The 57,671-nt window shown below is 41.8% G+C and carries 55 protein-coding genes (2 of these 55 cut by a window edge); 45 read left to right on the top strand and 10 right to left on the bottom strand.

The window, feature by feature from the left end; translation table 11 throughout:
* A protein-coding gene (locus BLT29_RS00575; RefSeq protein ID WP_176763718.1) for a DUF4238 domain-containing protein crosses the window boundary here: on the top strand, nucleotides 1–715 show its 3' portion. The gene continues 56 nt to the left of window position 1, outside the view; 715 of the gene's 771 nt are visible here — the last part of the coding sequence; the start codon falls outside the window, past its left edge; its stop codon occupies nucleotides 713–715.
* Between the two features lie 593 nt (nucleotides 716–1,308).
* On the opposite strand, the gene BLT29_RS00580 is transcribed toward BLT29_RS00575, so the two are convergent.
* A complete protein-coding gene (locus BLT29_RS00580) occupies nucleotides 1,309–2,538 on the bottom strand; it encodes a peptidoglycan DD-metalloendopeptidase family protein (protein ID WP_245700955.1) in 1,230 nt (409 codons plus the stop codon).
* A gap of 421 nt (nucleotides 2,539–2,959) precedes the next feature.
* Between BLT29_RS00580 and BLT29_RS00585 the strand changes: the two genes are divergently transcribed.
* From BLT29_RS00585 to BLT29_RS00605, 5 genes are all read left to right on the top strand, one after another.
* Nucleotides 2,960–4,072, top strand: coding sequence for an ABC transporter ATP-binding protein (locus BLT29_RS00585; RefSeq protein WP_090774367.1), 1,113 nt, complete (start codon nucleotides 2,960–2,962; stop codon nucleotides 4,070–4,072).
* Nucleotides 4,073–4,149: 77 nt separating this feature from the next.
* Nucleotides 4,150–4,995 (top strand): carbohydrate ABC transporter permease, encoded by an 846-nt coding sequence (locus tag BLT29_RS00590; RefSeq protein ID WP_245700984.1) that lies wholly within the window; start codon nucleotides 4,150–4,152, stop codon nucleotides 4,993–4,995.
* Nucleotides 4,992–5,810, top strand: a complete 819-nt coding sequence (locus tag BLT29_RS00595; RefSeq protein ID WP_090774369.1) for a carbohydrate ABC transporter permease — start codon at nucleotides 4,992–4,994, stop codon at nucleotides 5,808–5,810. The genes BLT29_RS00590 and BLT29_RS00595 overlap by 4 nt, the downstream gene beginning before the upstream one ends.
* Before the next feature lie 16 nt (nucleotides 5,811–5,826).
* Entirely contained in the window at nucleotides 5,827–7,155 is a 1,329-nt protein-coding gene (locus BLT29_RS00600; RefSeq protein WP_090774370.1) for an ABC transporter substrate-binding protein, read from the top strand.
* A gap of 222 nt (nucleotides 7,156–7,377) precedes the next feature.
* Complete coding sequence (locus BLT29_RS00605; protein WP_090774371.1) at nucleotides 7,378–7,689, top strand: hypothetical protein; 312 nt, start codon at nucleotides 7,378–7,380, stop codon at nucleotides 7,687–7,689.
* A 216-nt stretch (nucleotides 7,690–7,905) separates the two neighbouring features.
* On the opposite strand, the gene BLT29_RS00610 is transcribed toward BLT29_RS00605, so the two are convergent.
* The 3 genes from BLT29_RS00610 to BLT29_RS00620 all read right to left on the bottom strand — a co-directional run bounded on the left by BLT29_RS00610 (nucleotide 7,906) and on the right by BLT29_RS00620 (nucleotide 12,750).
* Nucleotides 7,906–10,386 carry a 5'-nucleotidase C-terminal domain-containing protein gene (locus tag BLT29_RS00610; protein WP_245700957.1) on the bottom strand — a complete coding sequence of 827 codons (2,481 nt, stop codon included), beginning with the start codon at nucleotides 10,384–10,386 and terminating at the stop codon, nucleotides 7,906–7,908.
* 252 nt (nucleotides 10,387–10,638) lie between these two features.
* Nucleotides 10,639–12,237, bottom strand: coding sequence for a carbon starvation CstA family protein (locus BLT29_RS00615; protein ID WP_090774372.1), 1,599 nt, complete (start codon nucleotides 12,235–12,237; stop codon nucleotides 10,639–10,641).
* 6 nt (nucleotides 12,238–12,243) lie between these two features.
* Complete coding sequence (locus tag BLT29_RS00620) at nucleotides 12,244–12,750, bottom strand: DUF8052 family protein (protein ID WP_090774373.1); 507 nt, start codon at nucleotides 12,748–12,750, stop codon at nucleotides 12,244–12,246.
* A 119-nt stretch (nucleotides 12,751–12,869) separates the two neighbouring features.
* Between BLT29_RS00620 and BLT29_RS00625 the strand changes: the two genes are divergently transcribed.
* From BLT29_RS00625 to BLT29_RS00660, 8 genes are all read left to right on the top strand, one after another.
* Entirely contained in the window at nucleotides 12,870–13,559 is a 690-nt protein-coding gene (locus BLT29_RS00625; RefSeq protein WP_090774374.1) for an AzlC family ABC transporter permease, read from the top strand.
* A 1-nt stretch (nucleotide 13,560) separates the two neighbouring features.
* The gene (locus BLT29_RS00630) at nucleotides 13,561–13,851 is read left to right on the top strand and encodes an AzlD domain-containing protein (RefSeq protein WP_090774375.1); all 291 of its coding nucleotides are present in this window, start codon (nucleotides 13,561–13,563) and stop codon (nucleotides 13,849–13,851) included.
* 120 nt (nucleotides 13,852–13,971) lie between these two features.
* On the top strand, nucleotides 13,972–14,892 hold the full coding sequence (locus tag BLT29_RS00635) for an ABC transporter ATP-binding protein (protein WP_090774376.1): 921 nt from the start codon (nucleotides 13,972–13,974) through the stop codon (nucleotides 14,890–14,892).
* Complete coding sequence (locus BLT29_RS00640) at nucleotides 14,889–15,647, top strand: ABC transporter permease (protein WP_090774377.1); 759 nt, start codon at nucleotides 14,889–14,891, stop codon at nucleotides 15,645–15,647. The genes BLT29_RS00635 and BLT29_RS00640 overlap by 4 nt, the downstream gene beginning before the upstream one ends.
* A 115-nt stretch (nucleotides 15,648–15,762) precedes the next feature.
* Complete coding sequence (locus BLT29_RS00645; protein ID WP_090774575.1) at nucleotides 15,763–16,137, top strand: GntR family transcriptional regulator; 375 nt, start codon at nucleotides 15,763–15,765, stop codon at nucleotides 16,135–16,137.
* Entirely contained in the window at nucleotides 16,134–16,832 is a 699-nt protein-coding gene (locus BLT29_RS00650; protein ID WP_090774378.1) for an ATP-binding cassette domain-containing protein, read from the top strand. Before BLT29_RS00645 ends, BLT29_RS00650 begins: the two co-directional genes overlap by 4 nt.
* Nucleotides 16,772–17,551 (top strand): hypothetical protein, encoded by a 780-nt coding sequence (locus BLT29_RS00655; RefSeq protein WP_141769821.1) that lies wholly within the window; start codon nucleotides 16,772–16,774, stop codon nucleotides 17,549–17,551. The genes BLT29_RS00650 and BLT29_RS00655 overlap by 61 nt, the downstream gene beginning before the upstream one ends.
* A 67-nt stretch (nucleotides 17,552–17,618) precedes the next feature.
* Nucleotides 17,619–18,683, top strand: a complete 1,065-nt coding sequence (locus BLT29_RS00660) for a M42 family metallopeptidase (protein WP_090774380.1) — start codon at nucleotides 17,619–17,621, stop codon at nucleotides 18,681–18,683.
* Nucleotides 18,684–18,700: 17 nt separating this feature from the next.
* Here BLT29_RS00660 and BLT29_RS00665 read toward each other — a convergent pair whose 3' ends face one another.
* On the bottom strand, nucleotides 18,701–19,159 hold the full coding sequence (locus BLT29_RS00665) for a Dps family protein (protein ID WP_090774381.1): 459 nt from the start codon (nucleotides 19,157–19,159) through the stop codon (nucleotides 18,701–18,703).
* Between the two features lie 107 nt (nucleotides 19,160–19,266).
* Between BLT29_RS00665 and queG the strand changes: the two genes are divergently transcribed.
* The 9 genes from queG to yhbH all read left to right on the top strand — a co-directional run bounded on the left by queG (nucleotide 19,267) and on the right by yhbH (nucleotide 28,964).
* Entirely contained in the window at nucleotides 19,267–20,406 is a 1,140-nt protein-coding gene (gene queG, locus BLT29_RS00670; protein ID WP_090774382.1) for a tRNA epoxyqueuosine(34) reductase QueG, read from the top strand.
* A 47-nt stretch (nucleotides 20,407–20,453) separates the two neighbouring features.
* Nucleotides 20,454–20,975, top strand: a complete 522-nt coding sequence (locus BLT29_RS00675) for a methylated-DNA--[protein]-cysteine S-methyltransferase (RefSeq protein ID WP_090774383.1) — start codon at nucleotides 20,454–20,456, stop codon at nucleotides 20,973–20,975.
* Between the two features lie 86 nt (nucleotides 20,976–21,061).
* Nucleotides 21,062–21,937 (top strand): amidase domain-containing protein, encoded by an 876-nt coding sequence (locus BLT29_RS00680; RefSeq protein WP_176763719.1) that lies wholly within the window; start codon nucleotides 21,062–21,064, stop codon nucleotides 21,935–21,937.
* A gap of 77 nt (nucleotides 21,938–22,014) precedes the next feature.
* Nucleotides 22,015–22,488, top strand: a complete 474-nt coding sequence (trmL, locus tag BLT29_RS00685) for a tRNA (uridine(34)/cytosine(34)/5-carboxymethylaminomethyluridine(34)-2'-O)-methyltransferase TrmL (protein ID WP_090774385.1) — start codon at nucleotides 22,015–22,017, stop codon at nucleotides 22,486–22,488.
* Between the two features lie 285 nt (nucleotides 22,489–22,773).
* Nucleotides 22,774–24,258, top strand: coding sequence for a potassium/proton antiporter (locus tag BLT29_RS00690; RefSeq protein ID WP_090774386.1), 1,485 nt, complete (start codon nucleotides 22,774–22,776; stop codon nucleotides 24,256–24,258).
* A gap of 191 nt (nucleotides 24,259–24,449) precedes the next feature.
* Nucleotides 24,450–26,345, top strand: a complete 1,896-nt coding sequence (locus tag BLT29_RS00695) for a PrkA family serine protein kinase (RefSeq protein WP_090774387.1) — start codon at nucleotides 24,450–24,452, stop codon at nucleotides 26,343–26,345.
* A gap of 122 nt (nucleotides 26,346–26,467) precedes the next feature.
* Nucleotides 26,468–27,007 carry a signal peptidase I gene (lepB, locus tag BLT29_RS00700; RefSeq protein WP_090774388.1) on the top strand — a complete coding sequence of 180 codons (540 nt, stop codon included), beginning with the start codon at nucleotides 26,468–26,470 and terminating at the stop codon, nucleotides 27,005–27,007.
* Between the two features lie 22 nt (nucleotides 27,008–27,029).
* Complete coding sequence (gene lepB / locus BLT29_RS00705; RefSeq protein ID WP_245700959.1) at nucleotides 27,030–27,569, top strand: signal peptidase I; 540 nt, start codon at nucleotides 27,030–27,032, stop codon at nucleotides 27,567–27,569.
* A gap of 213 nt (nucleotides 27,570–27,782) precedes the next feature.
* Nucleotides 27,783–28,964: a sporulation protein YhbH gene (gene yhbH / locus BLT29_RS00710; protein ID WP_090774389.1), complete on the top strand. Its 1,182-nt coding sequence runs from the start codon at nucleotides 27,783–27,785 to the stop codon at nucleotides 28,962–28,964.
* A 27-nt stretch (nucleotides 28,965–28,991) separates the two neighbouring features.
* Here yhbH and BLT29_RS00715 read toward each other — a convergent pair whose 3' ends face one another.
* Entirely contained in the window at nucleotides 28,992–29,687 is a 696-nt protein-coding gene (locus tag BLT29_RS00715; protein WP_090774390.1) for a hypothetical protein, read from the bottom strand.
* 127 nt (nucleotides 29,688–29,814) lie between these two features.
* Between BLT29_RS00715 and BLT29_RS00720 the strand changes: the two genes are divergently transcribed.
* Nucleotides 29,815–30,009 carry a hypothetical protein gene (locus BLT29_RS00720; RefSeq protein WP_090774391.1) on the top strand — a complete coding sequence of 65 codons (195 nt, stop codon included), beginning with the start codon at nucleotides 29,815–29,817 and terminating at the stop codon, nucleotides 30,007–30,009.
* 250 nt (nucleotides 30,010–30,259) lie between these two features.
* Here BLT29_RS00720 and BLT29_RS00725 read toward each other — a convergent pair whose 3' ends face one another.
* Nucleotides 30,260–32,038: an ABC transporter substrate-binding protein gene (locus BLT29_RS00725; protein WP_176763721.1), complete on the bottom strand. Its 1,779-nt coding sequence runs from the start codon at nucleotides 32,036–32,038 to the stop codon at nucleotides 30,260–30,262.
* A 129-nt stretch (nucleotides 32,039–32,167) separates the two neighbouring features.
* Between BLT29_RS00725 and BLT29_RS00730 the strand changes: the two genes are divergently transcribed.
* Nucleotides 32,168–33,400: an MFS transporter gene (locus BLT29_RS00730; RefSeq protein ID WP_090774393.1), complete on the top strand. Its 1,233-nt coding sequence runs from the start codon at nucleotides 32,168–32,170 to the stop codon at nucleotides 33,398–33,400.
* Nucleotides 33,401–33,450: 50 nt separating this feature from the next.
* On the opposite strand, the gene BLT29_RS00735 is transcribed toward BLT29_RS00730, so the two are convergent.
* Both BLT29_RS00735 and asnB read right to left on the bottom strand, forming a co-directional pair.
* The gene (locus tag BLT29_RS00735; protein WP_090774394.1) at nucleotides 33,451–33,894 is read right to left on the bottom strand and encodes a YhcN/YlaJ family sporulation lipoprotein; all 444 of its coding nucleotides are present in this window, start codon (nucleotides 33,892–33,894) and stop codon (nucleotides 33,451–33,453) included.
* Between the two features lie 125 nt (nucleotides 33,895–34,019).
* Nucleotides 34,020–35,918 carry an asparagine synthase (glutamine-hydrolyzing) gene (asnB, locus tag BLT29_RS00740; protein WP_090774395.1) on the bottom strand — a complete coding sequence of 633 codons (1,899 nt, stop codon included), beginning with the start codon at nucleotides 35,916–35,918 and terminating at the stop codon, nucleotides 34,020–34,022.
* Between the two features lie 188 nt (nucleotides 35,919–36,106).
* On the opposite strand from asnB, the gene BLT29_RS00745 reads away from it, so the two are divergent.
* The 7 genes from BLT29_RS00745 (at nucleotide 36,107) to BLT29_RS00770 (ending at nucleotide 41,621) form a co-directional block, all read left to right on the top strand.
* Nucleotides 36,107–37,567 carry an acyl-CoA carboxylase subunit beta gene (locus tag BLT29_RS00745; RefSeq protein ID WP_090774396.1) on the top strand — a complete coding sequence of 487 codons (1,461 nt, stop codon included), beginning with the start codon at nucleotides 36,107–36,109 and terminating at the stop codon, nucleotides 37,565–37,567.
* Between the two features lie 82 nt (nucleotides 37,568–37,649).
* Complete coding sequence (locus BLT29_RS00750) at nucleotides 37,650–38,261, top strand: hypothetical protein (protein WP_141769822.1); 612 nt, start codon at nucleotides 37,650–37,652, stop codon at nucleotides 38,259–38,261.
* Nucleotides 38,254–38,622 carry a rhodanese-like domain-containing protein gene (locus tag BLT29_RS00755; RefSeq protein WP_090774398.1) on the top strand — a complete coding sequence of 123 codons (369 nt, stop codon included), beginning with the start codon at nucleotides 38,254–38,256 and terminating at the stop codon, nucleotides 38,620–38,622. The genes BLT29_RS00750 and BLT29_RS00755 overlap by 8 nt, the downstream gene beginning before the upstream one ends.
* 44 nt (nucleotides 38,623–38,666) lie before the next feature.
* Entirely contained in the window at nucleotides 38,667–38,834 is a 168-nt protein-coding gene (locus BLT29_RS13220) for a hypothetical protein (protein WP_176763722.1), read from the top strand.
* Nucleotides 38,835–38,880: 46 nt separating this feature from the next.
* Nucleotides 38,881–39,702, top strand: a complete 822-nt coding sequence (locus BLT29_RS00760) for a YitT family protein (RefSeq protein ID WP_090774399.1) — start codon at nucleotides 38,881–38,883, stop codon at nucleotides 39,700–39,702.
* A gap of 15 nt (nucleotides 39,703–39,717) precedes the next feature.
* A complete protein-coding gene (locus BLT29_RS00765; protein WP_090774400.1) occupies nucleotides 39,718–40,221 on the top strand; it encodes a BsuPI-related putative proteinase inhibitor in 504 nt (167 codons plus the stop codon).
* A 299-nt stretch (nucleotides 40,222–40,520) separates the two neighbouring features.
* Complete coding sequence (locus BLT29_RS00770; protein WP_090774401.1) at nucleotides 40,521–41,621, top strand: DUF2325 domain-containing protein; 1,101 nt, start codon at nucleotides 40,521–40,523, stop codon at nucleotides 41,619–41,621.
* A gap of 165 nt (nucleotides 41,622–41,786) precedes the next feature.
* Here the strand turns inward: BLT29_RS00770 and BLT29_RS00775 are convergent, their stop codons facing one another.
* Nucleotides 41,787–42,071, bottom strand: coding sequence for a hypothetical protein (locus tag BLT29_RS00775; protein WP_090774402.1), 285 nt, complete (start codon nucleotides 42,069–42,071; stop codon nucleotides 41,787–41,789).
* 371 nt (nucleotides 42,072–42,442) lie between these two features.
* Here BLT29_RS00775 and BLT29_RS00780 point away from each other — a divergent pair, with 371 nt between their 5' ends.
* The 13 genes from BLT29_RS00780 to BLT29_RS00840 all read left to right on the top strand — a co-directional run.
* Nucleotides 42,443–49,438: a DNRLRE domain-containing protein gene (locus BLT29_RS00780; protein ID WP_245700961.1), complete on the top strand. Its 6,996-nt coding sequence runs from the start codon at nucleotides 42,443–42,445 to the stop codon at nucleotides 49,436–49,438.
* A gap of 147 nt (nucleotides 49,439–49,585) precedes the next feature.
* The gene (locus BLT29_RS00785) at nucleotides 49,586–50,278 is read left to right on the top strand and encodes a DUF7003 family protein (RefSeq protein ID WP_090774403.1); all 693 of its coding nucleotides are present in this window, start codon (nucleotides 49,586–49,588) and stop codon (nucleotides 50,276–50,278) included.
* A gap of 24 nt (nucleotides 50,279–50,302) precedes the next feature.
* A complete protein-coding gene (locus tag BLT29_RS00790) occupies nucleotides 50,303–50,992 on the top strand; it encodes a DUF7003 family protein (protein WP_090774404.1) in 690 nt (229 codons plus the stop codon).
* Nucleotides 50,934–51,818 (top strand): YxiH-YxzG fusion protein, encoded by an 885-nt coding sequence (locus BLT29_RS00795; RefSeq protein WP_141769823.1) that lies wholly within the window; start codon nucleotides 50,934–50,936, stop codon nucleotides 51,816–51,818. The genes BLT29_RS00790 and BLT29_RS00795 overlap by 59 nt, the downstream gene beginning before the upstream one ends.
* Before the next feature lie 23 nt (nucleotides 51,819–51,841).
* The gene (locus tag BLT29_RS00800) at nucleotides 51,842–52,408 is read left to right on the top strand and encodes a DUF4240 domain-containing protein (RefSeq protein WP_090774406.1); all 567 of its coding nucleotides are present in this window, start codon (nucleotides 51,842–51,844) and stop codon (nucleotides 52,406–52,408) included.
* Nucleotides 52,409–52,436: 28 nt separating this feature from the next.
* Nucleotides 52,437–52,919, top strand: coding sequence for a WapI family immunity protein (locus BLT29_RS00805; RefSeq protein WP_090774407.1), 483 nt, complete (start codon nucleotides 52,437–52,439; stop codon nucleotides 52,917–52,919).
* 71 nt (nucleotides 52,920–52,990) lie between these two features.
* A complete protein-coding gene (locus tag BLT29_RS00810; RefSeq protein WP_090774408.1) occupies nucleotides 52,991–53,635 on the top strand; it encodes a hypothetical protein in 645 nt (214 codons plus the stop codon).
* 18 nt (nucleotides 53,636–53,653) lie between these two features.
* A complete protein-coding gene (locus tag BLT29_RS00815) occupies nucleotides 53,654–54,262 on the top strand; it encodes a hypothetical protein (RefSeq protein WP_090774409.1) in 609 nt (202 codons plus the stop codon).
* A gap of 100 nt (nucleotides 54,263–54,362) precedes the next feature.
* The gene (locus tag BLT29_RS00820; RefSeq protein ID WP_090774410.1) at nucleotides 54,363–54,932 is read left to right on the top strand and encodes an SMI1/KNR4 family protein; all 570 of its coding nucleotides are present in this window, start codon (nucleotides 54,363–54,365) and stop codon (nucleotides 54,930–54,932) included.
* A gap of 18 nt (nucleotides 54,933–54,950) precedes the next feature.
* A complete protein-coding gene (locus tag BLT29_RS00825) occupies nucleotides 54,951–55,412 on the top strand; it encodes an SMI1/KNR4 family protein (protein ID WP_090774411.1) in 462 nt (153 codons plus the stop codon).
* Between the two features lie 14 nt (nucleotides 55,413–55,426).
* Nucleotides 55,427–56,272, top strand: coding sequence for a leucine-rich repeat domain-containing protein (locus tag BLT29_RS00830; RefSeq protein WP_090774412.1), 846 nt, complete (start codon nucleotides 55,427–55,429; stop codon nucleotides 56,270–56,272).
* A gap of 27 nt (nucleotides 56,273–56,299) precedes the next feature.
* Entirely contained in the window at nucleotides 56,300–56,977 is a 678-nt protein-coding gene (locus tag BLT29_RS00835; protein ID WP_090774413.1) for a hypothetical protein, read from the top strand.
* Between the two features lie 45 nt (nucleotides 56,978–57,022).
* Nucleotides 57,023–57,671 carry the 5' portion of a hypothetical protein gene (locus tag BLT29_RS00840; protein WP_090774414.1) on the top strand. It continues 161 nt past the right edge of the window, so only the first 649 of its 810 coding nucleotides appear in the window; it begins with the start codon at nucleotides 57,023–57,025; its stop codon lies beyond the right edge, outside the window.

Here is a 57,671-nt window from a genome sequence, read left to right on the forward strand (position 1 = left end):
TCACAAATATGAATGGGAGAAATATTATGCAGAACAAGTTGAACCATTGATTAGAAGAATTTTTCCCAAGCTTATACAAAAGTGCACCAATGTATTCGTGAGAGATCAAGATGTGGTAATAGATGAAGAAATACGTTCTGCATTATCGGTAATTATTATTACGCAGCTTTCAAGAACACCAAAAGCTCGTTCATATAATTATGAAATCAGTTCTAAGATGTTTCCAGAAGTTATGAGGGATATATTGAATGATTTAGAGCCGTATATTAACGCAGATCAAAGGAATTATCTTCACAATTTCACATTAGACAAGGTTTTCAAGGAAATAGAAATGCAGACATTTACTGATCCATATCGAATTAGCAGGCTTGCTCAAATGATTTATGACCGATATTGGATTGTTTATCGAAACAATAATTATAAGAAAAATCCCTTTGCGACAAGCGATCATCCAGTAGTGCAATATAACATGGTTGCTACTTCTACATCGTTGAGAGACAATGGCATTGCAAATCCTCAAACGATTATACATTTCCCTTTAAACTCACAGCTGATGTTAGCTATTTATGATAGGAAACACTTCATGTTTAGACATTTGAAAGATATGGACAGTAAACTCACTTTTCTTAGTGATAAGGATGAAGGTTTCATTACGAAAGTGAATCAAACGCAATATGAACAATGCATTCAACATGTATATTTCAGACCGATGTAAAAAAGGAAAGTATATAACCCCCTTTGATTAGAAATGAAGGGTGAGAGAATTTGATGACTTTTTTTATTTGCGACCGATCTCACAATGCGGAGTTCAAATGAAGTCTGGAACGTCTCGTTGTTACACCTCATTTCTGTTTTGCACATGCAGCTTAGAGATAAATAATTAAGATTAAACGGCTTCGGTTCTTTATGAAGTCGTTTATTTGTGTGTCCAAGGCGGGGAGAAATGGACATACTCGCCCTGTTAAAACTTTACTTTCTATCTCGACTCCCAGATCCCTGGAATAACTTTTCTCCTACAAATGAGGAACATGCAGTAAGCTTTGAATGCCTCCTATTATATGCACCTTTTATGTTTTACACATTTTTTACACATGGGAGATGAAAAACCGCTATGTAGCGCGGGTTTTACCTAGTATATCAACCCCGACCACCGGTATAACCAAATGGGCAGAAACCCAGTAAAGTCAGGACTTTGTGCGATCAAGCGACTGATTTTTTTGTGGCTTAGTGGGGTGAAAGTGGGGGGCAAATCTGTCCAAAAAATAACTTGGGCTACTCCGCGCAGCCCAAGTTACCCCTTTCAACGACCTATTCCCCTGATAAAATTGATGCACTACAAGACGGAGCAGCTGGTCCATCTACACCTGTGTAGACGAAGGCATCACTGATCCATTGACCGTTTGTTAGTCGGTTCCAAATGTTTGTTGTACCCCATCTTCCAGTGAAGGAGGAACCCGTAGCGGTACAATCAATGCTAATAATGGCACCATCATTTCTCGATCCAACAATAGGATAGTTACTCCCAGGTCCAGAACGAAGGTTGATGCTGCTCCATCCGTATGAATCAACAATGCCTTGGTTTGTAGTGAGTCGTCCGTAATTATAAAGTGAATGTCCTCTATATCTGACAGCACTGCCATGCATCGCATAACCACCGTATGCGGAACCTTCAAAAAAGATCCAACCACCAATTTCTTTATTTTGTAATGCGGCACGGTTCCCATCTTTCAAAATGCCAAAATGCACATGACGACCGCTTGCATACCCGCCACAAGACACGTCTGTCCCCGTGTAGCCTAAAAAAGTACCTTCTGACACAAAATTTCCTGAAGGAACAATGTTGTTCCATAAATGATAGTAATCGGTTGCGTAGCCGTTATCGTGATAGATCCGAATCCATCCTCTATTGTTGTTGCACATTGTGTACGCATATCCCTCTCTTGCTGCAAGCACACGTTGGTCTCCGCCGTGTAAATCAAGAGAGCTGTACGGCCTATCATACCCCGACCATCCGTGAGGGCCACCAGACATAATCCAAGATTGACCAACAGCATAAGGCAAGCGTAGACCTGTTCGTGTGTTGATTGACTGAGTCGTTGCATTGGAAGAAAAGACCTTCTTCTCATCACGACTGATTACCTCGTCGGGGGCTTTTTGTGTTAGTTCACTGAAAGTGTGATCTCCTTCTAAAGCAACTTGCCAGCCTTCATCTGTGTCCCTTGCAATAAAAAGCCACCCTTCAGGAAAGGTGTGTTCTACTTTAGGCGCCTCAATGACTGCAGCACCGAAAGCCCATATTTCATCCTTTGTCACACGCTTAAGATGAATTTGCTTTCTCTCCAGAATAGGAGCGGATTTCTCTTTGTCACCCCCAGTCCGCGCGATTAAGCTTTGTACAATCGCTTGTTCAAGCTCTGGATTTGGAGCGGGCATTTGCTCGTCATCTTGCAAAAAAAAGTGAGAAATACAAGTAAAAAGGATGACGACGAATAGCGAGATGAGTCCAATAAAGATGAGTTGCATACGACGATTCTTCATGTTTTCTCCTCCTGTGTAATTTTCAGAATATTATATTTAGATAGGCACGTAAATGTGCGGGCGATTGCATTTTTAGGCGAAACATGTATGATGGCGTCTCGTGAGAAAACGTAACACTGCACGTTGACAGTTATCAATGGTCGTAGTATAGTGTACTTTGTTGGAATTTTTCCTGTTTTAACTATACGTTGCTTAAACACATCGCTTGCTATCACGATTTATGGTGAAGGGTATGGAAGTGAATATGGGAAAGAGTGCATTTAAATGAGATTTATGGAAGCGCTGTCATGTAGGTAGCTAAAAACCGACAAAATCATACATTTACAAACTCTTTATATTTGCGTATTGCTCGTTTAATTAACCTTAACAATTGCGTGATAGTGTGGAAGCAGCGAGAACAAGAGGTCATTGGGGGGGTTCGATGAAAAAGGTAGCATTATGTCATATTAAAAAATCATATGACCAAAAAACAACGGTACTCAATGATATTTCCGTAACGATTGAGCCGGGGGAGTTTTTCGTATTAGTTGGTCCGTCAGGGTGTGGAAAAAGTACGATGTTACGTATGATTGCTGGTTTGGAGCCGATTACATCTGGGGAACTTCGGTTAGACGGGGAACTAGCAAATGATTGGAGTCCAAGTGCACGTGATCTATCGATGGTGTTTCAAAATTATGCACTGTTGCCTCATTTAACCGTTGAAAAGAACATTACATTCGGGTTGCATACAAAAAAACGCTCAAAAAGAGAACAAGAAAAACAGTGCCTTGAAGTATGTGAAATGTTAGGTTTGAGTGCGTACCGTCATAAGAAGCCGCGCGAGCTTTCTGGTGGACAGCGTCAACGTGTGGCATTGGCTCGGGCAATTGTGACGCAAGCACCGTTATGTTTAATGGATGAACCTTTATCGAATTTAGATGCGAAACTACGCGCAAAAATGCGTTCAGAAATCCGACAGTTACAGAGAAAACTTGGGTTAACGATGATCTATGTGACGCATGACCAAACGGAAGCAATGACAATGGCTGATCGAATGATGATTTTGCATAATGGTGACGTGCAGCAAATTGGACGGCCACTTGATGTGTACAATGAGCCAGCAAATCGCTTTGTCGCCTCGTTTATTGGTGCACCGCCAATGAATTTGATTACGGTCGATTGTACAGGAGCACAACTTACAATTGCGGGGCATACCGTTATGAATCTTGATACTACGACACGTGCGAAGATCGGTGAGGAAATGGTGACGTTAGGTATACGGCCGGAGCATATTCGCATTGCAGGGGAATCAGAAGAGGGTCTTTTGTGTGATGTCGCGAATGTAGAAATTCTTGGAACAGAAACATTGGTCACATTAAATGTGACAGAAGATACACAGTGGATTGCTCGTTTCATTGGACAATGGTCGATAGATATGGACAAGCCGATGAAGGTTGCGATGGATACGAACAAGGTGTGTTTGTTTTCAAATGAGACCGGAGAACGCTTGTCTATGCCACACCAGGAAGTCGCAGCAACAGAGGTGCGCTCATGACAGAGCTAGCAACAAAGCCGCTTCCGCCGCGAAAAAAGCGGCTGCGTGCAAAAGGACTTGCTTCTTTTGGGTACGGAATGTTGTATGTGTTGCCATCGCTACTATTGTTTGGATTGTTTTTATTTTATCCGATGATCCGAACGATTTATTTAAGTTTTTTCCGTAGTGATACACAAGGGAATCCCATTGAATTTGTTGGTTGGGAAAACTTTAGTCATTTGTTGCAATCGTCCATCTTTCATGAGAGTGCAAAGGCGACATTTTTATTTGTGTTGTATACGGTGCCGCCTGGTGTGTTGCTTGCGCTCACACTTGCTTTGCTTGCAAATCAAAAGTTAAAAGGAATTAATATGTTTCGAACAATGTTTGCGTCAACGATGGGCGTGAGTGTGGCGGCTGCATCGGTCATTTGGTTGTTTATGTTTAATCCGGCCATCGGTGTGTTTAACAAGATGCTATCCACAGTTGGCTTGTCAGGTGTACAGTGGTTACTCGATCCCGATTATGCGCTTTTGTCGGTCGCTTTGACGACGATATGGATGAATACAGGGTTTGCATTTTTGATCTTGCTTGGCGGTTTGCAAAATATTGATCGCTCGTTGTATGAGAGTGCACGAATTGCTGGGGTAAGTGATTTTTATCAGCTGCGGAAAATTACGCTGCCGCTTTTGTCACCGACGTTGTTTTTTATAACAACGGTGACGCTCATTAACGCATTTCAAACGTTTGGGCAAATTGACATTTTAACAAGTGGCGGTCCGATGGATTCGACGAATGTTATTGTGTATTCCATTTATAAAGATGCGTTTAGAAACTTTAATGTGGGCTCAGCAAGTGCACAAGCGGTACTACTCTTCTTAGCCGTGTTTATTGTGACGATGCTCCAGTTTAAACTTTTGGAGAAGAAGGTGCATTATCAATGAATACGAGTATAGGAAAAAAAGTGCTTGGATATAGTGCTCTTCTACTAGGCGCAGTGATCATCATGTTTCCAATTGTGTACGCGCTATTGATCAGTTTTATGGAAGCTGGGGAAGTGATGCGTGGCAATCTATGGCCAGAATCATTTTCTTTTGCCAATTACATCGCCGCATTTGAGCGGGTTGATTTATTTGGGTATTTGTTAAATAGTTTTCTTGTGTCTTTCATCATTATGATAGGGCAATTAACATTGTCTAGTTTAGCCGCGTATGCGTTTGTGTTCCTGAAGTTTAAGGGACGTGACTTCCTGTTTTACTTATTTATTTCAACAATGTTAATTCCGTGGGAAGCGACGATGGTTGCGAACTTTCAAACCGTTCAGTTCTTTGGTTGGATTGACAATTATGCAGGTTTGACCGTTCCGTTTTTTGCGTTAGCTTTTGGCACGTTTTTATTGCGTCAACAATTTAAAACGATTCCAACAGAGCTACATGAGGCGGCGCAAGTGGCTGGGATTAGTCGATTCTCTTTTTTCATAAAGGTGGTGTTGCCGATCTCAAAGACGAGCATGATCACGCTGGGTATTTACACGTTTTTAACGGCATGGAACATGTATTTATGGCCGTTGTTAGTGACAAATAGTGAACGTTTTCGTACGGTTCAAATTGGTTTGAAGCAAATGCAGTCGCAAGAAACGGGGACAGAATGGGGTGTCATTATGGCAGGCGCTATCATGATTATCTTGCCAACCTTGTTGTTATTGTTCTTTGGACAGAAACGATTACAAGAAGGCTTAACACGTGGAGCGATTAAATAAGGGGGAGAATGTAGCGATGAAAAAAGCAGCACTGAGTATTTTATTAGCGGCGACAGTGCTTGGCGCTTGTGCATCAGAGTCGAGCAAAGAAGTGAAGACAGAACAGAAAAAAGGTGGGGAAAGTGCACCAGATGGAAAAGTGGAAGTTGATTTTTGGCACTCAATGAACGGTGAACTTGAAAAAGCACTTGTGAAGTTGACGGAGCAATTTAATGAAAGTCAAGACGATGTTCATGTGAAGTTAATGTACCAAGGGGAATATGAGGATGCGTTAACAAAGCTGAACACAGCGGCAGGGACGGCAGAAGCCCCTGCATTAATGCAGACGTATGAAATTGGCACAAAGTACATGATTGATTCTGGTCACTTCCAACCAATTCAAGATTTGATTGACAAAGAAGAATATGATACGTCAAATTGGGAAGAAGCCATTACCAAGTATTACAGCTTAGATGGGGTTCAATATTCGATGCCGTTTAACTCATCGACGCCTGTGTTGATTTATAATAAAGATGCGTTTAAAGAGGCGGGGCTTGATCCAGAGAAAGCGCCTGAGACGTATAGCGAGCTAAAAGAAGCTGCTGCCGCTTTAGCGGATAAAGAGTATGGTGGTTTTTCGATAGTAAATTACGGTTGGTTTATTGAGCAAATGATTGCTGTGCAAGGTGGGCTCTTTATCAATGAAGACAATGGACGCGCAGGTGCAGCAACAGAAGCTGTTTTTAATGGGGACGAAGGTTTACGTGTGTTTCAATTGATGTCGGAAATGATTCAAGATGAAACCATGGTGAATGTCGGTGATGATTGGGATAGTATGCGTGCAGTTTTCCAAGCGGGGAAAACGGCAATGATTCTAGACTCTTCTGCCGGCGTACGTGGATTAACAGACCAGGCAACGTTTGATGTTGGTGTCGCATATTTACCAGTGCCAGATGATGTTGAACGCCAAGGTGTCATCATTGGTGGGGCATCACTTTGGATGTCAGAAGGGTTAGAAGAGGATGTCCAAACAGGTGCATGGGAGTTTATGAAATATGTCTCCTCTCCTGAAGCACAAGCGCAGTGGCATGTGGATACAGGTTATTTTGCAATTGATCCTCGTGCATACGACGAAGAAATTGTAAAAGAAGAGTGGGAAAAATATCCTGGTCTCAAAGTGACGGTTGATCAATTGAGTGAAACGAAACCATCTCCAGCGACACAGGGAGCGATTATGCCTGTTTTCCCAGAAACACGTGAGCACGTAGTTCGGGCGATGCAGAGCTTGTATCAAGGAACTGATCCACAAGAAGCCTTGGATCAAGCAGCTGAAGCGACGAACCAAGCATTACAACGCGGACAATAATTGGATATGGATGAAAAAGAGCGCGTTACGCGCTCTTTTTGGTGATTGCAAGTATAACCATTAGGGGGTGATGAGTGTCGAGAAATTATATTTTAATGGCGAGACGCTTAGAAACTGCATGATGAATTTGTCATACAGCACATTCATTTTTCTCTATAATATGGTACGATAACAGAAACAAGTGTAGGATGTTTTTAAATTAGGAAGGGTAGGATCAATGAAATGGAAGAAAACGTATGTGTGGTGACACGGAAGAAAGGCTCTCCGTTGTTGCGGATTGCGCGCCTTTTGTTTGTGCTTATCGGGATAACAGGAATTTTTGGCGGTATTTCTCTTGCAGCGCTTCAAAATAATGTATTCATGGCGGTTTTAGTACTAGGTGTGTCGATTGTTTGTATCGGTTTAGCGTTTGTTCGTCTTGCGCAAGTCACGTGTCCCAAATGTCAGTCTACAGCAACAGTACATACATTCACAGCTGACTTTGAATGCCGTGCATGCTTGACACCGACTGTGATTAAATGGGAAAAAGAATAACAAGAGCCGGCGATGAGCGAAAGTTGCTCATCGCCGGCTTTTTTTTGTCTGATTACTCAGAGACGATGGTAATCTGCTTTAACATGTCCTGGAATTGTCCAAGCACACCCATTACTCGAACCGTATCTCCGTTTTCATATGGGAAATAGGCAAACGTTGTACCTGAGCGGCTACCTAGGTGCACCCCGTTTTAGACGGCTGGAACACCAGCAATATTTAGTGCTTTGCTGGAGCTGGTGTTTCTGGTGCGTCAAGGAAAGCATAGTCACTCGAATTGCGCATGCCTGGAGTTGAAAAATACGTCTCTAGTGAACCAGTAATCCGCACATATTTTCCAAAGTGTTCAGGATGGCTAGCAAGGTTTAACCCCGTCCGTACAGGTGTACCATTCACGAGTTGTACTGGTAACATTTTTGCCCGATCCGTCTCAGCTGGATCGTCAGCGAGTAGTAAGTTTGAAGGTGCATGTGTGCCTTCGCCAATGACAGGTTGGCTATTCACAATGGAACCCACAATATAGCCTTTCACTGGCTTTACACCTGACTGTTGTTGAATCGCCTCAGCAACTGTCAATGTACCGCTTGGATCAGAAGGAGAACCATCTTCTCCTTCAATGGTGATGCGGCTGCCTTCTGTTGTATTCATTGGACCTTCAGATTCGGTGACAAAATCCACGACTGCCTGCCAAACAGGTCCAAGGTTATCGTTTACAAGTGTGCCAACTTGGTAGAAAGAAGCACCATGCATGTAGTCGTTGTAAGCAACAGTGTAAGTTGTGTCCATGTCTAGCGGTGTGCCATCTGCAAGAAAAATCTTAACATCGCTAAACTTGTTATCACCTGGCACAAGTGTGTACGTGAGACCCGATACTTGCAAGTCAACACCGTTGTGGTGGCGAGACTGTGACAAGATCATTTCTTTTAGTTCGGATCCCGTCGCTTCTACAACAACAACCTTATTACCAAAGCGATCAAGTGCTTCAATTTGTTGGTCAGTGATCGGTCCTGGCGGAATTTCTCCAGTGATTGAAGAACCATTTAGAAGTGCAATATCACTATTGACTTTGGCGCGCATTGCATCTGTATATAAGTTGCCGATGCCGACGTCGTGCTTATTTTTGTTAGCCGAATACAGTCCGGTTTCAGTGGACCCAATGATTTCACCTGGCAATGGACCTGATGGATCAACACTAATCTTAATCCGTCCTTCGCTCGTATAATCAAGGGCTTTTCCTTCGGCTGTTAACTTTAATCCATATTCTTTCATGGCTGTTGTCATTAGACCGACATTTCTTTCTAAAACGGTTCCTACAAAATTGTAGCCAGAGCCGCCAGTACCGATATAATCTGCCACTGCGACGTTGTATGTTTGCTCAAGGTCAACAGGTTCACCATTGAGCGTCATGTTGACATCAAGGAAGTTTCCAGTCATGCCAGTGACGATTTCATAATGTAACCCTGACGTTTGTAAGTCAATTTGGTTGCGACCATTGCGCGTATAAGAAAATTCAAGCACGTCTTTTAACGCTTGCCCCGTCATTTCGATGGACATGATTTGATTAGCAAATGGCTCAACTTTGTAAATGTCACGCATCGTTACAGGACCGCTTGCGATGCCATCACGAAGTCCCCCATTATTTGTTAACGCGATGTCTGCGCCTGCCAAATCTTTCATGGCGTCTGTCCAGAAGTTTCCGAGTGGGGCGTCACGATGTGTGCGTCCATCGCGTGGTAATCCTGTATGGGAGTGGCCAACGACTTCACCAAGGATGTCTTCCATCTCATCAGTGTAATGGTCAATGACAGCTTGTACTTCTGTATCAACTTCTATAAATGATGAAACAGGTACCAATTGTCCATCGACCGCGGTCACTTTATCTGTGTCCGCATTGTAGGTGAGAGAAAGCTTACCAAGTTGTTGTAAGCTAGAACCAGCTTGCGTGATGGGTGTGCCGTTAATGACAACAGGCTTTTGCAATGGTGTATGTGAATGCCCACCGATAATTACGTCAAAATAATCGACTTCTTCAGCAAGTTTACGATCATTAGGATGACCAATATGAGTTAAAGCAACAATGACATCAGCATTGGCTTCAAGCTCTTCTTGATAAGCGAGTGCCGTAGCGACATAGTCTTCTTCTAATGTCATTCCCTCAACATTATCAGGAGCTGTTGATGGTGGGGCTTCTGTTAGACCGAGGACGCCAACGGAGAGACCGTTTACATCTAAGATCACATAAGGATCGGGATTAGGAACGCCTGTATCTCCTGTATCAATATTGGCGCCGAGCCATGGGAATGAAGAGGCTTCCATATTTTCTTGCAAATAGGTTGGACCATAGTCAAACTCATGATTACCAATTGCAACAGCGTCAAGCCCAACAAGATTGAAGATATCAATCATCGGCTTTCCATGATTTAAATCAACAACTGGATCGCCGCTCACGAAGTCCCCTGCATCTAAGTATAAAAAGTGATCTGAGGCAGCACGTTCAGACTTGATGTAAGCGGATACTTTTCCGAAATCAGTTAACGCGGAATGAATGTCATTCGTATGGATAATATCGAGGGTAACGTCTCCTTCTAGAGATGGTGGTTGTTCTGGTGTTGGATCAACGGGTGGTGTTGGCTTAGGTACAGTAATAATAATCCAGCCAAGAAACACCACAAAAATTTTCTTAAGAATCATAGCTAACATCGTTGTTATGTTCCCCCTTTAGGTGATTGGTTTGTAGGTCTATGCCAGGACCCTTGTATAGAATAGCAGAAAAATAGATCTGTGTGTGAGGTATTATGTGAAATCATGTAAAGATTTCATGAAATTTAGAACGGAAACAGACGGTTTTCTGAAATCTATGTAAAAGATCTGTAAACAAATATACATAGAAAGAGAAAAGACCGGCTTAAGCCCGTCTAACAAAGTAAATGATTCTATGCCTTGAGAAGTGTTTTAGGTGTGTTTTTTCACGCTGCGAAAGGCTTCAATTGCTAAAAAGATGCACATTGAAAATAAAATAAACGCAATGATCGCTAGAAAGTAATTGCTATGGATCAAAACATTCATATAAATCATTACAAGTAGTGCCGAGGTTGTCACAAGAAACATAAAGATCATTGGGATGACCACAAATGTTGATTTCACTTTCATCTGAACAAGCCATAGTGTAATAGCAAGTAATGCTAGTGCACCAAGCATTTGGTTGGCTGCACCGAACAGCGGCCACACGGTTTGCCATGTACCTGTTAGTGCAAGCAATGTGGCACCACTGAGACCAATGACTGTCGCCGTATGTTTTCCTGTGAGGAAACGAATGTGCTGTCCTTCTCCAAGTTCGGAAATGGTATAGCGCATTAAGCGTGTCGCTGAGTCAAGTGTTGTCATGAGAAAGGCTGAGGCAGTAAGCGCCGCAAATGTTGTTCCAGCTGCAATCGGTAAACCCCAAGCCCCCATAAATGCACCCATACCAGCAGAGAAGACACTAATAGGATCGCCAAGTTCGGCTAAACGTGCAGAAAACTCGTCCATCGTCAAATAAGCGACTGAGCCAATCGCGATAATCGCAATGAACGCTTCTAATAACATGGATCCATAAGTGATGAGGCGACCACTTTTCTCATTTTGTAATTGTTTTGATGTTGTTCCAGAAGAGACAAGAGAATGAAAGCCTGATATTGCGCCGCAAGCAATGGTGATAAATAAAATTGGGAATAAGAACCCTAATGTTTCATTATAAAACCCTGTAAAGGCGGGCATTTGAATTGTCGGTCTTGCAACGAGTATGCCGATAAAAGCGCCACCAATAAGAGCATACAGAAGGAAAGAGTTTAAATAGTCTCGAGGTTGTAATAAAAACCAAACAGGTAATACTGAAGCAGCATACGCGTAGGCAATTAGCAAAAACGACCATGTTGTTGCACTCAATTCGAGAGGGAAACGCAAGCCGATCCAAATAGAACAAGCCATCATTGTGACACCGATCATTGTTGCAATCACTAAATTTAGGCGTAGTTGGTTAATAAGAATCCCAAAAATGATCGCCGCGGTAATGAATAACAATGATGCAGTTGCTGCACCCGGGAACGAGACAAATGTGTTGGCGACTAAAATAATGAAGACACCAACGATCAAAATAAGCGTGGCAATGGCAAATGATAAAAACAACAACTGTCCGCGCGCGCCCATATATTGATGAATCAATCCGCCAATAGACCTCGCTTTATGACGAACAGAAGCTTGTAAAGACGCATAGTCATGCACACCGCCGATAAATATACTACCAATGATAATCCATACGACAGCAGGTACCCACCCGAACACAATCGCAGCAATTGGTCCGGTGATCGGTCCTCCACCGGCAATGGTTGTAAAATGGTGCCCGAATAGTACAGGTGTTTTTGTGGCAACAAATTCTTTCCCATCCCCCATCGTATGTGCGGGAGTCGGTCTCTCGGGATCAATCCGCAATCGACGCTCCAAAAATCTTCCATACGAAAAGTAAGCGATAAGTAAAATGATTGCAGCAAGTAACATGAGTGTGACAAAATTCAATGGTCATCATCCTTTCTCATTGTAGATGTAGGTAGTAAGTGGGAGAACAAAGTCTTTCCCTTTGCGATGAACGTAAAGTTTTTGTTCCGTCATAGAGAAGATGGCGATATATCGTTCACACCAACCATGGAAGCCCCACTTTAACCAAGTGAACTTCCGTAACTTTTGAACTTGTTTTTTTATAGCATGAGGAATGTCGCAATCGGTGATCATTAGCCCGATATAAATAGATGACATATGCGCATCAGAGGATAAATGTGTCGTGTTTATATGTTGATCGAGTGCCGCTTTCAGATGTATAATGGTATCTTCACAGAGGCGATTTTCTGTGCAAATAAAGAGGTGTTGCGCACTTTCTGCATGCCAGATAGGGAGGTTTTTCGTGGCAAGATAGCGCATATCACGCCGGTGATGGTGAGCAGATAGCGGGATTGTCAAAGAACCAAGTGAGAGATTTGTTTTAATATTGTAGGAATGAGCAAGTGCATGGTGCAATTTTTGTAATGAAATCATGGTGAGAGCCTCCTCTATGATAACGCTTACATGATTATTTAGTATAAATGAAGATGGAGAGGGGCGCAATCTTATATTGTGTGAGTGAGTGCATTTTTCTAGTTTAGGGGGGTATAAATATGGATAAAAATGTCCCGCACAATTTGTTCTTGCAGGGGACGCGTACTGCGATCCCAATTATAATTGGTTACATTCCAATCGCGATGACATTTGGTATGCTTGGTGTACAAGCGGGCATTTCATTTTGGCACGTTGTCATGATGTCTGTGCTTGTTTTTGCTGGTGCTAGCCAATTTGTAGGTTTAAATTTAATTGCGGCAGGGACTGGGAGTATTACAATTATTTTAACGACATTTATTTTAAATTTGAGACACTTTATAATGAGTATGTCTTTTATGCACAAACAAACAGCTTTATCTACTGGAGTAAAAGCGCTGTTGTCATTTGGGCTGACGGATGAGACGTTTGCAGTAGCGTCGATGGAAAATAGGCAATCAGGTGCTTTTTTTATTGGTTTATTTTTTTCTTCCTATGCAGCTTGGGTTGGTGGAACAATGATAGGTGGATTGTTAGCTCATTACATCCCACCATCTGTTAGTGAAGTAATGGCAATTACCTTATATGCACTATTTATTGGTTTGCTTATTCCAGCGATCCGTCAGCATAAAAAAGTGTTGATCATTGTTATTCCAACTGCTGCGATATGCTATATGTTCCATTTGATTCTCCCAATCGGCTGGGCAATTGTTTTGGCGACAGTGTTAGGAAGCTCATTAGGAATCTTTATCGATATAGAAAAAGAGGGATAGCATGTATATATTTTTGATTATTGTTGCAATGGCAATCGTTACGTATCTACCTAGATTTTTACCTGTGATTGCTTTAGGGTATATCACGCTTCCTACTTGGGCGGAAAAATGGTTACTGTGTGTACCCTATGCAGCATTAGCGGCACTCATTTTCCCGGGGATCTTGAGTGTGCATGAGAACCCGCTTGTTGGGATTGTGGCAGGTGGTGTGGCGGTCATTTGTGCATATTTCCGTGCGCCTGTCCTGATTGTCCTTACGAGTGCGGTTGTGATGGCTTTTATGTTATCGTGAAGTGCCTTTATAATTAATTAACCTATCATTGCGCAAATTGATAGGTTAATTAGCTTGCATATTTATAAACAATAGTGTACTATTAATCTATAACACAGAAACGCAGGAGGGAAAAAAGTAATGAAGCATCCGCTCATAGTTGAAAGATTAAACAAAACAATGGGGAATACGCATATCATTAAAGATATGTCATTTGCACTAGAACGCGGACAAATTTATGGTTTTTTAGGTCCAAATGGCTCAGGGAAGACGACAACGATTAGAATGATTGTATCTTTAATTGCGGCAGATTCAGGAGAAGTAAAGATTGAAGGGAAGTCAATCCGTACGGAGCGTGAAGAGGCACTTCCTCATATTGGTGCAATTGTGGAAGATCCAGATCTATATTTATATTTAACAGGAAAACAAAATTTAATCCACTATGCGAATATGAGTGTAAAACCAATTTCTAGGGAAAGGATCAATGACGTTGCAAAACTTGTAGAGCTTGACGATGCAATCAATAAAAAAGTGAAAACGTATTCTCTTGGGATGAAACAACGGCTTGGCATAGCTGTGTCACTATTACACGAACCATCTGTGCTCATACTAGATGAACCAACGAATGGTTTGGATCCAAAAGGCATGCGAGATTTGCGGGATTATTTACGACGTTTGGCAAGAGAGAATGGGGTGACACTTTTTATCTCAAGTCATCAATTAAGTGAGGTAGAAATGTTATGTGACCGCGCAATCATTATAAAAGACGGTCACGTCGTGGATGAAGTAGACATGTCTCGTTCCCGGTCGGAGGAGGAATTGTATACAATACGATTGGAAGTAGCGCCTCATGCGGTTGCAAAAAAGGTTCTTGAAGCATTTGGTCATGTGAAATCGCGTGATGGAGAGTTAGTGATAGAGAAGCAACGCCACACAAACATCCCATCAATGATTCAAGCACTAATAGAGGCTGGGGTAGATGTGTTTGCAACGAATTACCAACAGCGCTTAGAAGACGCGTATTTCGATTTAACAGAAGAGAAAAAGGAGCGAGTCTCATGATGGGTCTTTGGAAAAATGAATGGATAAAGGCTTGGTATGGACGGAAAATTAGTATATTTCTAATGGTGATGGCGGGGTTGATTGTACTTGGAATCGGTCTTTCGCTTTTGGTTGATACAAGTGAAGATAAAATGACAGCAATGGAATTTTCTTTTCAAAGTACCTCTTTGTTTACGACTTTAGGCATTTTATATGGTGTGATTTTGATGACAGGAGCGATTGCAAGCGAGTTTTCAACAGGGACAGTGAAGCAACTATGCATTCGCCCAATGTCACGATTTCAAGTTTTAATAGCGAAATGGACGGGGAATATGGTTTTTAGTTTGGCAATCATTGTTTTTGTCTATATGATAACGATTATTGCAGGTGTCATCTTCTTTCCGCTGGAAGGAGAATCGATGGGTCATGTCTTTTATGATATGGGAAAACAATTGCTTTATTATGTGCCAACTTTATTTTTTTACATTGGACTCGCGACAATGATGGCGATTTTAACGAAGAATACAGCCGTGACACTAGTAGTGACATTGTTACCATTCTTTTTTAGCACCATCGTGTCAATTTTAGCCGCAACGGTTGATTGGTCAAAGTGGCTTTTCTTTACACATATTCATGTTTGGAATAACTATCATCCAGATGGGATGCAGTTAGCTCCTTTTGACAGCATGTGGGCCTCTATTACGTTTCTTACGCTCCATGCATTGCTGTTTTTATTCATCGCTCATGTTGTCTTTAAACGGAGAGATGTGGTTTAATAAGAGACAGAGCGAATGTACATGTCTAGATCATGATTTTTTAGGACGTACCAGGCTTTTAATCATGTCGGGTACGTTATTTGTTTCTACATAGTAAAGGGGGAAGTTGTTTGTCATGAGTGTCCAATTTGATCCGACGAAAGCGATCTATGCGCAAATTGCAGATTACTATTATCAACAAATTTGTAGTTGCGCGCTTGCCCCAGGGGAGAAACTACCTTCTGTGCGTGAGACTGCACAAAAGTTGCAAGTGAATCCGAATACGGTATCGCGTTCTTATTTGGAAATGGATCGCGATGGGGTGACGTTTTCAAAACGAGGACAAGGCACGTTTGTGACAACCGATTTAACTGTCATTGCGAATTTGAAAAAAACACTTGCAAAAAAACAAATGGAGGATTGTGTGGCCTATTTACGCAAGCTTGGTTACAACAATGAAGACATGGTTCATGCGCTAAAACAGTTGTTGCAGGAGGAAAAGGGCACATGAATACGATGATCTTGAATGGTGTGAAAAAAAGATATGGAAAGAAAGCAGTGTTGGCTGATATATCGGTTGTATTAAAGAAGCATCGGTTTGTCGTTTTACTTGGTGAGAATGGGATTGGGAAGACGACACTTCTAAAATTGTGCGCAGGGTTGATTCCGTATGATTCAGGAGAGGTGTTGTTAAATGGAGCGCGTACGCGACAAGCGCGCGCGCAAACAAGTGTATATGTCTCTGATGAAGTAAATATGGATCCTTTTTTAACATTGAAAAAAGCGATCGAAGTCCATAAGCGGATGGAGCCAAGCTTTGATCAAGATCAAGCAATCGAATGGTGCAATCAGCTTGCATTGCCACTTGCAGAGAAAGTAACCACGCTTTCCACTGGGCAAAGACATTTATTTTCACTTGTGTTAGCCGCAGCAAGTTCACGCCCGATCATATTTATTGATGAGTTACTTGCTAATCTTGACTCGGCAAAGAAGGAAGCGATGATTGCGCTGCTTACAGATGTTGTCACAGATCAATCTCGCCTTGTTGTGATGGCATCACATGCATATGAAGAAGTGGAGTTACTAGCTGATGGTGCTGTTTTTCTTCATGAAGATGGGATAGAAATTATTGAGGATATTGAAACATGGCGTCAACAACATGGTGCGTCGCTAAAGGCATTATTTTCGAAAGTGGGGCGGTCGTAATGGCTTTTTGGCAGTTGTTAAAACGAGACTTGCGTCTGCTCGTGCCGGTGTCGGTGGTGTTTTTTGCGTTGGTGTTGACTTTTTATGTATTTATCATATGGTTTCGATTAGGGATAATGCCTTTTTCAGAGGAAGAGCACGTTGTTGTGGTGATTGGTCTGTATTGGTGGTTTATGTTTATCTACATGATTGCTGTTTGTGTGGAAGTTGTTTGGAGGGAGTGGCGTCAACGGACGCAGGCGTATTGGTATGCGTTCCCTCAAGCTCTTCATGTGAAGATCATTAGTAAAGTGCTGGCAGTGGGCATCGTGTCTTCGATTGTCTGGTCCGTATTAGACACAGTATTTAGGGTGTTGTTAAAGTATGTAACTGTTCCTGAAGTATATGCAGAAGTGTTTCCGATGTGGTTCTATGCTGACATATGGAGTATGTTGTGGACGGGGACAATTTTTTATGCTCATTTCATATTAGTAACGATGTTAATCGTTTTTATTTTCTTGGGAATAAAAGGGTGGTTGCGGTTTATATTTGCACCAGTGACTTTTATCATTGGATCGATCGGGTATTTAATGATGTTGTCGTATGTCAGCCCAAAAAATGAGCAAGAATTTCCGGCCGAAATTGCGGTGAATGGCTCGTTAATGGTTCTTGATATCATTTACCTTATTTTTTCCTACATCGCCCTCTATTACTTCCTAGCAAGAAGAATTTCTTTATAATGGATTTGTCTTTCCTGTACGATCGCGCTATGATAGGAAAAAAGATGATGAGAGTGGATGTGATGTGATGGAAAGGCGTGTGCTATATGAACTCATTGATATATTAGAGGACTTGGTCAATACCCCGAGTCCATCCGGTTTTACTGAAGGCGCGATTCGCTATGCAGAGCAACATTTGCAACGTGCAGGCATTTTAACAACACGCACGCATAAAGGCGCATTACTGGCAACATTACGCGGGAAAGATGAGACGAAACAGCGTTTGTTAACGGCTCATGTCGATACGCTTGGCGCCATGGTGAAGGAAATAAAGAAAAAAGGACGATTGAAAATTGCGCTCGTCGGTGGTTTTAGTCACCACGCAATTGAAGGAGAGTATTGCCTCATTCATAAAGCCGACGGGACGACGATTTCTGGAACAATTGTGATGCATCAATCGTCTGTTCATGTGTACAAAGATGCGCGTACTGCGGAAAGAAATGAAGAAAATATTGAGGTACGTCTAGATGCACGAACAAGCTCACGAGCAGAGACGCAAAGTTTAGGAATTGAAGTCGGTGATTTTATTAGTTTTGCCCCACGGTTTGAACGGACGAACAGCGGCTTTATTAAATCGCGTCATCTCGATGATAAGGCGAGTGTTGCGATTGTTTTACAACTTTTAAAAGAGGTCGCTATGACTGGTGTTTCATTGCCTTATACCACACATGTACTGATTTCTAATAACGAAGAGATTGGTTATGGTGGAAATGCAAGCATCCCTCCTAAAGTGGTCGAATATGTTGCTGTGGACATGGGTGCGATTGGTGATGGGCAAACAACAGACGAATATAGTGTTTCCATTTGCGCAAAAGACAGCAGTGGACCATATCATTACGGGTTACGGAAGCATCTCGTCCATCTTTGCCAGCAACAAGGAATTGATTATAAAGTCGACATTTATCCATACTATGGCTCAGATGCGTCAGCAGCAATGAAGGCGGGGCACGATCTTGTGCACGCGTTAATTGGTCCTGGAATTGAAGGGTCACATTCTATGGAACGCACACATGAGCAATCTTTATGTGAAACATATCGGTTACTCGATGCGTATATACAGTCAGAGATGGTACATGAAAAAAAGGACTCTTGAAAAAGAGTCCTTTCAAATCATTGTGATGCATGCGTATCTTTTACAAAAGCGCGTAGCATCCATGTATGTTTTTCTATCGTTCCTTTTAAAGAGATGAACAAGTCTTCTGTACCAGGATCGTCAAGGGAATCACAAATGGTAATGCCATCTTGTAACTCGCTAGCAATTTGGTCGTAGTCAGAAATGAGATCACGCACCATGTCGTGTGCGCACATCGTTTTGTCTCCTTCTTTCAGTGTCGTCAGCTGCATGTATTCTTTTATCGTGGCAACTGGGAAACCTTGAATGGTTAATAATCGTTCTGCTAGTTCGTCAATGGTCGCGGCAGCTTCGTTGTACAGTTCTTCAAATTTCTCATGCAGGGTAAAGAAGTGTGGACCTTTTACATACCAATGGTAGTTGTGTAGCTTCACATAGAGGGTGTGCCAGTTTGCGATTTGTGTGTTTAAAGCGAGTTGAATCTTTTCTTGTGCCATGGTTGTTTTCCTCCTTTATTCTTTACTATACCCTGATGTTAACAACTTAACCGTACCATAGATTTTGTGCGTGAATGTAGATTGATTGTGGCAAAAAGGAGTTTTTTATGCGTTATGACGAGTTGAAACAAGACTTAATTGAATATAGCAACAAAATTGGAATCGATAAGATTGGTTTTACGACGGGAGACCCTTTTTTATTGTTAAAAGAGCGCTTAATTGCGCAGCAAGAGAAGGGGTATGCTTCAGGTTTTGAACATGCTGATATTGACGAACGGGTGTTTCCTGAATTGAGTATGGACAATGTGCAATCAATTATCTCTATTGCCGTTGCTTATCCGACAAAGCTTCGGGATGCACCGAAAAATGTTCCGGGAGCACGAAGGGGCATGTTTTCTCGTTCTTCATGGGGGAACGATTACCATGTTGCGTTAAAGGCGCGTGCTCAGAAGCTCGTATCCTTCCTACATGAGCGTGTGCCGGAAGCAGCGTCATTAACGATGGTTGATACAGGGGCGCTCGCTGACCGAGCGGTGGCGGAGCGAGCTGGAGTGGGATGGAGCGCAAAAAATACATTCATTATTACGGAGGAGTTTGGAAGCTTTGTATTTTTAGGCAATGTGTTAACATCGATTCCCTTCGAACCGGATGAACCATTGGAAGATTTATGTGGAGAATGTACAAAATGTTTGGATGCATGTCCGACAGGCGCACTTGTTGAGCCAGGTGTGTTAAATACGCAAGCTTGTTTATCATATCAGACACAAACAAAAGACTTTATGCCAGATGAATACCGAGAAAAAACCGGTCATTTTTTATACGGGTGGGACACCTGTCAAGTTGTATGCCCATATAATAAAGGGATCAATTACGATCACCATGTTGATATGTTGCCCGACCCAGAAACAGTCAAGCCTTTGCTATTGCCTATCTTAACGATGTCAAATAAGGAATTTAAGGAGAAGTTTGGTTATTTAGCAGGTGCGTGGCGCGGAAAAAAACCGATTCAACGGAATGCCATTTTAGCGTTGGCGCATTTTCGAGAAAAAAGTGCTTTACCGACATTAAAAACGTTGCTTCACGAAGACACACGACCTGTCATTCGAGGCACAGCTGCTTGGGCGATCGGAAAAATTGGTCAATTAGTAACAGAGGAAAACGCATTGCTCGAGGCGAAAAAGAGAGAAAAAGATATTGAGGTGATTGCCGAGATTGATAAAGGACTGAACATGCTACGAGCTAAATAAATTTCATTGCAATTGTGCAGATGAAATAGAAAAAGGAGGCGATTGACATGATCACGCCTGAACATTTTTTTGTGAATGAAATGGCAAGCCCTTTAGGGACACTAACAATTATTGCAACCGAACGTGGCGTTTGTCAAATTCATTTTGCTGCGCTCCATGAACTGAATGGTCAATCAAAACTGCTAAAAACAGGTGTGAGAGAGGAGTGGGAGCGGTGTGAATCACGCACATCAGCTGTATGTGAACAATTACAAGCTTACTTCAACGGAACAAGGAAGTCATTTGATGTAGATATTGATTTAGTTGGCACACCTTTCCAAAAAAAAGTTTGGCGAGCACTCATGGATATTAACTATGGGGAAACAAGATCTTATAAAGAAATTGCTAAGCAAATAGGAGCGCCTAAAGCTGTTCGAGCGATTGGGGGTGCGAACAACCGTAACCCTTTACCAATTATCGTGCCTTGTCATCGTGTGATAGGCAGTAATGGTGCGATGGTTGGCTACGGTGGTGGATTAAACAAAAAAGAGCTGCTACTTCATCTCGAGGGAGCACTTACCATTTCATAAGAGCATTTAACAGTGTGATACACGTGCACGGTTGAGTGCTTTTTTTTATGGTTATGCATACTCATATATATGAGGAGGTGATGAGAATGGAGAAACAAGTGGTTCAACAAATTCATGCACGTGCACAAATGTTTATGAAGGCGTGGATGTACGGCGATGAACGAATGTTGATTGGGAAAGAGGAAAGGCTAATACCAACGGAAAAAGAAGTACTCTCTCGTCGACAAGCATCTGTCGTTCATGCAAAAGTGTCTGGTGAGATCACGTCAGTTTGTACGTACGAGGCGTGTGTACAAGTCGATTATGTGCTTTTATTGGAGCGTTTTATCATACAACAAAAGGGAAATTACATAGAAGAGCGTCTATGTCAGAGGAGAGCGTTGTTTGTAGATGGTGAATGGCAATCAGATGATTTAATGAACGTAGAGAGAACGAGTAAGTATTGCCAAGCAGAAAAAACACCGCAAATCGTGATAGATGCTTTTAAAACGGTAGATAAATCATACGATCGGCGGGAAGCGGTGCGATATGCGGAACGATGGTGGCAGGGAGATACATCATCAAGCTGTGCACATTTTGTTTCACAATGTTTATACGCAGGTGGTGCGCCTATGACGGATACAACTGAACGACATGGGTGGTGGTCCACAGGTGTTTCATATGGTGAAACTTGGTCTAACCCTCATTTATTACGTTGGTATTTGAGTGGTGCAACAAAAGGGCTCTGTGGCGAAATGCGCACCCAAGCAAAAGATCTACTGCCGGGTGATGTAATATGTTATGATTTTAACGGAGATGGTGTATGGGATCATGTTGCGCTTGTTGTCGCAAAAGATGTTTACGGGGAACCACTTGTCAATGCGCATCACATGAATAGTCGCATGCGCTACTGGACCTATGAAGACGCAGCTGTGTATACAAATGACACAAAATATGTGTTTTTTCATATTGTGGTCAACTAATCGTTGTTTCAACGCTAGGAACGATCACGAATGAATGATATAATGAAGTGATGTTCAATGAATAATGGGGTGTATGCATGGGTTTACATATTGTGTTATATCAGCCAGAAATCCCAGCCAATACCGGAAATATTGCGCGTACGTGTGCTGGAACAGGGGCGATGCTTCATTTAATTCGTCCACTGGGTTTTTCTACAGATGATAAAATGTTAAAGCGCGCTGGTTGTGATTATTGGCCGCAAGTAAAAATTCATTATTATGATGCGATGAAAGAATTGTGGGAGACATTTCCGGAAGGGCAATTTTATTACATTGAGACAAGCGGTACAAAAAACTATACGGAATTTTCATATGTGGATACGACTAGAGATATATTTTTTGTGTTTGGGAAAGAAACGACAGGGTTACCAGCTGAACTCGTGAGTGACGATGCCGAGCATTGTTTACGTATCCCACAAACAGATGCGATTCGCTCATTAAATTTATCAAATACAGCAGCAATCGTCTTGTATGAAGCGCTTCGTCAACAAGGATTTCCGCATTTGACGTAACCATTTGCGTTTGTTCCCTTCAAATGGTGATGTCCTCTTTTCAAGTAGGGTGATATTGGCTATAATAGAGGAAGAGGTATGTACTCGATACAAAGATGGATGTGAGGAGGAATAGGCTCAATGAGAACCTTTTTAATGATGAGCGTCATTGTTGTATTTCTAATTTCAATGTTTGCAGGCGGCTATGAAGGGAACCCACATAAATCATAATAGAGGTGAAAGCCGGGTGCGCCCGGTTTCTTCTTCGTGTATGTATGCAACAAGGGGTGAGAGGAGGAAAGACAGGTGGCATTCCAGACAGACACAATCATTCTTCTCATTGCAATTTTGTTTATTGCCGGTGTATTGACAGCAAAGTTTTCAACACGGCTCGGTGTACCTGCACTTGTCCTGTTTATCCTCGTTGGTATGGTGATAGGTAGTGATGGGTTTAATATTGTAAATGTTGATTTTGAACAAGCAAAATATGCCCAGTTTGTTGGAATGTTTGCATTGGTCGTTATTTTATTTGAAGGTGGTTTACAAACAAAGTGGGCAACTGTAAAGTCAGTTGCGCTCCCGTCTTTGTCATTAGCGACAGTAGGCGTTTTATTCACATCAACAATTGTAGCTGTGGCAGCAAAATATGTGTTAGGTGTTGGTTGGCTGGAAGCGCTTTTATTTGGTGCAATTGTTGGATCAACGGACGCAGCAGCAGTATTTGCTGTGTTAAAAGAGCAAAATATAAAAACACGTTTAGGTGCGACGTTAGAAGCCGAATCTGGAACGAACGATCCAATGGCGGTTTTTTTGACACTATCATTAATTCAGCTGATTACAATTAGCCATACAAATATATTTTTACTGCTCGGTTCATTCGTGTGGCAAATGGGTCTAGGATTGTTACTCGGTTTTCTGTTCGGTAAGCTGGCTTCTTACGCAATTAATCAGATCAATTTGGATTCAAGTGGATTGTATCCAGTATTTGCTTTGGCGTTTGCGTTACTTACATATGGTGTCACAGCGTTAGTCGGTGCAAGTGGCTTACTTGCTGTATACGTGGCAGCGCTTATTATCGGTAATCAAGATTTGACGTATCGGCACTCTATTTTCCGTTTTAATGAAGGATTTGCCTGGATGATGCAAATGCTGATGTTTATCATCTTAGGATTACTTGTATTCCCAACACAATTATTTGAGCTGAATATCTTTATTAAAGGAATGGTCTTGTCACTTATTTTGATGGTCGTTGCACGTCCAATCGCTGTATTTTTGTCCATGTTTGGGATGAAATTTCGCTGGAAAGAAAAGTTATTCTTGTCGTGGGCTGGACTGAGAGGCGCTGTGCCAATTGTGTTGGCGACGTTTCCGGTCATTGCAGAGCTTGAACATAGTCAATTGTTTTTTAATGTCGTTTTTTTCGTCGTACTGACATCAACGCTCATTCAAGGTTCAACGATTTCATATGTTGCAAAAAAGCTGCAGTTAACGGAGCCGCAAAAGCCCACACCGCTACATTCGTTAGAGCTTGTTTCAATTGGAAAAACCAATGTTGAGATTGTGGAATTAGAGATGAAAGAAGATACACCAGTCATTGGTAAAACATTAGAGGAGATTACGTTACCAAAAGGAGCACTTGTCAATGCAATTATTCGGTCCGAACAGTTAATTGCACCTTACGGACAGACAACCATTCAAGAAAAGGATATTTTATATGTGCTTGTACCGAAGAAGCGGAAAAAGCAGTTGAAACAAGTGTTTCGAGCAGTAGAAAAGGGTGAAGATGTTTAACTGAATATGAACATGACGTCGTTTCAAGTGAACAAATGTTTATCTATTGGAATTCACATTTTCTTGGGGCGACGTCTTTTTTTGTGTGAGTAAAATGAGGAACATCGGCTGTATCAGATCACACGCATGCTCGTTGCTTTTCGTGCATATCGTTAAGTAATCTCGCTTATACGAGGACGGAGGTACGCGCAATGGATATTTTAAAAAAAATTGAGGACTATCGTGCTGAGGAAGAGAGCTTGCAATGGGAAGGAACATTTTCTGACTACTTACAATTAGTGAAGGAAAAGCCATGGGTTGCGCAGACGGCGCATTCACGCGTGTACAACATGATTAAAGACGCTGGCGTGACAGAAGAAAATGGGCACAAGACATATCATTTTTTTAAGGATGCGATTTATGGTTTAGAGGACGCACTTGAAAAATTGGTTGAGGAGTACTTTCATTCTGCTGCCAAACGGTTAGATGTGCGTAAACGTATTTTATTGTTGATGGGTCCAGTAAGTGGTGGGAAGTCAACGCTTGTGACGATGTTAAAGCGGGGGTTAGAGCGTTACTCTCGTACTGATGAAGGTGCGGTATATGCAATTAAAGATTGCCCAATGAACGAAGACCCGCTTCATTTGATCCCTCTTCATTTGCGTAAAGATTTTCAGGAAGAGTACGGGATTCGCATCGAAGGAAATTTGTCGCCACTGAACATGATGCGCTTGGAAACAGAGTATGGGGGGCGTATTGAAGATGTAATGGTGAAGCGAATATTTTTCTCTGAAGATAAAAGAACTGGGATTGGTACGTTTTCACCATCTGATCCAAAATCACAAGACATTGCCGATCTGACTGGGAGTATTGATTTTTCAACAATTGCTGAGTTCGGATCAGAATCAGATCCACGCGCATATCGTTTTGATGGGGAACTAAATAAAGCGAACCGTGGGATGATGGAGTTTCAAGAGATGTTAAAATGCGATGAGAAGTTTTTGTGGCATCTACTATCCTTGACGCAGGAAGGAAACTTTAAAGCCGGAAGATTCGCGCTAATTTCGGCGGATGAAATGATTCTTGCCCACACAAACGAATCGGAGTATCAGTCATTCATTGCGAATAAAAAGAACGAGGCACTTCATTCGCGCATTATTGTAATGAAGGTGCCGTACAACTTACGTGTGTGTGAAGAAGAGCGCATTTATCAGAAAATGATTGCCGATAGCGATTTGGCTCATGTCCATATTGCACCTCACGCGTTACGAATTGCGGCAATTTTTACGGTGTTAACGCGTCTGAAGGAGTCCCATCGGTCTGGAATGGACTTAGTGAAAAAGATGAAGTTGTACGACGGTGAAGAAGTAGAAGGGTTTAATAGCCAAGATGTAAAAGAATTGAAAGAAGAATTTAATGATGAAGGAATGAGCGGAATAGACCCACGTTATGTCATTAACCGCATTTCATCAGCAATTATTCGCAAGCAAATGACGTCCATTAATGCGCTAGATGTGTTGCGTTCAATAAAGGAGGGGCTGGATGCGCATGCATCTATCTCAAAAGAAGATAAAGAGCGTTATATGGATTATATTACAATTGCCCGTAAAGAGTATGATTTAATTGCGAAAGAAGAAGTTCAAAAAGCATTTGTGTATTCTTACGACGAGTCAGCGAAGACGTTGATGGAAAATTATTTGGATAATGTGGAGGCTTATTGTAACAAAAATAAATTACGTGACCCATTGACAGGGGAAGAGATGCTACCAGATGAGAAATTAATGCGGTCGATTGAGGAACAAATTGGCATCTCAGAAAATGCGAAGAAAGCTTTCAGAGAAGAAATCTTGATTCGAATTTCTGCTTATGCACGGAAAGGGAAGAAATTTGACTATCATTCTCATGAACGATTACGAGAAGCGATTCAAAAGAAATTGTTTGCCGATTTAAAAGATGTTGTCAAAATTACCACATCAGTCCAAACCCCAGATGAATCACAATTAAAGAAAATGAACGATGTGATTGCTCGCTTAATAGATGAGCATGGTTACAACTCTGTGTCAGCAAATGAATTATTACGGTATGTGGGCTCGTTACTAAATCGCTAATGAAGTACGCGGTCTCATTGTTTGGGATCGCTTCTTCTTGTTCTTTTCTAGAAAAAGTGATACGTTATATAGGACATTGTTGTTATAAAAATAAGAGATATATAGGAAAGCGAGGAACACTTGTGGCAGAGAAAAAATCAGAGTTTTGGGGCTGGATAAGAGCAATTATTGTTGCAGTCATTGTCACACTTGTCATTCAAACATTTGTGATCACAAGTTTTGTGGTAAGTGGTGAGTCAATGGAACCGACGACTTACAATGGTGAGCGATTTATTGTGAATAAATTAAGCTATCGACTTGGCGAGCCTGAGCGGTTTGACTTAATTGTTTTTAAAGCAGACGAAAACGCAGATTATATTAAACGCGTGATTGGACTGCCAGGTGATACGATTCGCTATGAAGATGATGTGCTGTATGTAAATGACGAAGCAGTACCGGAGCCTTTTTTAGAAGAAGTTGTTGCGGCGAATGGATCAGATTGGGCGTACACCGAAGACTATGAACTAAGCGGAGAAGTTCCAGAAGGATATGTATTTGTCCTTGGTGATAATCGAAATAATAGTTTAGATAGCCGGAGGATTGGTCCGGTAAAAATGGACGACATTATTGGCAAAGTTGGTTTACGTTTTTGGCCGTTGAATAAAATGGGGTTCATGGAATAGATAAGAGAAAGTAGGGGTTGCTGTGGCAACAGTGAAGGCAGAATTATGGAGTTGGCTAAAGGTTATTATGGTTGCGCTCCTCTTGACGTTTGTCATTCGCACATTTATTATGACGAGCACAACGGTAAAAGGAGTATCAATGGAGCCGACTGCGTCAACCGGAGACCGCATCTTTGTCAATCAAGCGACGTATTATTTCGGTGAACCTGAACGTTTTGATGTGATCGTCTTTAAAGCAAGTGAAGACGCAGATTATATTAAGAGAGTCATTGGCCTCCCTGGTGACATCATTCGTTATGAAGATGACGTATTGTATGTAAATGATGAAGCGATACCGGAACCTTTTTTAGCGGAGGCACGTGCATCGATGGTGCATGGGCGTTTGTATACAACTGATTATGTATCACATACAGTCGTACCAGAAGGGTATGTATTTGTCCTCGGAGACAATCGTCGGAAAAGCTCTGACAGTCGACAGCTTGGATTTATTGATATGAACGATATTATTGGTAAAGCTGGCTTGCGCTTTTGGCCACTAGACAAAATGGGATTTATGGAATAAAGATGTTGATCGAAAGTCTGTCGCCTATGTAGACAGGCTTTTTTCATGTCAATAGGCTTGTCCTCGAGAAACTTTTTGGCAACTATTACTCTTGTCTTACATAGGATAAGGAAAACAGGACTACATGTTTTTTTATAGCCAATGTAGTGTATGAAAGGTGCGCAAAAAGGGTGACTTAAATTTCTCAAATCCAAGTCTTTGGGAGGGAAAAGCGTGGAAGAAACGAACAGTCGGCAATATGTCGTGTCACAGGAAAACTGGTCCCTCCATCGTAAGGGGTATCAAGATCAGCGCCGTCATCAAGATAAAGTTCAAGAAGCGATTAAGAAAAATTTGCCTGACTTAGTGAGTGAAGAAAATATTGTGATGTCAAATGGACGTGATGTGGTTCGTATCCCCATTCGTTCTTTAGATGAATACAAAATTCGGTACAATTATGATAAAAATAAACATGCTGGACAAGGACAAGGTGACAGCAAGGTTGGAGACGTTGTTGCGCGTGATCCAAATGGTGCCAAGCAACCTGGCGCTGGAAAAGGAAGTGGCGCAGGAGATCAAGCGGGTGAGGAGTATTATGAAGCCGTTGTATCGATTGTGGAGTTAGAAGAGATGTTGTTCTCAGAGTTAGAATTACCGAATCTACAAAAAAAGGAAGAAGATGCATTCATTGTAGAAGATATTTCCTTTAATGATATTCGTAAAAAAGGATTAATGGGCAATGTCGACAAACGGAGAACAATTTTAGCAGCAATCAAACGAAATGCATTAGCAGGAAATGCAGGAATTATGCCTATTTATAATGATGACTTACGTTTTAAGACGTGGACAGAAACGATTCGACCGGAGTCTAAAGCAGTGGTCATTGCAATGATGGACACAAGCGGCTCAATGGGGCGATTTGAGAAATATATGGCACGCAGCTTCTTTTTTTGGATGACCCGTTTTTTACGTACGAAATATGAGACAGTTGACATCGAATTTATCGCACATCATACAGAGGCAAAAGTAGTTAGTGAGGAAGACTTCTTTTCAAAAGGAGAAAGTGGCGGGACGATTTGTTCCTCTGCCTATCGGCGGGCGCTGGAATTAATTGATGAAAAATATCATCCTAATGCTTATAATATTTATCCATTCCATTTTTCAGACGGTGACAACTTGACGTCAGATAACGGTCGTTGCCTAGATCTTGTAGGAAAGCTGATGGACCGATCAAACTTGTTTGGCTACGGGGAAGTTAACCGGTATTCGCGTCATTCCACCTTAATGGGTGCTTATAAAAACATTAGCGATTCTCGCTTCATGCACTATATTTTGAAAGAAAAAGGCGATGTGTACCATGCGATGCGTCATTTTTTCAGAAAAGGAGCGATGGAGGAGCAAATAGTGGAGAAATAAACAAAAGGGGCTCTCGGAGCCCCTTTACTAATGAACGGTAATCGTTAAAATTAGTGTAAACCAGCTTTCTCCTCTTCGTGTCCAGTTTACGACATAGTCATATGTGCCATCGTTTTTTATATCCACCTGGATAAAGTGATCAGACTCTGTAATTTTGTATTTATTGAGGAAATCATAGTTGTAGTAAGATGCATAGGCATTTACACGTAATTTTGTGTTCTCTTCATAAGCGTAAGGCGCTCTCTTTTGATGCTCACGTACATACCAGTGTGTGCCAAGAGGCGTAGGATGGGCTGCCCATGTATGAAGAGAAGAGTCTTTATGACTGATCGTTGTACCGTGATCGTACCATGAAAAATTTAAGGTAGAACGCGCTAAATTGATGCCGATAAGGTCTCTCGTGGTCGCACTCACCCAACCGGTGTGGTAAGGAGCATGAATATGTGGTGGTTCCGTGTGACTTGCTTCTTGTGGTTCAACAGTGTAGGTGCCAGCTGTCCGATCAATATGAACTTGATAAGAGGCTGTCACGTCGTTTGCTTTTTTTGATCCGCGTACGATCAGTCGGTCACCTTCAGGATGAGGCTCTAACACCACTTCTGTGAACGGGCTTACAGTGTGTGGCTCTAACGTGTGTCGGTCTTGGGCATCTGCGTGCGCTTTCATAAAGAGAAACATAAAAAACATCAAGAAAACGGTACGAGCGAGCGGTTTCAAATGCATATGGAGCCTCCTGTGTCATTTGACTTGAGTATTTATTTTATAAAGAATATGCAGTTCTTGGAGCTGGTAGTATCACTGGAGCGGCAGCTTGTTTCAATCTTTTATGGAGTATTTTTGAGGTGATTTGATGCACAAAGTTTTGGCGATCTTAATTTTAGGAATGGGCTTAATTGGTGCCATTTTAATTATCTCGGTCGCACTGTTATTTGAGTCTCCAATAGAAAACATGTTGAAGATGGTGATTACTACTTCAGTAGCTTTTGTTATATTCTTTTTCTTAGCTTTAGTATTTCGTTGGCGGTTAGATAGAAAAAGAGAGTAATATATATTTTTTTTGGAGTGACCCTGGGATCATGGTTTTTTTATCATCGCCAATGACGATCATTTATATTACAGAGCTTCAGCAAGCGATACAAAAACTACTGTTGCTTACTTTTCATGGGAGTATTGTTATGACTTCCGCAGCAAGCGTGATCCAATTCGTCATGCGCCAAGTATACGATGATATAGGAAGTAGGCTGTTCAAAAGATCAGGACAGCTTTTCCTGTTTTTCAAACGACACATCATCCACTCAAATCTGATACCAAAGTTGATCGTAGCGCAAGCGGTTATATCTGTTAATCTCAACGCCTTGAAGGCGGTGATCGGCTTCAATATGGACATGGGTTTTCCGATCATACAAAAAGATAATGTCGTAGTGATCGAGTAAAAAGCGCTCGAGTAGGCGCATTTTTTGGTACGCTTCTTTCGTAGAGGCGCTCATGAAAATATCATTAAGTAGTGCATCAACGTGCAGGCGTGTGGTGGTTGGTAATGTCGTGTAAATGAAACTCGTTTTGTCAGTAACAAAGTTTAACATCGAGGCGAGGCGATCTTCTCCTAGTCCAATTCCAGCAATAATTAAATCTGCTTGAGACATATAGGAAGGGTGTGTGAGATCGTTAATATCGACAATGTCGGTATGTAAGTCGATACCCAAAGGCTTTAACGCTTTTTTCAATACACTTGATTCATATCCTAAGTGGGCGTTGTGACTCAAGCATGTGGATATAAGCTTCAGTGACTTCCCAACAAAGCCTTGATCTGAAAACCATTTCCGCGCTTTCTCGATGTGACTTTTTTGCCGTAATGGACCGGTGGCAGGAGAGCGCTCAAAGAAGCTATCGGGAAACCAAACATTGTAATGCGGGTGATCCGCAAATAGTGCTTCACGGTCTAAGGCATAGGATAGCATTTTCGGAAATTCTGGATGTGTGTGCCAGCCTTGTTTTTGGCGATTGACAACAAGGTATGTACCCCCAATTTCTGTATCGTGCCAATCATAATGTTTCATGTGCTTTGTGTCCTCTCGAACAATCCGATAATCGACTTGGCGATGACCACGCTTGTGATTTGGGATATGATACAACTCAATTTGGTCTAGTTGTGGCCTTAAACCGAAATAATAATTAAAAGCAGATAGTTGTATATAGCCATCGTGATGAGCATCAACTTGGTAAGGACCTGTACCAATTGGATGATGTTGAAATCGATCAGGGTCTTTTCCATAAGAGGTAGTAGAAATGATTCGCGCCCGGTTTCCGGTAAATACGTGCGGGAACAATCGATTTGTTTGGCATAGGTGAATCGTCATTATGTAGTCAGAATGGATTTCAATGGTTGAAATCATCTGCAGCATATCGTTCAACCAGCCAGTGGTAAAGGTTTTTTGCCAAAGGGTGATATTTTCCTTTACAATATGCGTGGTAAGACGGCTCCCGTCATGGAAAAGTACACCTTTACGTAAATAAAAGTGCCACACCCGACCGTTTTCTTTCTCTGTGAAATGGTGTAGTAGTTCGTAATCGAAAGTGTGGCTATCATGATTATAACGCAATAGGCGATTAAAAATGTGTTCCCCTAAATGTCCTTCGTGTCGGGTGATCGTGTACATAGGATTCAATGTGTCGATCGGAAAGTAATAAGGATAACAGAGTTTGTCAATGCTATCGCTCTCTGTATTTGCTGTTCGCCAATGAAATTGTTTTTCTAGCCACTGAATAAATGATTGTTGTAAAGGGGCTTCCTCCATGAGTTGTAGCGCATGTTTAATGTTGCCTTGTTCAATGTATTGGCGAATGATCGTTTCGTAGAGTGCTTCTTTAGAAAGGTTTAAGGAAAGTTTCGAGGGGTTGCCTCTCCCTGATCCAGGAAGCCATGTAATCCACTGTGCTTGTTGTAGTTGTTTCAAAATCATTTTGGTGTGTCGGATCGAACGTTTCATCGTTGTTGCGATGTCGCGTATGTAAACGTCGTGAGAGGATGGGCCCCACTTGTTTAATAAGGTGAGATAATGATCATGCAATTTCATCGTGATCGGCTCCTTTGGAAAAAAGGTGTGTATTTTAATATGAAAAAATAAGTTCTTTTTCTCTCCTTTTTTCTTTTGTATCATAAAATGACAAGAAATGCGAGTTTATGAGACAAAAGGAGACAAAAAATGGGACAACGTCAATATTTACAGACAGAAGAGAAAGTGCCATCTTTATGGAAAAACCGTTCTTTTTTGCTTCTATGGGGGAGCGGAGCAAGTGCAGCGATTGGTTTACAAATTTACACGATTGTCATTCCTTTACTTGTGTATGAGATGTCTCAAAGCGCACTGGCAATGAGTAGTATGAGGGTAATGGAGTTTTTGCCAAATGTATTACTCGGTATGGTTGCAGGAGTGATCGTCGATCGGTTGCGGCGGAAGCGGGTCATGATCGTGATGATCGGTGTTCAGTGGTTGGTATTATGTGTGTTATTGTCACTGTTGTGGACAGATTCACTTGGATTATGGATGTTATTTATACTCGGGTTCCTCTTTTCAAGTTCTGGTTACTTTATTGGTAATGCCTCTCATTCTGCATTGCCACAAATGATTGACAGGACGCAATTAACAGAAGCAAATGCAAAAATGAGCTTTATAGATACGCTTATTCGCATGATTGGTCCTGGTATCGCGGGCGTCGTTTTAGCAGCAACGTCGTTTTTGGGCACATTGTCGATCCAATTTGTGTTCGTGACGTTGTCGTTTGTGGCGGTTTTATTGATGCATTTTCCTGAAGTAAAACATGTGCAAAAAAAGCAAAGTTTTTGGGCAGATATGAAGGAAGGGGTACGCGAATTATTCGGGAATCGTACATTGTTGACTCCTACAGTGGCGGTGATTTTTCAAAACTTTGCTTCGAGTATGGTGTTAGGTGTGCTCATCTTTTTTGCGGTCGATGTCCTGGGTTCGTCAGAGACAGAGGTTGGACTCATGTTTAGTGTTAGTGCGATCGGTGGCCTATTAGGCGCACTTGTCGTGAAACGGATGACAGATAAGTTTCCTCGGGGGAAAGTGTATACGTATGTAATGTTAGGAGAAGTAATTGGATATGTTGTCCTTCTCGTGGCAGGTACATGGTGGGTCATTGGTATCTCACTTGCAATCCGAACTTTTTTTATTACGATTTCCAACGTCGTTTATTTCTCAATTAGACAAGAATTCACCCCTAATCATTTGCTTGGACGGGTGTCTGGTACATCTTCTATGTTAATGAAACTGATGCTGCCAGCCGGATTGCTTGCGGCCGGACTTTGGGCAGAATATTTTTCTGTGCGCATTTTGTTTGTGGTGACGCTGGTGTTATGCTTGGTCATTTTTCTTGTGATGTTGAGAACAAATTTTTATCGGACAGTACGTTAATTTAAAAGGTGCCACTCCAACTCATGTGGAGTAGCACCTTTTTTATATTGTTATTTCCGGTTAGGAAACATCCGTTGAATCATCTTGTCAAATTCATCAAAGAAGCCTTCAATCGGTTCACCTTGTTCAATCATTTCAGCATAACTGCCGAAATGATCTAACACATCTGGGTTGGCAGAGACATAGACATTTTCAATTGTCGTGTCTACTTCTCTTACTTGGTCAGCGACTGCTTGTTCGATCTCTTCAGTGACTTCTTGATCTTTTTCACCTTTTAGCATGACGCCAACGTAAGCGTTATTTTCAGTAACGAAAACGCTAGCGCGCTCAACGGTTTCAAGGTCAGTGACTTTGTCGGCAATCGCATCTGCAAATCTTAAATCATGCGTTGTTGTGTCATCTGTATCATCTGTGGCATTTTGATTATTGCCGCACCCAGTTAACGTAAGAAGGATGACCGCCAATAGCGCGCCGATATATCGTGAAAGTTTCATTTTACATTCCCTCCAAAGTGTAGTGATGATTTACACTATTAACGTGACCTTCCTCGTTCCAAATTATACATTTATTGCTAAAAACACCCCGAAATGAGAGATGCTCATTTTGGGGTGTAGGCAACTTAATTTCTTTTTGCGACAGGACGATGCTCTTTTTGTTCTAAAGTGGATGAAGAAATTTTATTTGCGATGTACATGTCATACCACATGATAAAGCATAGGGCAGTCCATAATTTTCGGCTATAATCGGCTTTGCCGTCTCGGTGGTCTGCTAGCATGCGTAGTAAAAATGGTTTATGGAATACGTCATCTTCACTCGATTGGATTAGCTGCTTGGCCCAATCGTATAGTTCATTTTTCAACCAGACCCGAATTGGAACAGGGAAGCCTAGTTTTTTACGAGGGACGATGGATGCAGGGATGATCTCTTTTACTGCTTCACGAAGGACGTATTTCGTCGTTTTATTGGCTAGTTTCACATCGCGTTCAAGTGTGCTTGCAAGTGCAAACACTTCTTTATCAAGAAATGGCACACGGAGCTCGAGTGAATGCGCCATTGTCATACGGTCAGCTTTGACGAGAATGTCACCAGATAGCCACGTATGCATATCAACAAACTGCATCTTTGTTGAGTCGTTGTAGTTGCGCGCTAAGTGATACAATGGTGCTGTCGCATGTGTGTAAGAGATAGACGGATCATAATGCTTGAATAACGCTTCTTTCTCTTCTTCTGAGAAGATGAAGGCATTACCGATATACCGTTCTTCAATAGGTGTGGTGCCACGAATAAAATAGTTACGCCCCTTTACCGAAGGAGGTAGCTTGCGTGCCAACCGATTGATCATTGGCTGTAGACGAGTCGGGATCTTTTTAAACCAAGCTAAGTCCAGTGGCTCACGGTAAATGTTGTAACCACCAAAAAGTTCATCTGCCCCTTCGCCTGAAAGAACGACAGTGACATGTTTTTTTGCTTCTCTTGCCACAAAATACAACGGCACAGCAGCGGGGTCGGCGACGGGTTCATCCATATGCCAAATGATGTTTGGTAATTCAGCAACGAACTCATCGGCAGTAATGACTTTATGGAAGTGATTGACACCGAGCGATGCAGCTGTTTGCTTGGCGATATCAATTTCACTATACCCTTCTGTTTCAAAGCCGACAGTAAAGGTTTTCAAGTCAGGATGAAGCTCCTTGGCGAGCGCAACAATTGTTGTGGAATCAATGCCACTTGATAAAAATGCACCGACAGGTACATCGGCCCTCATATGCTTTTCCACTGAGTCACGCAAAACATCGACGGTTTTTTTTGCAAGCGATTCAATTGATTGCCCTTGTTGCTCTGAAAAAGCATGTTTGCTGTAAGGGGTGATGGTCATAGAGAGATCGCGTTTCATGGTCAATGTGTGTCCTGGTAAGAGCTTATGTATGTGCTCAGTCAATGTGTTTGGTTCAGGCACAAATTGAAATGTTGCGTAATGTTGCAATGATGTTTGATTCAACTTTTTATGCGCAACGATGGGCATAATCGACTTTTGTTCAGAGGCGAAGTAAAAGCGTTCATCTGTGTGAAGATAATAAAATGGTTTAATGCCAAATCTGTCCCGAGCACAAAACAATGTTTCTGTTTCTGTATCCCAAATAGCAAACGCAAACATGCCGCGTAATTTTTCAACGGCTGCTTCTCCATATGCAGCATATAGCGCCAGTAAAACTTCAGTATCTGAATCAGTGGCAAATGTATAGCCATCTGCAGTTAATTCTTCTCTCAATTCGATGTAGTTATAAATTTCGCCATTAAAGATAATATGATAGCGCGCTTGCGCATAAGACAACGGTTGTTTTCCTTGTTCCAAGTCAATGATACTTAAACGCTTGAAGCCGAGTCTCACACGCCCATCGATATATTCTCCTGTATCGTCTGGACCACGATGATGAATGGATTCAAGCGATTGCGTCCACAATTCTTCTGGGACATGGGTGCCGACTGTTTTCAGCATTTCTCCTACAAAACCACACATAAAAAGGTAACCTCCACTTAAGGTGAAATAATTTGTGAGTTTATCGTACCGAAACGAAAGGTTATTGTCAACAAATGACACTTTGTCGATTTGTATGTAAAAAAACATGAAAAATTCAATGATATTAAGGACGATGAATTTAGGGCATTGTACATTTAAGTAGTTGATGAAGTGTGTAGGAGGAACAGATGGATAACCATTTCAAAAATAAATTGCTACATAAGAAAAATGAGGAACTATTACAAGGCGGAGGACAGGCACGTCAACAGAAACAACGTGCTTCTGGAAAAGCGCTTGCTCGCGCGCGTATTGATGCGTTGGTTGATAAAGATAGTTTTACCGAGTGTTTACGGTTTGTAACGGGTGAGGCAGCGATATTAGGTGATGGGGTAATAATTGGGTATGCGACAATCATGGGGCGCCTTGTTTGCTTATATGCACAAGATTTCACAGTATGTGGCGGGACAGTTGGAAAAAAACATGCAGAAAAGATTGTGACCATTCTTGAGATGGCTGTGAAGTTAAAAGCGCCGCTCATTGGTTTGATTGATTCAGGGGGTGCCCGTATTCAAGAAGGGGTTGAAGCGCTTCACGGTTACGGACAAATTTTTCGAAAGCAAGTTCAATACTCCGGTGTGATTCCGCAATTGTCGGTCATACTTGGTCCATGTGCAGGTGGTGCAGTGTACTCACCAGCGTTAACGGACGTCATTTTTATGGTCGAAAAAATAAGTCACATGTTTGTGACAGGTCCAAAAGTGTTGGCAGCTGTGACAGGGAGTGATGTTGACATGGAATCCCTTGGCGGTGCGCGTATGCATGCAACACAAAGCGGCAATGTTCACGTAACGGCGAAAAATGAAGCAGCATTGTTTAAGGAAGTCCGAGCCTTCCTTTCCTATATGCCAACGGGAAAAGAAATACCTTGTCATAAGCATATGGACAAAGTAGCTTCTTTAGCACATGTTTTGCCTATCAACGAAATGTCCGTTTATGACGTGAGAGAAGTGATTCAATTGTTAGCCGATCGGCAATCATTTATGGAATTATCGTCTTGCTTTGCTAGAAATTTAGTGACAGGGTTTATCCGTCTTAACGAACAGACGGTTGGGGTGGTTGCGAATAACCCAAAGCATTTGGCAGGGGGAATTGATGTGGATGCAAGCGACAAATGCGCCCGTTTTGTTCGCTTCTGTGACTGTTACCGAATTCCATTGTTAGTTTTAGAGGATGTATGTGGGTTTATTCCAGGGACGGAACAGGAACAGCGGGGACTCATTCGCCACGGGGCAAAGGTTATTTACGCGTTTGCAGAAGCGACTGTGCCAAAGATTACAGTCATTTTGAGAAAAGCATACGGTGGCGCATTTGTGGCACTAAATAGTAAGGCGCTAGGTGCAGATTTTGTTTTCTCTTGGCCGACAGCAGAAATGGCTGTAATGGGTGCAGATGGGGCTAAGTCAGTCATTAACACTGAGTCGCGAGAAACAGAGGATACGCCAGTGCCAACCGCTTTTTTAGCAGCAGAGAAGGGCATCATTGATGATATTATTGAGCCAGAAACGACGAGGGCGCGCCTCATTGATGCATATGCCGTGTTGGCATGTAAAAAAATTGCTGCGTATCCTCACGGAAACATGCCACTTTAAAATAAGAAAAGATAACTTTTTCCTCATTGAAAAGCAATCTACTTTCATCCTTGTTTAAACCTGTGATACGATAAAGAGGAGATTGAATGAAAGCAGGTTGGTATCGATGATCGTTGTGTCAGAAGGGTGGTTTCAAACGGGTCTTATTCTACTCATGTGTTTGCTGCTTGCAGGAAGTTTGATCATCGTGAGGCGAAAACTGCGACGTTCAAAAAAACAAGTTGCAGGGAAGAAAGAAGCAGCGGCGACATTTCTCACGTGTGTCATGGTTGTCACACTATATTTTGCGATTTCCCTCTCTTTCCCGCGTGCTTTTTACGCTGATTTGTTGCTTTCAGAGTCAAAAACACAATTAATTACGCGTGAATCAATGAGGTACATGAGTTTTTCACCTGTATTCAAGTTGTATGTGATTGAGCGCGGACCAATCATTAGACCAGCTCAAGAAATGTCAGTGAGTATTGAAACAAACGATTATACACCGCTGTATACATATGCGAAAAAATATGAACATATTGTTCGAAGTGACCAATCGATCGATATGCAAGCGTATGTGGATGCAGTTATCGTTCCTGAATTGGCAAAATTAGATGATGAGTCGCTCACATTGACAGAATTAAAGACGGCGTTGCCACACCACACGTTTACATTTATTGAAAATATGGATGTAGAAGGAGGAGACGGAGATGAGTAAGTCTAAAGATGGGATTGTGCAAGTATCTACTGATGGATTAAAGGAATTAATGCAAAACCCGGATCGAGACATTGTATTGATCGATGTACGTGAGGTTGACGAGTATGAAGAAGGGCACATTCCCGGCGTACCGTTGATCCCCATGAGTGTCATCGAGCATCATGTTGCTCATATGGAACAAGAAAAGAGTTATGTGCTCATTTGTCGGAGTGGTGGTCGCAGCCAACGAACGGCACAGTTTATGAAAGAAAAAGGGTTTGCTGATGTGCGGAATTATGATGGGGGCATGCTTGCGTGGGATGGAGAGCAAGCTATCGGCGCTGAACGTGTTATTGTGGAAACAGAAGAGTTGTATCAGTAGTTTGTTCTTAATAAATTCGGATATAATGGGAGGAGTGTATGCACTTGAATAAGAAGTGTATAGTCATAGCAGCAACTGTCGCTGGTATGGTAGCCGGGACGATCGCCGTGTATTTAAAAAATGGAAAGTTATGTGCACCATGTGCACGTACAAGTAAACAGCAAAGCTTCACGTTAGGACACCCAGTTGGTTCCTATGAAGACAAGAAGTGATCTCGTAAACGATTGATGAGTGAGGTCATATTATTTGAGGTGTAAGATGAAAAGGGAATTAGGGAAAATCATTATTCTGGTCATCGGATCGTTTTTACTCGCATGCGCATTAAACTTTTTCCTGATTCCAGCAGATGTTTTTGCAAGTGGTTTTACAGGTGTCGCCCAGTTGCTGTCGCTTGTATTACCGATGTCAACAGGCGTGTTGCTTTTTTTACTAAACATTCCTGTTGCCATTTTAGGCTGGTTTAAAGTCGGAAAAAGTTTTACAATATATAGCTTTGTGAGCGTAATGCTTACATCGTTATTTTTAGAGATATTGCCGGTTTATCCGCTGTCTAATGAAATTATGTTAAATGCAGTATTTGGCGGGGTAGTCGGTGCGGCAGGCGCTGGATTGTTATTAAAATGGGGTGCTTCTTCAGGAGGGCTAGACATTGTGGCACTCGTCTTAGCGAGATATACGGATCGTTCAATTGGGAGCTTTTTCTTCTTGTTGAATTCCATCATTGTCATTGCTGCGGGTTTATTGTTAGACCCAGAAAAAGCATTGTTCACATTAATTTCAATTTATGTGACATCACGTTTTATTGACACGATTCACACACGTTATGTAAAGTTGACTGCGATGGTTGTTACTGAGAAAGCCGACTTATTAAACGCGGCGATTCATGAGCGATTGACAAGGGGAATTACGCGTATTCCAGCAAAAGGTGGTTATACGTTTTCAGAAAAAGAAATGCTCATTATTGTCATTACGCGGTATGAATTGTATGCTTTGAAGAATATTATTGACGAAGTGGATCCTGATGCGTTTACGAATATTGTGGAGACAGCAAGTGTGTTTGGGTTGTTTCGCAAAGATTAGAAAGGTGGCTTTCACTTGAAATTTGTTCATGGCTGTATTGCTGTGTTGGCTGTATTTTTGATGGTGGCGTGTAACGGGCAAGAGAAAAATGATGATGTAATTCCGACGGGGGGAGCGGAGAATATGGATAACATTTGGGCGTTTGAGGTAGATGTAGAGCAAAAAGATGACATGTTACATGTTGAGATGAGCCTTGAGAATGTTTCGGGCAAAGGGCAAACGTTAGTGTTTCCAACGTCACAAGTATATGATATCACCCTCTCAAATGCGCAAGGGGAGATGATTTATCGTCACTCGGATGGTTATATGTACACACAACAAATTGTTGAGGTGCACTATAAAGCAGATGAGAAAAAAGCATTTACAGAGACTGTACCATTAAAAAACATTCCGGCAGGTACGTACACAATGTCGGTTTATTTGACGCCTTCACAACAGGAATTAAAGAAACTAGGCGATGAAAACGTGTTAACAGACACGTTTGAAATTGAAATTAAAGATATGTCATCTGCATCATAGCATCGGTTGACTTAAAGTCGAGTTTTGTCGTAGGAATAATCGGCTTTTTTCGTGAAAACGGTTGACAATGCTAGACTGTTATCGTATAGTAAACGTATCATCTCATTAGTCGTAGTATGGATGGGGTTGTAATGAAGCAACTGACATGAGTGACTGTTAAGATGGGCAGTTGCTGTATACATGAATGAGCCTCAGTCATTTCGAGTGCGTTTTCGATAGCTGAGGGCTTTCGTGTACTTTCCTGTCTGCTGTGGGACAAGCTGTACTAATTGAAAGCACTTTCATAGGGAGGAGAAGCAATGGACAAAGAACGGGTTTTATCAGAGATAAGAGAAGATATTAAGCGGATGGCAAATAATATTGATGATTACAGTGGGGAACAGTTACAAAAGTTTTTAGAGGGATATGGAAACCTAGTAAAATGTTTATGCTCAGCTATTATTGAAGAGACGGTATGTATACCAGAACGAGATACGACACCAACGCAACCAGAGAGGCGTGGCGAAAGTGTAGCATTGCCATCTGAACAACAACAATATGCAAGCGATGATGGCGCCGTGTTACCATTGTCACGTAAATTGCGCGGAGGAATGCTCGGGGGTGTTGTGTACATGCCAGAACATATTATTCGTGCGACCGGTGCTGAACACGGTGACCTGATTAGAGCATTAAAAATGGATGGATCAACGTCGGTAGGTATGCCAAGATACCACTTTGAGCTTGTTGAAAAAAGAGACCTAGCCGCGGAGTCTGATGTGGTAGAGTTTACATTTGGGATTGTTCGCTATCGCGAAGACTTGAAAGAGTTTGTTGTGGAAGAGAATGCGCTAGGGGAAATGTATCGTGTTGACGGGACACCCGCGACATTGCGCATACCTGCCGAAGATGTACAGGATATGTCCATCAAAGAAGGCGATGCGGTTGACATATCTTGGTACAAAAATAATCCGACAAATGTGAAAGTCCGTTGGGTTCACCAAATGGATAGTGTTGAAGCGAGTCAATCGATGAAAATGAAATTATATGCAGAAAACGATAAAAAGAGCAGCCGGACAAGCGCTGAATATGGACAAGAAGTTGAACAAACATTGGATGGAAAGGCCATTTTACTTGTTGGATTAGAACCTAAATATGCAGATTTACGTTTAGAAGTGGAACGACTTGGTGGTTCACTTGAATTTACAAACGGCAAATTAGGCGTACAAGAAATGGCAAAAAAAGTGCGCAAGAAAGACTTAATTGTGATTGGCATTGCTCATATTTCCCACAGAGCGAGTATCGATACAGTAAAGGCCGCGAAGCAAGAAGAAGTTCCTTTTATTACATTTAGCGGATACGGTAAAGACGGATTTTTACGTGAAGTACATCAAGGGCTCGCAAGCATTGATGCAAATTCGTAAGTGACCAGCGTTTTATATGAACAGTTTTATTGTGGGGTTTTTGTATGTGATGGATAAATGTTAGTGAGGCAGTATGACTGAAGAAGTGGTCGGATGTATGCAATTTCTACACAAGCGTTGGGATAGACTTTTGCATAGAAAAACGGAGTCCTAGGACTCCGTTTTTTAGCGGTCTGTTGCCGCTTCGAATACGAGGACGATGGCTGTAATGACATGTAACAGCCAGCCAAGGAACGGAATCCACCCGAGCAATGCCGTAACAATGCCACAAATGTGTCCTGCCTTTTGCCGATAGTGAATCGCTGCGAAGATTAAACCAACGATGTGTAAAATAAGCATAAACGGAAGCGCAGAGTAACCAGAGAAAATAACGATGCTTCCACCGAGAATAGGGATTGCAAGGATTGCCTCAAAACTTCCACATAGTGTCTTTAATGTACGACTTACCATGTAATATTCCTCTTTTCTAGAATTAAAATATATCTTTGTTATGTTACGTGGTTAAGGTCAGAAAGGTTTCATATAGACTGCAGAAATTAGTATAAAAGTAGTGTTTAATTGTGTGAAACAGAGTAAAATGAAATAAAATTGTCGAAACACATAGACGGATATCATGTGAATGTGATAACCTTTTTTCAGGGAGGTGAATGCATTTTTAAGACTGAAAGGATGGATGCGTTTTCGAGAAAACAACAATGATATTTAATATTACGCAATCATTTTTTGCAAATTGTTGCTACAATCGAGTATAAAATGCAAAATTTAATGAGTAATTCGACATCCTTATTGAGTAGACAGAAAAAACAGAAAGAGGAGAGAGAATGGGACGTGTGATAAAAAAATCAGTCGTCTTGTTGCTTGTGTTCATGATTGTGATGAGTGGCATGCCGCTACAAGCAATTGCTGAGCAACAAAATCAAACGGTTGTTGAGACGACAGCATCACAAGATGATGGAACTGTCGAACAAACAGACGATGACTTCGAGGAAGATGATGAGGGATTTTTCTCAGACAGTGAGGAATATGAACTCGGAGAAGACAATGAGCTGATCAAAGAACGAACAGAAACAACGAAACAATTTTTGAATGAAGATGGGACGATTACTGAAAACGTATACTTTGAACCGATTCATCTGTTCGATGAAGAGACAGAAGCGTGGGAAGACATTTCTAGTGATCTTGTCAGTGACGGTGAGGAAGCAATCGTCACCGAGAACACGGACTTACTCACAACGTTTAAACCTGTCATGGAACAAGGACGGTATGTCGACTTTCAAAAGGGTAAACATACATTATCCATGTCATTGTTACATGCCGTTGATGAGGACGGTGAAGTACTGGAAGTGACGGATGCGACTGCTACATATGATGAAAATGAGATCATCCATGCAGGTGTGTTCCCGCAAATTGATTTACGTCATATTACATTTAATCAACATACGAAAGAAGATTTAATTTTAGAAGAATACACAGGTTATCACCAATTCGTCTACAATATTGACACGGATTTAGAAGCGGTACTTGAAGGAGATGGCGCGATTACGTTTGTCGACGCATCAAGCGAAAAAATGTTTGACTTACCGAAGCCGTATATGAGCGATTCCAATTATGATGATGGTAAAGGTGAATCTGTTACTTCCGAGGCGGTCACATATGAATTAGAGGAACGTGACGGAGGCTATCAGCTTACAGTCAACGCAGATCGTGAATGGCTTACTGACGAAGAGCGGGTGTACCCAGTTTATATTGATCCGACGACATCGGTGAATATGAGTGCCGATGCGTTTGTCATGAGTGCTTACCCGACAACAAATTACAGCACTGCAAGTAGTAAATGGGATTCTGCTACAAAGTCACATGTATTAAAAGTCGGGAACTATGATAAAACGACAGGGACAACTTTCGGGTTTCTGCGTCCGAATAGTAGCGCGCTAAAGAAACATATGAATATCTCTAAAGCGACATTAAATCTCCATGTCATCCACCATTACTACGGAAACAATCCAAATGGACTGTGGCTTGATGTGGTCAACAGCAGCTGGGAGCCAGGCAAGCTCAATTGGAACAACAAACCGGGTTCTAGCAATATTGACCGCGTTAATGTTGGACGTGACAAACCAGCGCAATTTGATGTGACGAGCACCGTCAAAGCGTGGGCGTCTGGGTCAAAGCCAAACTATGGATTTAAGCTTCATACAAATGGAAATGGCAAAGAGTATTGGAAAAAAGTATTGTCGACAACAAATGCGACGAAAAAGCCACATTTGAGTGTGACGTATACATTATCGGCGCCTGATAAACCGACAGCGCGTGCGTATGTCGATGGCGATGAAGGTCATGTTACCTTGAATTGGAAAAAGGTTGCCGGTGCTACGGGTTACAAAGTATGGATCTTCAACGGAAAAGACGAACAAGCCTTTACTGTTGGAAATGTAGATTCTTGGTCTACTTACAATAAAGGCATTTGGCCAACCGCCGCGGATATTAAAGCGGGCAAATATACGCTTTATACAAACGGAAAAGGAAGCCAACTTGCGCGTGACCCGTCGCCAGTATATAAAAATGCAAAAGGCGGATCCGAGAATAAGAAAAACTATCGTTTCCGCGTCAGTGCGATTTATCCTGAAGGCGAAAGTGCGAAGTCTGCGGCGATAGAACCAACGATTCCGAACTTAAAAAAGGTAGACAAGCCGACAACGAAAAGCTATAGTAATGGCGATGGCACAGGATATATTGACATTAGTTGGTCTGCTGTTCCAGGGGCGACTGGATATAAGCTTGTCATGTACAACGGTAAAGACAATGAACAGATCGATATCGGCAATGTTACCTCTTACAGCACGAAAGGGAAGAAGATTTGGCCCACGCCAGCAGAGATTAGACAAGGGCGTTACAAGCTCCATTTAAGTGATAATAAAGGGGCAGAGTTGCCACTTAGCCCGTCATCAGTGTATAAAAATTCTGGTGGGAACTACCCAGATGCGCACGACTATAACATCAAGGTCATTGCTTACAACAAACAAGGAGAAGCGTATCGGTCAGCACAAGCGCTCACGTATATTCCTGACTTAGATCGACCAAAAGCACCAAATGGGGTCGCCTATACAAACATGAAAGTAGAGAACACTGGCTACATCATGCTTGACTGGGAAGAAGTCGATGGTGCGGAAGGCTATAAAGTCTGGCTTTCAAATGGAAAAACATTCACGGCCTTTGATGTCGGTGATGTGACCCAATGGACAACGCAAGGAAAAGGCATTTGGCCAACGGAAGCCGATATTAAAGCGGGTAAATCGGCACTATATACAAACGGTAAAGGCGCCGAACTTGCGGTTGATCCGTCACCGGTCTATAAAAACGCGGGCGCGAACGCCAATGCGAAAAACTACTTTATTAAAATGAGTGCTTATGATCGCGATGGGGAAACGATTCAATCACCTGAATTTAAACCATCTATCGGCACGCCAACCGAATTTTTCGGTGAAGAAGACTACTGGACGATCTTGACCGTACCATATGGCACAGTCAATGCAGCAACTGGAAACATGATGGTCAGTGAAGATGATGTGGAAATTAGTGGACGCGGTCCAGGACTGGGACTTTCTCGGACATACAACAGTTTAGCAGCAACCTCAGGGATGTTTGGCTACGGCTGGCATAGTGATGCCGAGATGACATTGAAATTATCCGGCAACCAAGCACTATTCGTTGATGATGACAGCACGCTCCACATCTTCACGAAACAAGCTGACGGCACTTATAAACCACCAACTGGTGTGTATTTAACGCTTGAAGACAAAGATGGGACGCTGCAACTGAAAACAAAAGACCAAACGACAGCCCACTTCTCAAAGAAAACTGGAAAACTCGAAAAGCTCGTCGACGGTCATAACAATGCTACAACCTACACGTATCAAGACAACCGTCTCACAACGATCACCGACGCGTCTGGACGAAAGCTCACGTTGAGTTACAACGGAGATGGCACGGTGAAAGAGATTGGCGCACCGGAAGGCCGTAAGCTTACGTACGCATATGAAGACGGTCGTTTAGTAAGCAGCACCGATTTTGATGGCGCAGTGACACGCTACGGTTATGATGAAGATGGCAAGATGACATCAGTAACGGAGCCGACACATACGGAAGACAAGCCAGTCATCAATCGTTACGTATATGAAAACGGGCGCCTCGTGGAAGCGATCAACCCGCGCAATGAATCATTTAAGCTCGCATACGATACAAGCAAACGGACGCTTCTTTTCACGCAACCAAACGGACGTAAACTTTCGTACACGTATAATGCGGCCGGAAACCCGATTCAAACGATTGAAGATGTTGACGGCTTAAAAATTACGAGCACGGAGAAATACGAAGGCAATAATCTCGTCCAAGCAACCGATCCAAACGATGTTGGTACGGGTAAAGCGACAGAGTCGTATGAATACGACAAAGACGGCAACGTCACAAAAGCGGTCGATCATTACGGGACAGAAACGTACAAATACAACGAGAACCACGATGTTACAGAAATGGTCGATACAGAAGGCGATAAAGTGACTATCGCTTATGACGGGCTTGACGCTGTATCAGAAACAGACCAAAGCGGGAAAACGGCCTCCGCCTCTAAATATGCCAAAAACGGCAACTTAACCGAGGAAAGCCACGAGCTTGGTACAGCTGCGAATATTCTTGTCAACGGCCAGTTCAATGACGGGAAAACAAGCTGGACACCACAAGGTGGAGAATGGCACGGTGCGACGTTTGAGGTCGACAAACATTCTGCGGGAGGTTTCTCTGGGACGCAATCCGCGAAATTAACGATCAATACAAATGTCGAGGCACACGCCTACCATGCGGCAACGCAAGTCGTTGATGCCCATCCAAATGTGTCGTACACGTTTAGCTCGCTCATTAAGACAGACTTAAAAGAAGCACGCGCTTTCTTAAATGTCGAAGCACTCGACAAAGACGGCAAACGCCTGCGCTGGATTGATAACCGCTATAGCCAACTTGTTGGCAAAAATGACTGGGCTGAGCGACAACTCACATTCACAACCCCAGCAAACACCGCAAAACTTCGTGTTTACCTTGAAGTAGAAGCGATCAAAAACGGCGCAAATGCGAAAGGAACGGCTTGGTTTGACCGCGTTCAACTAGAACGGGCCGAAGTGTCATCAAGCTTTAACCCAATCGCCAATTCAAGTTTCCTTCACGGATTGAAAAACTGGAATGGTACTGGTGGGACAGTGGGCAATGAAGGTTTTGACGACAACAAGTCTGTCAAAATTGATAAAAAAGGTGAATATACACAAACGGTTGTCTTGAACCAAGCAAAAGATGCCAAACCATTTGACATGACGCTTACTGGCTTATCTAAAGCGGATAACGTCAAATCGACAAAGTATGGCTTAAAAGCGAAAGCCCACTACGCCGACGGAACAACGGCTGACATTGAACCAGTCATGTTCCCAGAAGGCACGCAAGACTGGAACCGCGCGGCGGTAAAAATCGCGAAAAACAAGCCCGTCATGAAAATTGATGTCACATTCTTCTTTGAAGGCAGCGGCACCGCTTCGTTTGATGATCTCCGCCTTCTGGAAGGGTCCGTCGTCACAAAAAATACGTACGACGAACAAGGGAACTACGTCACAAAAGTCGAAGACGAACTAGGATATACAACGACTAGCCGGTTCGACCAGTATGGAAATGAACTAGAGTCAATTGACCCACGCGGTCAAGTGAAGAAACAAACGTACGATTTGACAAACCAACTGGAACAACTATTGCTAGACAACGGCACAAAACTCGACTACACGTATGACAAAAACGGCAACATGTTGTCAAAGTCGATTGTTCCACAGTCTGGCACGGCACAAACGTTCACGTATGAATACGATGTTGCTGGTAAGTTGTTAAAAACAGTCGATCCGTTAAACGGCGTCTTGACCCATCAATATGATGCCAATAGCAATGAAACGAAAACAATCGCACCAAACGGCAGCACGACCGAAATGACGTACGACGGTACTGATCGGATGGCGACAAAAAGCTTTAACGGCTCTCTCGCCTATCGTTACACGTACGACAAAAACGGGAATGAACTAACCGTTGAAGATGTACAAGCAAAAGAAACGAAAACACGGACGTTTGATAAAAAAGACCGCATCACAAACATCACAGATCGTGGCGGCAAACAAACGTGGACCTACTCGGAAACATCCGATAAACTGAACAGCTTCTTGTTCGAACACGGTTCATTTAAGCAAGAAAACAAATACACGTACAACAAGAAAGAACAAAACACGTCGATGACCGACGGGGACGCGACGTATCGCTTTGACTACGACGAGAAAGGCAACGTCAAAACGTTCGTATCCGGTAACGGTACTGGCGCGACATTCTTTTACGACCCACGTGGTCTTGTCACATCACTGTCACTAGGAACAAGCACTGGGGAACCGTTACATGAAGAATTCATGAAATACGACGAGAGCGGAAACCGGACGGAAATTAAAGACGGAGACGGCAATACGATCACGTACACGTACGGTACGCTCGATCAATTAATGAGTGAAACACTGAAAGATGGCACAAAACACGAATATGCGTATGACGGCTTCGGGAACCGTGTGTCGATTAAAACGACGACAGATGGCAAGACAACCGAGAAGCAATTGACGTATAATGTGTATAACCAACTCACAAACTTCGGTGATGAAGCATTAACGTACGACAAAAGCGGTAACCGCCTCACCGATGGTCAATACACGTACACATGGGATGCATCTGACCAAATTACGGCGATCACGAAAAAAGGTGAATCAACCCCATTCGTGAAATACCGTTACGATGAAGCCGGACGCCGAATTCAAAAAGACGTTGGTGGCAACATCACAAACTATCATTACGATGGTGATGGTCTCACAGTCTTGTATGAAACAAACAAAGACGGCAACGTCACAAAATCATACACGTACTCTGAGAGCGGGCAACTCGTTTCAATGAAAAAAGGCAATGAGCGTTACTTCTATCATTACAACGCTCATGGTGATGTGATTGGCATCACAAACAAAGCCGGTAAACGCCTCGCGACATACGAGTACGATGCATGGGGCAATCCGCTCAAAGTCGAAGAAGCGGATGAAGTGAAAGACAACTCCTACCGCTACGCTGGTTACCAGTACGACCGCGAAACGGGTATGTACTACTTGATGGCGCGTTACTACGAGCCAACACACGGTGTCTTCCTGTCGCTTGATCCAGATGCAGGCGATGATGATGATATCTTGACGCAAAATGGTTACAGCTATGCGAATAACAACCCTGTCATGTTGGTTGATCCGGACGGGCATTGGGTGTGGCTCGCAGTCAACGCTGGATTTGCGGCTTATGATGCGTATAAAGCGTATAAGTCCGGTAAAGGATGGAAGGGTGCAGCGTTAGCTGCAGCGTCAAACTTCGGACCAGGGAAGTTGTTTAAGGGTGCGAAGAGGGCGTTTAGTGCAGGAAAAAAATATTTCAAACCTGGAAAATACGCAAAACGTTCTATCCCGGCGCGGAGTAAAGGTCGTTCTTTCACAAAAAAAGAGAGAAGGGTCATGAACAAGATTGGTAATAAATATGGTTGCCATCACTGTGGTACGAAGAAACCTGGATATAAAAATTGGGTTCCAGACCATCAACCTGTGAACAGGTTCTTGAAAAAAGGACAAAAGCAGCGGTTATATCCACACTGTAAGGCATGTTCTAGAAAACAGGGTGGATATGTATCGGCAAGGGTGAAAAAAAGTAAGCAGAAAAAAAGGAAGCGAAGATAATCCACGTTTGGGTTCAAAGGGAGAGCAAATCATGTTATCTCATAGCATGATTTGCTCGATACTCCCTATTCTGAAATAATTCTCTATGGTCATTATATGTCGTTGAGAATTCTATCTATAATATTTCAAAGATAAAGGGTGAATAGCATGGTGACAAAAGAAAGCGTTTTGGAGATTTTGGATGGACATTTTGACAATGTAAAGCGTCCTTATTTTGAGGATAGAGAGTTGGACTACATCGGGAGTAAGATATCGATTTTTAGATTAAACGAAAGTGATTGGATGATTAACCTGCAATTTTTTCAGAGGTGTGAGGATAGTGCTTTTATAGAGAGTCATTTCTATAGTAATCAGCTGAAGCGTCAGTATAAGGTAGATGTGTTTGATCCTTTTTACTTTAAAACAAGTGATGGGGAGGAGATCGATTATGAAGCAAGTGATGCATCAGATGTAAAGAAAATCGATCTTCTTCAAGTATATTCTCAAGCGTATCCTTTAACTAAGGAGCAAATGTATCAGGGGGATGCCACAATTAAAGAAACAGCGTGGAAGGAATTTCTTAGAGATTTGTTTTCATATGATTCTTTTAGAGAAAAATTGTGGTTGAACCAGCAGGAACTGTTAGAAGGATTTAAATATGACAAGCAGAGTATAGAAGCTTTTGCGGTGGAATCTGAGGCATTTCAGTTTCCAGATTATCTGACTTCCCCTAGTGAAATAAGCTGTTTTCAGTCGATTGCTGAGAGTTTAGAAAGAAATGATCCGAAGCTCATTAACTTCGATACCCCGAACAATGAATGGAAAGAGTGGATGGATTATGACTATGGAGATGATGAGTAAAAATACGCTAGGAGTGAGGCAACAATGAATCACACCCATATTCTTGATATTTTGGATGAACTACGTGAAGACTATGCATTCCCAGTCTTTGATAATGCAAATTTTGATTACGTGAAAGCTAAGCTTTCTGTTTTTATCGATGACAATGATGGATGGTTGATAACGATTCAAGAGTTTGGTTTGTCTAAAGTGGGTCTAGTAGTATCAGTAACGTACATGGGAAATCTTCTTCCGGATTTTTGTGTGATGTTTGCAGAAGAACCAATAGAGTTTTTAGATGAGGAAGGAGAAGTAATCGATGATATCGAGCTTGAGAGTGGCTTTTCTTTAAAGCCAGTGAAGATGTTATTTTATGACAATCCATATCAAGTCCATTTTACTAAGAAGGACTTCCAAAACTCTGGAATAAAATGGAGTAGTGATCATGAGTGGATTGCTTTTTTGCGTTTACTGGCTGAAACGCCGTTGTTTCAAAAGAAGATATGGCTTTCTTCCGAGAAACAATTTGAGTATGCGGAAATCGATCATGATTATCGACTACTATATGAAACAGAAGAATGGCGACATCCTGATGGAGAATTTCCGAGTGAATCTCCTTTTTTCCAGAGCATCGCCCAGGCAATTGTAGAAAAAGATTCTTCTGTGATAAAAAATGATGAAGAAAGCAACACACATTGGTCTCATTGGGAGGAATTTGATTCAGTTGAATATTGAGATGACTAAAGTACACCCTCCAGTAACAAAAGAATGTTTTTTCCACGTTGACGTGCAAGGACGGATATATGTTGGTGTAAATCATGCTAAAGGTATTTTATTCTCCATTTACGATAACCAAAGTGGCTGGACCCAGACTGAAATTCCTATCCAAATCACTTATGATGAGATTGCTTTGTTTCAGCAATGTAAAGAAAATAAGTATGCAATGGTTTATCGCGGGGAAGACGGATGGTGTTTGAGCATTCATACGAGCACAGGTAAGATGATTCGTTCGATCACGTTGCCTCTGCCATTAGACATCATTTGTTGGTACTTGGATGAGCGTGATTTACTGTGGATAGGAATGGGGGAAGAATCTATCTTTGGTGATGAAGGTTGTGAATGCGACAGTGTCTATTGCTATTCGTTAGACGGGGAGCTCGTATTTTCTGGGATTGATGAGGACCTTTCAGACATGTGTGCTCCTAATATTTGTGAGTGTTATGCCATAGCAAGAAAAGATGGGCTGATGTATGTAGCTTATTACCCTGATTTGGTTATTGCAGCATTTGATGAGACAAGTATCAAGCGGGTATGGGTATTAAATGAAAACAGTCAGTTTGACTTTGGGTATGGGCAACTCTCTATTTCGAGAGAAGGATTCTGGTTAGCGACAGATGAACATGCGCTTTACTTCGTTTCTCACCATGTTAATGAGGGGATGAAACAGGTAAAATGTTGCGATATAAGTGGCAAAGAATTACACATTCATGCATTAAAGTTGACCGAAAAAGCGATTTACGCGCATACGGATACAGGGATTTATCAGTATGAACTACAATAATTGTAGTGATGGAGGATAAACAAATGGACAAACAGACGTTTTGGCAATTAATCAATCAATCTAGACAACAAGAAGAACCAGAAGAGTGGTTGTTAGAAGTATTATCTTCCAAAGGGGAAGATGCTGCAGTTGGATTTGAATACATGGTGCGATCGCTCATGCAAAAAAGCTATATGTCCTCTTTGTGGGGAGCAGCCTATGTATTGATGGACGGCTGTTCAGATGATACGTTTGATTATTTTCGTGGCTGGCTAATTGCACAAGGGGAAGAAGTATTCAACAAGGTGCTACAAAATCATGAGTACTTGGCTGAGTATATTTCCGAAGAGAATTTAGATGAAGAAGGATATCCGCAAAATGAAGAATTATTGACTGTTGGTTTAGACACGCTTACGGTGATGAGAACGGGTGATATAGATTGGGATGATGATGTGTGGGCAGCAATGGACGATGCGCTTCAAAAATTGGGGCTTGTAGAATCACACAGGATTGAACTTGATTGGGAAGAAGAAGATTTACCAGAACGATTCCCGCGTCTTTGGAAGCGGTTTGGTGAAGATCCACTGCCATTAGATTTGGATGAGGAGTAAAGCCGAATAAGATGTTAGGAGGGATTTAATGGCGAGTATTCGTGATGAAATGACTGCATGGACGGTAAGTCCAAGAAGATATTCAGAAGATGAGGAGAATCCGTTTATTTTCTCCACTATTTGTCTAGCAGTGAGTGGAAGATCGAAGTTGAATGATCATTCTGCTAGCCTGATGGCGTCGGACTATCAATGTATTATAAATAATATGAAGGATATTCTTGAAGGAACACGCGATTATTTTACACTAGAAACAATAGAACCTTTTCTGGTCTTGCATGTGTCTACAGCAGCAAATGTGTTTAAAATTCAGGTAACACATGTTGTAGAAGAATACGATGATGACGAAGAGTATGATGATGGAAAAGAAGAGGAAGATGAAGATGATGAGTATGGGGCGTTCAACAAAACGGTATATGAAATCACATGTGACCGGTCAGCACTAGAACGTTTTGTCGGAGAATTGGAGTATGAATTCGATCAAGTAGATAAAACGCCGCCTTGGTTACCATGATTTGGATGAGTTACACTTAATTGGACTAGCCAGGCTAAATCTTTCTCTTATTTAAAATGAAGGTGGTTATGATGTCTAAAGATATGTTTATACAAGATTTGGTCGAGCTTAAACGGTGGCGAGAGCTGATTAAGCAAAAAATCCATCTAAGAAAAGAATTCCCCGAACAAGTTTTTAAAGATCCATGTGAGATGTATCTATTCGAGGAGTTTGATTGGTTGTGGTGGTCTGATGAGAGTTGGCCAATGTTGCAGAAACTAGCTGCCTGCCACCATGATGAGTATATTCTCGTAGCATCATTGGAGTGTTATAGACTGTTAAAAAGCTTTTATAAAGAATATGGTTATATTTACTGGGCTAAGGCTTCGTTAAAACTTACAAGCGAAGAGTTTTTAGATTTACTTGCAGAAGGGCCTTCTGAAAATGATTTTAATAGTATTATGACTCTAGCTTCTAGGGTAGTCATAACTTCCCCGAGTTTAAAATGGATGATTTATACAGAGCGAGATACAGAGTTAAGTGTGTTATCAGCAGAAAATATATCTAATATCTTTGGTCATATGAGAGAAATGGCGTCGTGGAGTGTCTTGAATGAAGATGTGTTAGACCGTGCTTCAGTCGCATTTTATGACCAAGAGATACCTAAAGCGTTTAAAAAAGAATTGTACGAGAACTACGGTTATGTTAAAAGAGATAATAACAAACTAGGAAAATGATTTGAGGAAAGTGATCAAATGTTCATGGACGCAGGGACATACCTTGTAGAAAAAACACCACCGAGAGAATGGATGTCAGAAGACCTGAAGCCATCTTTCGTTTCTATTGATAAAGAGATTTCAGTCCTTCATCCTGATTTCTTCGGTTCCACACCCTATTTGAATTGGCTAGTGGGGAGAGAGGTGTACTATCACTCAACATTTTCTAGCTCTCGCGATGCAAAGTCATTCAAAAAAACATTCTTAAAAGAAAAAGAGAATGTTGTTATTGTAAAACTTGGTATTCAATTGGAAGATGCAGAACTGATTTTAAATCATCAGTTAGATCCTCAGGATGTGTCAGAACAAGGGATCTCAGGATTACTTTCGGAGAAGCGTCTCATTGGACCCCATCATTCTTTACTAGGTTACGATATTATGGGCTACGAGTGTGCCACGTTCTTTTCGTTTCGGACAAATCATTTAGAGGGAGATATACGCAATCGAGTCCCTTTTGAGACGAATGAGGTGGGGTTGATAAAGGAATTCGTCCATGCCAAAAAAGGTGCGGATATGTTAAATAATGAAGATTTTGGACAAGAAGAAGTCGATTGGTTTGCGTGGGCATTGTTTGAGGTGAAAGACTAGTTGGCATTTACAACGCCGAAGCATTGTTGCTACAAGCGGGCCGGTGGGAATGACTGAGGGGCCACTTCGACATTTCTATAATAAAACGAGGACGAGAGACATGAGTAACATTTTAGAGAAATTACCTCAGATTTATCAAGGTGACAGGAGAGTACTAAGAAACGGGACGGTTCTTTGGGGAGAAAAGGATGAGGATCTGGGTTGGCATACACATACGATGAAAGGTTTGAGCAGAAATGAGATTGATGATCTCGAAAAGCGCACAATAAATATCCAAGGACCATTGCCGTCTTCCTACAGATCTTTGCTTTCATTAGCAAATGGAGCTTATCTTTTTGATATGATTTTAATCGGCGGTCTAGGGATAAGAATGAAAGGTCTCTCTTATGAAGAATCATCGACTGCACCAAGTGATTTAGTTGATGATCTATTGTACAAGCTTTCACTTGATAATGTGAAAAAAGAGCTCTTTCAAACGCATTTCTTTTTTGCAGAATCATACGTTAATGGAACAATTTTCGCACTGGATCGGGATGAGCGAGTGATTGAATTTATTAATGGGAGAGTTAAGAAGAAAGTAAGAGAATTTGAGAGTTTGTTGTCGTTGTTAGAACGCGTTTTTGAAGTCGGAGTAGAACATTATCGAACAAGAAGTTTTATTGAATTCTAGTATAGGGAGCTAGGGACAATGAACATTGAATTAAAAGAGCAGTTAGATCTATTGTCACTTTGTAAAGAGTGCACGATGAATAAAGGCGTAGAGGAAAGTGTGATTTGTTTCTTTGAGCAGAAGTATGGTACAGAGTTTCCGGATGATTTAAGGGTTTATTTGCAACGATTTAACGGGGGAGATATGGATGGACTGGAATTAGCAGGACTGTATCGTGAGAACCATCCAGATAAACGATTCAAACTGTTACTTGAGCCGCTTGAACTGACAGAGCTGGCTGAAACCACTTTCCAAAAAGACTTATTTTTGTTTGCAATGGAATCGTATGGGGATATGTATTTTATTCATTTACCCTCGGAGGTGATTTACTTATGGGATCATGAGAATGATCTCTTAAGTGAAGAGTGGGGGAAGATTGCTGACTTTTTTGAGACCCAATTAGAGAATTTAGAGGGAAACGTAAATAATTTATTTTTTTAATGAGGATGTGCAAGGTGAACAAACATTCATTTCGGTTTTATAATGATATCGATCGCTGTATCTCCGAGATTAACGAGAAGCAAGTTAGAAGTGTAAACATTTGTGAGGCTTTTTATGGAGGAGATTCTATCCGTTTTTTAGCCGAATGTCCCAGTGTAAAAGAAGTTTTCGTCTCATCGGATAAAATCACCGATTACACCCCGTTGTACGAGCTGCCCTCCTTAAAGCACCTTACGATTGATGGAATGGTCAAAATTCCTCTAGCGTTAGACCGGTTAATCCTAGAGAGCCTTTCAATTACTTGGTCTAATAAGATTAGTGGCTTGGAGAGGATGAAGAATTTAACTTCTTTAGCATTGTATAAATATCATCCCAAATCACGTGATTTAGAGATGCTATCTAGTTTAAGTCAATTGAAAGAGATAACGATTACTGAAAGTCGTATTGAATCACTTTCTGGACTACAAAGTGCAGACCATCTAGAACGGTTAGAGCTGATCAATTTAAGAGGCTTAACATCGTTATCGTCGAGCGGAAATATGAGTCAAAAACTATCTTATATAAGAATAGAAGGCTGTAAAAACATCACTGATCACAATTATGTCGCTCACTTCCCTCATTTAGAAAACCTCATTTTGTGTAACTGTGGTAGGGTGCAGTCAATGCAATTTGTGAGAAACCTTCGCAAGTTATCTCGTTTAGTGTTTTTAAATACGGTCATTGAGGACGGTGATTTGACACCGTGTTTGGGGATAGATGAAGTTGCTTTTGACCAGAAGAAGCATTATTCACATACCGAGGCCCAGTTTAAACAAGAGAACGGAAATGTAAAAAGGGCTATAAAGAAAAAACTTTTATAGTGTTCACAGAATGGAGAGAAAAAACATTTGAAAAATGTCGTATATGGAAGTTCGTTTCGCAAGCCGCCTGGATATAAAATAGTGTTTGGAGAAGGTGAGGAGAAACATTATTTCGGTGGGGATAGTTGGGATCTTCCGGAATGTCCGATTTGTCGCACGTGTATGCACCAAATAATCACGTTAGATTTAGGTGATAATCGTTTAACTGATTTAAGAGAAGTAGGTGGAAACGAGATCGCACTATTTTCATGTTTGAATTGCTCCATGTGCTGGGCAGACCAATTTTTTAAGATTGATTTCAAAAATAGGAGAGCGATAATCATTCGTCAATGTCAACAAGACAAAGAACAAATGGAAGAAGAATATCGAATGACTACGCCGTTACCTTGTATACCTGTATCCTTGGTAGGGTTGAAGAAAGAAGAATACCCGACCTCTGAAGAAAAAAATGACAACATTTTTAGTGAATTAGGAACAACATATATTGGGCGCGTTCTAGGAAAGCCAGTGTTGGCTCAAGAAGCATTAAATAATCGTTGTTGTGAGTGTAAAAAGGAAATGAAGTTCGTTGCTTTAGTGACGGGAGAAAATGGTATAGAAGAGATGGAAGAGCGCGAGGTTGATCTGTTTTTTGGCGAGTTCATTCTTTATTTTTCTTTGTGCATCACGTGCAGTGTAATGAAGGTTGAATCCCAAAGCATTTAGATTGAGAAATATTGAGGAAAAATCTTCTGGGGAGGAAACTCAACGGTGAGTAGCTTTTTAAATCAAATAGAGCAATTGCTTGAAGACGCGTTGGCTGAAAAGCTGACTCATGAAGAGCTTGCAGATGCCTGTGAAGAAGTGTTGTTTGTTGGACCAGACCGAATTTCCATTAATGATCATATATCGGAGCAAGAGAGGGACGTTTTAGAAGATGTTGTACACCAATGGGCCATGTTCATAGATAACACCGTGGACGATGATACATTAAAACCTGGTTGGTTGAAGATGCCCAAAGAATGGTTATTGGCTTGGCGGGGTCAAGTAAGAAAGTTGCGTGAGCAGCCAAAAGTAGGAGAGCTCTCAATGTTTTGGAGAAGTGATCATTATAAGCCGAGAGCGTCTTTGAACAATGTGCCTGGAAGAGACTTACTGAGAATGGTTAAGTATCATAAGTTAAGTTACGTCGACATAGAATCAGTGTCTCAGCTTCGTCAAGCGCTATCGGTAAGTGATGCGGTAGAGATTGGCGTTGGGATAACACTTGATCATGATTTGTACGAATGGTTTTTGGAGTCGACAAGCGATAACCAGCTCGAATTTTATCCAATCAAGAAGAACTTGTCTTATGTGCAAACGATCATAGACAAAGAATCTATGATACAACAAGAGGCGCTGCTAGCATTTATTTATTCAG

It is taken from the genome of Shouchella lonarensis (assembly GCF_900096965.1).
Lineage (GTDB): Bacteria > Bacillota > Bacilli > Bacillales > Bacillaceae_D > Shouchella > Shouchella lonarensis.

Excerpts from the sequence above, each read along its gene's own strand:
- BLT29_RS00610 (WP_245700957.1), bottom strand. The coding sequence starts at position 10,386 with ATGTTAGCTATGATTCTTAAGAAAATTTTTGTGGTGTTTCTTGGCTGG.
- asnB (WP_090774395.1), bottom strand. The coding sequence starts at position 35,918 with ATGTGTGGTTTTGTAGGAGAAATGCTGAAAACAGTCGGCACCCATGTC.
- BLT29_RS00810 (WP_090774408.1), top strand. The coding sequence starts at position 52,991 with ATGTCTAAAGATATGTTTATACAAGATTTGGTCGAGCTTAAACGGTGG.
- BLT29_RS00605 (WP_090774371.1), top strand. The coding sequence starts at position 7,378 with ATGGAAGAAAACGTATGTGTGGTGACACGGAAGAAAGGCTCTCCGTTG.
- BLT29_RS00660 (WP_090774380.1), top strand. The coding sequence starts at position 17,619 with ATGGAAAGGCGTGTGCTATATGAACTCATTGATATATTAGAGGACTTG.
- BLT29_RS00775 (WP_090774402.1), bottom strand. The coding sequence starts at position 42,071 with ATGGTAAGTCGTACATTAAAGACACTATGTGGAAGTTTTGAGGCAATC.
- BLT29_RS00815 (WP_090774409.1), top strand. The coding sequence starts at position 53,654 with ATGTTCATGGACGCAGGGACATACCTTGTAGAAAAAACACCACCGAGA.
- queG (WP_090774382.1), top strand. The coding sequence starts at position 19,267 with ATGCGTTATGACGAGTTGAAACAAGACTTAATTGAATATAGCAACAAA.
- BLT29_RS00635 (WP_090774376.1), top strand. The coding sequence starts at position 13,972 with ATGAAGCATCCGCTCATAGTTGAAAGATTAAACAAAACAATGGGGAAT.
- BLT29_RS00770 (WP_090774401.1), top strand. The coding sequence starts at position 40,521 with ATGGACAAAGAACGGGTTTTATCAGAGATAAGAGAAGATATTAAGCGG.
- BLT29_RS00630 (WP_090774375.1), top strand. The coding sequence starts at position 13,561 with ATGTATATATTTTTGATTATTGTTGCAATGGCAATCGTTACGTATCTA.
- BLT29_RS00655 (WP_141769821.1), top strand. The coding sequence starts at position 16,772 with ATGGCGTCAACAACATGGTGCGTCGCTAAAGGCATTATTTTCGAAAGT.
- BLT29_RS00675 (WP_090774383.1), top strand. The coding sequence starts at position 20,454 with ATGATCACGCCTGAACATTTTTTTGTGAATGAAATGGCAAGCCCTTTA.
- BLT29_RS00780 (WP_245700961.1), top strand. The coding sequence starts at position 42,443 with ATGGGACGTGTGATAAAAAAATCAGTCGTCTTGTTGCTTGTGTTCATG.
- BLT29_RS00680 (WP_176763719.1), top strand. The coding sequence starts at position 21,062 with ATGGAGAAACAAGTGGTTCAACAAATTCATGCACGTGCACAAATGTTT.
- BLT29_RS00590 (WP_245700984.1), top strand. The coding sequence starts at position 4,150 with ATGTTGTATGTGTTGCCATCGCTACTATTGTTTGGATTGTTTTTATTT.
- BLT29_RS00580 (WP_245700955.1), bottom strand. The coding sequence starts at position 2,538 with ATGAAGAATCGTCGTATGCAACTCATCTTTATTGGACTCATCTCGCTA.
- BLT29_RS00620 (WP_090774373.1), bottom strand. The coding sequence starts at position 12,750 with ATGATTTCATTACAAAAATTGCACCATGCACTTGCTCATTCCTACAAT.
- BLT29_RS00745 (WP_090774396.1), top strand. The coding sequence starts at position 36,107 with ATGGATAACCATTTCAAAAATAAATTGCTACATAAGAAAAATGAGGAA.
- BLT29_RS00695 (WP_090774387.1), top strand. The coding sequence starts at position 24,450 with ATGGATATTTTAAAAAAAATTGAGGACTATCGTGCTGAGGAAGAGAGC.
- BLT29_RS00645 (WP_090774575.1), top strand. The coding sequence starts at position 15,763 with ATGAGTGTCCAATTTGATCCGACGAAAGCGATCTATGCGCAAATTGCA.
- BLT29_RS00785 (WP_090774403.1), top strand. The coding sequence starts at position 49,586 with ATGGTGACAAAAGAAAGCGTTTTGGAGATTTTGGATGGACATTTTGAC.
- BLT29_RS00625 (WP_090774374.1), top strand. The coding sequence starts at position 12,870 with ATGGATAAAAATGTCCCGCACAATTTGTTCTTGCAGGGGACGCGTACT.
- BLT29_RS00825 (WP_090774411.1), top strand. The coding sequence starts at position 54,951 with ATGAACATTGAATTAAAAGAGCAGTTAGATCTATTGTCACTTTGTAAA.
- BLT29_RS00820 (WP_090774410.1), top strand. The coding sequence starts at position 54,363 with ATGAGTAACATTTTAGAGAAATTACCTCAGATTTATCAAGGTGACAGG.
- BLT29_RS00595 (WP_090774369.1), top strand. The coding sequence starts at position 4,992 with ATGAATACGAGTATAGGAAAAAAAGTGCTTGGATATAGTGCTCTTCTA.
- BLT29_RS00715 (WP_090774390.1), bottom strand. The coding sequence starts at position 29,687 with ATGCATTTGAAACCGCTCGCTCGTACCGTTTTCTTGATGTTTTTTATG.
- BLT29_RS00665 (WP_090774381.1), bottom strand. The coding sequence starts at position 19,159 with ATGGCACAAGAAAAGATTCAACTCGCTTTAAACACACAAATCGCAAAC.
- BLT29_RS00800 (WP_090774406.1), top strand. The coding sequence starts at position 51,842 with ATGGACAAACAGACGTTTTGGCAATTAATCAATCAATCTAGACAACAA.
- BLT29_RS00600 (WP_090774370.1), top strand. The coding sequence starts at position 5,827 with ATGAAAAAAGCAGCACTGAGTATTTTATTAGCGGCGACAGTGCTTGGC.
- trmL (WP_090774385.1), top strand. The coding sequence starts at position 22,015 with ATGGGTTTACATATTGTGTTATATCAGCCAGAAATCCCAGCCAATACC.
- BLT29_RS00735 (WP_090774394.1), bottom strand. The coding sequence starts at position 33,894 with ATGAAACTTTCACGATATATCGGCGCGCTATTGGCGGTCATCCTTCTT.
- BLT29_RS00805 (WP_090774407.1), top strand. The coding sequence starts at position 52,437 with ATGGCGAGTATTCGTGATGAAATGACTGCATGGACGGTAAGTCCAAGA.
- BLT29_RS00755 (WP_090774398.1), top strand. The coding sequence starts at position 38,254 with ATGAGTAAGTCTAAAGATGGGATTGTGCAAGTATCTACTGATGGATTA.
- BLT29_RS00730 (WP_090774393.1), top strand. The coding sequence starts at position 32,168 with ATGGGACAACGTCAATATTTACAGACAGAAGAGAAAGTGCCATCTTTA.
- BLT29_RS00585 (WP_090774367.1), top strand. The coding sequence starts at position 2,960 with ATGAAAAAGGTAGCATTATGTCATATTAAAAAATCATATGACCAAAAA.
- BLT29_RS00720 (WP_090774391.1), top strand. The coding sequence starts at position 29,815 with ATGCACAAAGTTTTGGCGATCTTAATTTTAGGAATGGGCTTAATTGGT.
- BLT29_RS00725 (WP_176763721.1), bottom strand. The coding sequence starts at position 32,038 with ATGAAATTGCATGATCATTATCTCACCTTATTAAACAAGTGGGGCCCA.
- BLT29_RS00795 (WP_141769823.1), top strand. The coding sequence starts at position 50,934 with ATGAAGAAAGCAACACACATTGGTCTCATTGGGAGGAATTTGATTCAG.
- BLT29_RS00650 (WP_090774378.1), top strand. The coding sequence starts at position 16,134 with ATGAATACGATGATCTTGAATGGTGTGAAAAAAAGATATGGAAAGAAA.
- BLT29_RS00760 (WP_090774399.1), top strand. The coding sequence starts at position 38,881 with ATGAAAAGGGAATTAGGGAAAATCATTATTCTGGTCATCGGATCGTTT.
- BLT29_RS00790 (WP_090774404.1), top strand. The coding sequence starts at position 50,303 with ATGAATCACACCCATATTCTTGATATTTTGGATGAACTACGTGAAGAC.
- BLT29_RS00640 (WP_090774377.1), top strand. The coding sequence starts at position 14,889 with ATGATGGGTCTTTGGAAAAATGAATGGATAAAGGCTTGGTATGGACGG.